The sequence below is a fragment of the Deinococcus deserti VCD115 genome (genome assembly GCF_000020685.1).
Classification (GTDB): Bacteria; Deinococcota; Deinococci; order Deinococcales; family Deinococcaceae; genus Deinococcus; species Deinococcus deserti.
In genome coordinates, this window is the sequence record NC_012526.1 from 279,248 (window position 1) to 334,088 (window position 54,841).

The 54,841-nt window shown below is 62.6% G+C and carries 57 protein-coding genes, 1 tRNA gene and 1 pseudogene (2 of these 59 cut by a window edge); 29 read left to right on the top strand and 30 right to left on the bottom strand.

The features are described 5' to 3' along the window. From DEIDE_RS01385 to DEIDE_RS01405, 5 genes are all read right to left on the bottom strand, one after another. Window positions 1-459, bottom strand: partial view of a glycoside hydrolase family 43 protein gene (locus DEIDE_RS01385; RefSeq protein WP_012692183.1) — the 5' end (the start) only. Its footprint begins 477 nt before the window's first position; only the first 459 of its 936 coding nucleotides appear in the window; it begins with the start codon at window positions 457-459; its stop codon lies off the left edge, out of view. A 58-nt stretch (window positions 460-517) separates the two neighbouring features. Continuing rightward, window positions 518-1,567 (bottom strand): glycoside hydrolase family 43 protein, encoded by a 1,050-nt coding sequence (locus tag DEIDE_RS01390; protein ID WP_012692184.1) that lies wholly within the window; start codon window positions 1,565-1,567, stop codon window positions 518-520. A gap of 2 nt (window positions 1,568-1,569) precedes the next feature. Then, on the bottom strand, window positions 1,570-2,433 hold the full coding sequence (locus DEIDE_RS01395; RefSeq protein WP_012692185.1) for a carbohydrate ABC transporter permease: 864 nt from the start codon (window positions 2,431-2,433) through the stop codon (window positions 1,570-1,572). After that, window positions 2,430-3,380: a carbohydrate ABC transporter permease gene (locus tag DEIDE_RS01400; RefSeq protein WP_012692186.1), complete on the bottom strand. Its 951-nt coding sequence runs from the start codon at window positions 3,378-3,380 to the stop codon at window positions 2,430-2,432. Before DEIDE_RS01400 ends, DEIDE_RS01395 begins: the two co-directional genes overlap by 4 nt. Before the next feature lie 124 nt (window positions 3,381-3,504). Further along, a complete protein-coding gene (locus DEIDE_RS01405; RefSeq protein ID WP_012692187.1) occupies window positions 3,505-4,824 on the bottom strand; it encodes an ABC transporter substrate-binding protein in 1,320 nt (439 codons plus the stop codon). A gap of 270 nt (window positions 4,825-5,094) precedes the next feature. Between DEIDE_RS01405 and DEIDE_RS01410 the strand changes: the two genes are divergently transcribed. The 3 genes from DEIDE_RS01410 (at window position 5,095) to rpoZ (ending at window position 8,045) form a co-directional block, all read left to right on the top strand. Next, window positions 5,095-7,284 (top strand): heavy metal translocating P-type ATPase, encoded by a 2,190-nt coding sequence (locus DEIDE_RS01410; RefSeq protein WP_012692188.1) that lies wholly within the window; start codon window positions 5,095-5,097, stop codon window positions 7,282-7,284. Then, a complete protein-coding gene (locus DEIDE_RS01415; protein WP_012692189.1) occupies window positions 7,281-7,658 on the top strand; it encodes an ArsR/SmtB family transcription factor in 378 nt (125 codons plus the stop codon). The genes DEIDE_RS01410 and DEIDE_RS01415 overlap by 4 nt, the downstream gene beginning before the upstream one ends. 87 nt (window positions 7,659-7,745) lie before the next feature. After that, window positions 7,746-8,045, top strand: coding sequence for a DNA-directed RNA polymerase subunit omega (rpoZ, locus tag DEIDE_RS01420; protein ID WP_012692190.1), 300 nt, complete (start codon window positions 7,746-7,748; stop codon window positions 8,043-8,045). A 346-nt stretch (window positions 8,046-8,391) separates the two neighbouring features. Here the strand turns inward: rpoZ and DEIDE_RS01425 are convergent, their stop codons facing one another. The 8 genes from DEIDE_RS01425 to DEIDE_RS01460 form a co-directional block, all read right to left on the bottom strand. Next, on the bottom strand, window positions 8,392-8,958 hold the full coding sequence (locus DEIDE_RS01425; RefSeq protein ID WP_012692191.1) for a peptidylprolyl isomerase: 567 nt from the start codon (window positions 8,956-8,958) through the stop codon (window positions 8,392-8,394). Window positions 8,959-9,082: 124 nt separating this feature from the next. Further along, the gene (locus DEIDE_RS01430) at window positions 9,083-10,318 is read right to left on the bottom strand and encodes an aminopeptidase (RefSeq protein WP_012692192.1); all 1,236 of its coding nucleotides are present in this window, start codon (window positions 10,316-10,318) and stop codon (window positions 9,083-9,085) included. 231 nt (window positions 10,319-10,549) lie between these two features. Beyond that, complete coding sequence (locus tag DEIDE_RS01435; RefSeq protein WP_012692193.1) at window positions 10,550-10,996, bottom strand: tRNA (cytidine(34)-2'-O)-methyltransferase; 447 nt, start codon at window positions 10,994-10,996, stop codon at window positions 10,550-10,552. 43 nt (window positions 10,997-11,039) lie between these two features. After that, window positions 11,040-11,543, bottom strand: a complete 504-nt coding sequence (ispF, locus tag DEIDE_RS01440) for a 2-C-methyl-D-erythritol 2,4-cyclodiphosphate synthase (RefSeq protein WP_012692194.1) — start codon at window positions 11,541-11,543, stop codon at window positions 11,040-11,042. Window positions 11,544-11,590: 47 nt separating this feature from the next. Then, window positions 11,591-12,790 carry an MFS transporter gene (locus tag DEIDE_RS01445; RefSeq protein ID WP_012692195.1) on the bottom strand — a complete coding sequence of 400 codons (1,200 nt, stop codon included), beginning with the start codon at window positions 12,788-12,790 and terminating at the stop codon, window positions 11,591-11,593. Window positions 12,791-12,829: 39 nt separating this feature from the next. Beyond that, window positions 12,830-13,447, bottom strand: a complete 618-nt coding sequence (locus DEIDE_RS01450; protein WP_012692196.1) for an IMPACT family protein — start codon at window positions 13,445-13,447, stop codon at window positions 12,830-12,832. A gap of 24 nt (window positions 13,448-13,471) precedes the next feature. Beyond that, the gene (locus DEIDE_RS01455; protein ID WP_012692197.1) at window positions 13,472-14,059 is read right to left on the bottom strand and encodes an NUDIX domain-containing protein; all 588 of its coding nucleotides are present in this window, start codon (window positions 14,057-14,059) and stop codon (window positions 13,472-13,474) included. Between the two features lie 47 nt (window positions 14,060-14,106). Further along, entirely contained in the window at window positions 14,107-15,483 is a 1,377-nt protein-coding gene (locus DEIDE_RS01460) for a DUF4403 family protein (protein ID WP_012692198.1), read from the bottom strand. Window positions 15,484-15,550: 67 nt separating this feature from the next. On the opposite strand from DEIDE_RS01460, the gene DEIDE_RS01465 reads away from it, so the two are divergent. The 5 genes and pseudogenes from DEIDE_RS01465 (at window position 15,551) to folE (ending at window position 18,845) form a co-directional block, all read left to right on the top strand. Beyond that, window positions 15,551-16,051: a P-loop nucleotide/nucleoside kinase family protein gene (locus DEIDE_RS01465; RefSeq protein ID WP_012692199.1), complete on the top strand. Its 501-nt coding sequence runs from the start codon at window positions 15,551-15,553 to the stop codon at window positions 16,049-16,051. A gap of 9 nt (window positions 16,052-16,060) precedes the next feature. After that, the gene (locus DEIDE_RS01470; protein WP_012692200.1) at window positions 16,061-16,486 is read left to right on the top strand and encodes a secondary thiamine-phosphate synthase enzyme YjbQ; all 426 of its coding nucleotides are present in this window, start codon (window positions 16,061-16,063) and stop codon (window positions 16,484-16,486) included. 8 nt (window positions 16,487-16,494) lie between these two features. After that, window positions 16,495-16,791: pseudogene (locus tag DEIDE_RS19840) on the top strand (DUF7710 domain-containing protein). 102 nt (window positions 16,792-16,893) lie between these two features. Next, window positions 16,894-18,111, top strand: coding sequence for an adenylosuccinate synthase (locus DEIDE_RS01475; RefSeq protein ID WP_012692201.1), 1,218 nt, complete (start codon window positions 16,894-16,896; stop codon window positions 18,109-18,111). 116 nt (window positions 18,112-18,227) lie between these two features. Then, entirely contained in the window at window positions 18,228-18,845 is a 618-nt protein-coding gene (folE, locus tag DEIDE_RS01480; protein WP_012692202.1) for a GTP cyclohydrolase I FolE, read from the top strand. 154 nt (window positions 18,846-18,999) lie between these two features. On the opposite strand, the gene DEIDE_RS01485 is transcribed toward folE, so the two are convergent. Further along, the gene (locus tag DEIDE_RS01485) at window positions 19,000-20,181 is read right to left on the bottom strand and encodes a M20 family metallopeptidase (RefSeq protein WP_012692203.1); all 1,182 of its coding nucleotides are present in this window, start codon (window positions 20,179-20,181) and stop codon (window positions 19,000-19,002) included. Window positions 20,182-20,269: 88 nt separating this feature from the next. Between DEIDE_RS01485 and DEIDE_RS01490 the strand changes: the two genes are divergently transcribed. After that, window positions 20,270-20,485, top strand: coding sequence for a hypothetical protein (locus DEIDE_RS01490; protein ID WP_012692204.1), 216 nt, complete (start codon window positions 20,270-20,272; stop codon window positions 20,483-20,485). 393 nt (window positions 20,486-20,878) lie between these two features. On the opposite strand, the gene DEIDE_RS01495 is transcribed toward DEIDE_RS01490, so the two are convergent. After that, entirely contained in the window at window positions 20,879-23,908 is a 3,030-nt protein-coding gene (locus tag DEIDE_RS01495; RefSeq protein ID WP_012692205.1) for a CheR family methyltransferase, read from the bottom strand. A gap of 367 nt (window positions 23,909-24,275) precedes the next feature. Between DEIDE_RS01495 and DEIDE_RS01500 the strand changes: the two genes are divergently transcribed. The 6 genes from DEIDE_RS01500 (at window position 24,276) to DEIDE_RS01530 (ending at window position 31,036) form a co-directional block, all read left to right on the top strand. After that, window positions 24,276-25,580, top strand: coding sequence for a sensor histidine kinase (locus DEIDE_RS01500; RefSeq protein WP_012692206.1), 1,305 nt, complete (start codon window positions 24,276-24,278; stop codon window positions 25,578-25,580). Window positions 25,581-25,728: 148 nt separating this feature from the next. After that, window positions 25,729-26,787 (top strand): chemotaxis protein CheB, encoded by a 1,059-nt coding sequence (locus DEIDE_RS01505; RefSeq protein WP_012692207.1) that lies wholly within the window; start codon window positions 25,729-25,731, stop codon window positions 26,785-26,787. Between the two features lie 1,095 nt (window positions 26,788-27,882). Beyond that, the gene (locus tag DEIDE_RS01515) at window positions 27,883-29,433 is read left to right on the top strand and encodes a hypothetical protein (protein ID WP_041226975.1); all 1,551 of its coding nucleotides are present in this window, start codon (window positions 27,883-27,885) and stop codon (window positions 29,431-29,433) included. Further along, window positions 29,433-29,906, top strand: coding sequence for a pilus assembly FimT family protein (locus tag DEIDE_RS01520; RefSeq protein WP_012692208.1), 474 nt, complete (start codon window positions 29,433-29,435; stop codon window positions 29,904-29,906). Before DEIDE_RS01515 ends, DEIDE_RS01520 begins: the two co-directional genes overlap by 1 nt. A 3-nt stretch (window positions 29,907-29,909) precedes the next feature. Beyond that, window positions 29,910-30,350, top strand: a complete 441-nt coding sequence (locus DEIDE_RS01525; protein WP_012692209.1) for a type II secretion system protein — start codon at window positions 29,910-29,912, stop codon at window positions 30,348-30,350. Next, window positions 30,347-31,036, top strand: a complete 690-nt coding sequence (locus tag DEIDE_RS01530) for a prepilin-type N-terminal cleavage/methylation domain-containing protein (RefSeq protein ID WP_012692210.1) — start codon at window positions 30,347-30,349, stop codon at window positions 31,034-31,036. The genes DEIDE_RS01525 and DEIDE_RS01530 overlap by 4 nt, the downstream gene beginning before the upstream one ends. A 438-nt stretch (window positions 31,037-31,474) precedes the next feature. On the opposite strand, the gene DEIDE_RS01540 is transcribed toward DEIDE_RS01530, so the two are convergent. From DEIDE_RS01540 to DEIDE_RS01580, 7 genes are all read right to left on the bottom strand, one after another. Then, window positions 31,475-31,990, bottom strand: a complete 516-nt coding sequence (locus tag DEIDE_RS01540) for a hypothetical protein (RefSeq protein WP_012692211.1) — start codon at window positions 31,988-31,990, stop codon at window positions 31,475-31,477. 653 nt (window positions 31,991-32,643) lie between these two features. Further along, complete coding sequence (locus DEIDE_RS01550; protein ID WP_012692213.1) at window positions 32,644-32,946, bottom strand: hypothetical protein; 303 nt, start codon at window positions 32,944-32,946, stop codon at window positions 32,644-32,646. Beyond that, complete coding sequence (locus tag DEIDE_RS01555; RefSeq protein ID WP_012692214.1) at window positions 32,943-33,635, bottom strand: hypothetical protein; 693 nt, start codon at window positions 33,633-33,635, stop codon at window positions 32,943-32,945. Before DEIDE_RS01555 ends, DEIDE_RS01550 begins: the two co-directional genes overlap by 4 nt. Continuing rightward, window positions 33,632-33,856 carry a hypothetical protein gene (locus DEIDE_RS01560; RefSeq protein ID WP_012692215.1) on the bottom strand — a complete coding sequence of 75 codons (225 nt, stop codon included), beginning with the start codon at window positions 33,854-33,856 and terminating at the stop codon, window positions 33,632-33,634. Before DEIDE_RS01560 ends, DEIDE_RS01555 begins: the two co-directional genes overlap by 4 nt. Window positions 33,857-34,165: 309 nt before the next feature. Next, window positions 34,166-35,325, bottom strand: a protein-coding gene (locus DEIDE_RS01565; RefSeq protein WP_162485369.1) for an IS3-like element ISDds1 family transposase whose coding sequence is annotated in 2 segments (ribosomal slippage) — window positions 34,166-35,070 and window positions 35,070-35,325 — 1,161 coding nt in all. Because the reading frame shifts where the segments join, the coding sequence is not laid out codon by codon here. 11 nt (window positions 35,326-35,336) lie between these two features. After that, window positions 35,337-36,422: a hypothetical protein gene (locus DEIDE_RS01575; RefSeq protein ID WP_012692218.1), complete on the bottom strand. Its 1,086-nt coding sequence runs from the start codon at window positions 36,420-36,422 to the stop codon at window positions 35,337-35,339. An 82-nt stretch (window positions 36,423-36,504) separates the two neighbouring features. Next, window positions 36,505-36,780 (bottom strand): hypothetical protein, encoded by a 276-nt coding sequence (locus tag DEIDE_RS01580; protein WP_162485370.1) that lies wholly within the window; start codon window positions 36,778-36,780, stop codon window positions 36,505-36,507. Window positions 36,781-37,006: 226 nt separating this feature from the next. On the opposite strand from DEIDE_RS01580, the gene DEIDE_RS01585 reads away from it, so the two are divergent. After that, a complete protein-coding gene (locus DEIDE_RS01585; protein ID WP_012692220.1) occupies window positions 37,007-38,146 on the top strand; it encodes a tyrosine-type recombinase/integrase in 1,140 nt (379 codons plus the stop codon). Between the two features lie 101 nt (window positions 38,147-38,247). Then, entirely contained in the window at window positions 38,248-39,261 is a 1,014-nt protein-coding gene (locus tag DEIDE_RS18315) for a DNA-methyltransferase (RefSeq protein ID WP_012692221.1), read from the top strand. Here the strand turns inward: DEIDE_RS18315 and DEIDE_RS01595 are convergent. Both DEIDE_RS01595 and DEIDE_RS01600 read right to left on the bottom strand, forming a co-directional pair. Beyond that, window positions 39,258-40,121: a BglI family type II restriction endonuclease gene (locus DEIDE_RS01595; RefSeq protein WP_012692222.1), complete on the bottom strand. Its 864-nt coding sequence runs from the start codon at window positions 40,119-40,121 to the stop codon at window positions 39,258-39,260. The genes DEIDE_RS18315 and DEIDE_RS01595 overlap by 4 nt on opposite strands. Before the next feature lie 71 nt (window positions 40,122-40,192). After that, window positions 40,193-40,435, bottom strand: coding sequence for a helix-turn-helix domain-containing protein (locus tag DEIDE_RS01600; protein WP_012692223.1), 243 nt, complete (start codon window positions 40,433-40,435; stop codon window positions 40,193-40,195). Window positions 40,436-40,541: 106 nt separating this feature from the next. Between DEIDE_RS01600 and DEIDE_RS01605 the strand changes: the two genes are divergently transcribed. The 3 genes from DEIDE_RS01605 to DEIDE_RS01615 all read left to right on the top strand — a co-directional run bounded on the left by DEIDE_RS01605 (window position 40,542) and on the right by DEIDE_RS01615 (window position 42,213). After that, window positions 40,542-41,129, top strand: coding sequence for a hypothetical protein (locus DEIDE_RS01605; protein ID WP_012692224.1), 588 nt, complete (start codon window positions 40,542-40,544; stop codon window positions 41,127-41,129). Window positions 41,130-41,267: 138 nt separating this feature from the next. Continuing rightward, window positions 41,268-41,756 carry a hypothetical protein gene (locus DEIDE_RS01610; RefSeq protein WP_162485371.1) on the top strand — a complete coding sequence of 163 codons (489 nt, stop codon included), beginning with the start codon at window positions 41,268-41,270 and terminating at the stop codon, window positions 41,754-41,756. 103 nt (window positions 41,757-41,859) lie between these two features. Next, window positions 41,860-42,213, top strand: coding sequence for a hypothetical protein (locus DEIDE_RS01615; RefSeq protein WP_012692226.1), 354 nt, complete (start codon window positions 41,860-41,862; stop codon window positions 42,211-42,213). A gap of 86 nt (window positions 42,214-42,299) precedes the next feature. On the opposite strand, the gene DEIDE_RS01620 is transcribed toward DEIDE_RS01615, so the two are convergent. The 3 genes from DEIDE_RS01620 to DEIDE_RS01630 all read right to left on the bottom strand — a co-directional run bounded on the left by DEIDE_RS01620 (window position 42,300) and on the right by DEIDE_RS01630 (window position 44,292). Then, window positions 42,300-42,375: transfer RNA gene (locus DEIDE_RS01620), tRNA-Lys, on the bottom strand. A 37-nt stretch (window positions 42,376-42,412) separates the two neighbouring features. Continuing rightward, complete coding sequence (locus DEIDE_RS01625) at window positions 42,413-43,591, bottom strand: bifunctional folylpolyglutamate synthase/dihydrofolate synthase (protein WP_012692227.1); 1,179 nt, start codon at window positions 43,589-43,591, stop codon at window positions 42,413-42,415. Further along, window positions 43,588-44,292 carry a creatininase family protein gene (locus DEIDE_RS01630; protein WP_041226979.1) on the bottom strand — a complete coding sequence of 235 codons (705 nt, stop codon included), beginning with the start codon at window positions 44,290-44,292 and terminating at the stop codon, window positions 43,588-43,590. Before DEIDE_RS01630 ends, DEIDE_RS01625 begins: the two co-directional genes overlap by 4 nt. A gap of 60 nt (window positions 44,293-44,352) precedes the next feature. Between DEIDE_RS01630 and purE the strand changes: the two genes are divergently transcribed. From purE to DEIDE_RS01650, 4 genes are all read left to right on the top strand, one after another. Further along, on the top strand, window positions 44,353-44,874 hold the full coding sequence (gene purE, locus DEIDE_RS01635) for a 5-(carboxyamino)imidazole ribonucleotide mutase (protein ID WP_041226980.1): 522 nt from the start codon (window positions 44,353-44,355) through the stop codon (window positions 44,872-44,874). Next, window positions 44,871-46,004 carry a 5-(carboxyamino)imidazole ribonucleotide synthase gene (gene purK / locus DEIDE_RS01640; RefSeq protein ID WP_012692230.1) on the top strand — a complete coding sequence of 378 codons (1,134 nt, stop codon included), beginning with the start codon at window positions 44,871-44,873 and terminating at the stop codon, window positions 46,002-46,004. The genes purE and purK overlap by 4 nt, the downstream gene beginning before the upstream one ends. An 85-nt stretch (window positions 46,005-46,089) precedes the next feature. Beyond that, window positions 46,090-47,268 (top strand): VanW family protein, encoded by a 1,179-nt coding sequence (locus tag DEIDE_RS01645; protein ID WP_012692231.1) that lies wholly within the window; start codon window positions 46,090-46,092, stop codon window positions 47,266-47,268. Between the two features lie 72 nt (window positions 47,269-47,340). Further along, complete coding sequence (locus DEIDE_RS01650; RefSeq protein WP_012692232.1) at window positions 47,341-47,919, top strand: GNAT family N-acetyltransferase; 579 nt, start codon at window positions 47,341-47,343, stop codon at window positions 47,917-47,919. 43 nt (window positions 47,920-47,962) lie between these two features. Here DEIDE_RS01650 and argB read toward each other — a convergent pair whose 3' ends face one another. Together argB and DEIDE_RS01660 are read right to left on the bottom strand one after the other, a co-directional pair. Further along, window positions 47,963-48,712, bottom strand: coding sequence for an acetylglutamate kinase (argB, locus tag DEIDE_RS01655; RefSeq protein WP_041227327.1), 750 nt, complete (start codon window positions 48,710-48,712; stop codon window positions 47,963-47,965). Window positions 48,713-48,802: 90 nt separating this feature from the next. Then, the gene (locus DEIDE_RS01660; RefSeq protein WP_012692234.1) at window positions 48,803-49,345 is read right to left on the bottom strand and encodes a GNAT family N-acetyltransferase; all 543 of its coding nucleotides are present in this window, start codon (window positions 49,343-49,345) and stop codon (window positions 48,803-48,805) included. Window positions 49,346-49,508: 163 nt separating this feature from the next. On the opposite strand from DEIDE_RS01660, the gene DEIDE_RS01665 reads away from it, so the two are divergent. After that, a complete protein-coding gene (locus tag DEIDE_RS01665; protein ID WP_242402935.1) occupies window positions 49,509-50,531 on the top strand; it encodes a tRNA dihydrouridine synthase in 1,023 nt (340 codons plus the stop codon). Between the two features lie 8 nt (window positions 50,532-50,539). Beyond that, window positions 50,540-51,115, top strand: coding sequence for a DinB family protein (locus tag DEIDE_RS01670; RefSeq protein WP_041226981.1), 576 nt, complete (start codon window positions 50,540-50,542; stop codon window positions 51,113-51,115). Window positions 51,116-51,285: 170 nt separating this feature from the next. Here the strand turns inward: DEIDE_RS01670 and rocF are convergent, their stop codons facing one another. After that, window positions 51,286-52,185, bottom strand: a complete 900-nt coding sequence (gene rocF, locus DEIDE_RS01675; protein WP_012692237.1) for an arginase — start codon at window positions 52,183-52,185, stop codon at window positions 51,286-51,288. A 577-nt stretch (window positions 52,186-52,762) separates the two neighbouring features. On the opposite strand from rocF, the gene DEIDE_RS01680 reads away from it, so the two are divergent. The 3 genes from DEIDE_RS01680 to DEIDE_RS01690 form a co-directional block, all read left to right on the top strand. After that, window positions 52,763-53,401, top strand: coding sequence for a metallophosphoesterase family protein (locus tag DEIDE_RS01680; RefSeq protein ID WP_012692238.1), 639 nt, complete (start codon window positions 52,763-52,765; stop codon window positions 53,399-53,401). A gap of 618 nt (window positions 53,402-54,019) precedes the next feature. After that, window positions 54,020-54,406, top strand: a complete 387-nt coding sequence (locus DEIDE_RS01685; protein ID WP_041226982.1) for a hypothetical protein — start codon at window positions 54,020-54,022, stop codon at window positions 54,404-54,406. Between the two features lie 114 nt (window positions 54,407-54,520). Then, on the top strand, window positions 54,521-54,841 hold the 5' portion of the coding sequence (locus tag DEIDE_RS01690; protein WP_012692240.1) for a pyrophosphohydrolase domain-containing protein. 108 nt of this gene lie beyond the right edge of the window; only the first 321 of its 429 coding nucleotides appear in the window; the start codon lies at window positions 54,521-54,523; the stop codon falls past the right edge of the window.

Here is a 54,841-nt window from a genome sequence, read left to right on the forward strand (position 1 = left end):
GCCGGTCAGGTCATCACGGGCATAGAACAGCCACCAGGACCCGTCTGGAGCCTGGAAGGGATGTGGGTCGATGGCAAACGGTTCGTCCGGGGTCAGGTTCAGCCCCTGATCCACGAAGGGCCCCAGGGGATGGGTGGCGGTCGCCACCCGCAGGTGATGCCCTGCGTCCCCGTGGCCGACCGAGTAGTACAGATACAGTGTGTCGCCAGCCCGCGCGACTTCGGGGGCCCAGTAATCCTGGCGCTCTGCGCTGAGGGGCTCGAGCACACCGCCATGCGATGTCCAGTTCTGGAGGTCAGGTGAGGACAGGACCTCGAAGGCCCGCACCCCTTCCTGGCCGTGCAGACCGGTGCCGTAGGCGTAATACGTACCGTCCAGCTCAAGCACGAAGGGGTCTGCAAAGTCGCCGGAATACAGGGGATGCTGAGGCAGAGAACCGCGCGTAGTGGGACCGCTCATTGAAGAACCCTTTTACAGACCACGGACAGCTGCCTGTCAGAAACGTCCAGCCCACTTGTCATGGCGTAGGTGCCCGCTGCGGTGCCAGGGAGGGAGCAGCAACTTTGACCTTGCCACCCGCGAAAGTAACGGGGGACAGATGCAGGCTGCGGTAACCGACCGCGTCCCCAATGCGTGCCTCGTCCCAGGCGTGGTACGCGAGCCAGGTGCGTCCGGCGCCGTCCTGAACCACAGTCTGGTGCCCTGGACCTGCGACCTTACCCTTGCTCACCAGGATGGGATTTTCCGGCGCCTTGCGGTAGGGGCCGGTGATGCGCCTGGCCGTGGCGTAACCGACCGAATAGAGGGTGCTGTCAAACGGCCCGGCCGAGTACAGCAGGTAGTACACGCCCCCGGCGCGGTGCAGGGAGGGTGCCTCAATGACGTTGCCTTCCCACAGCTCGAAATTCTGGATCAGCGCAGTGGCCTTTCCGGTCAGGCGCAGGCCGTCGCTGCTCAGGGGCTGGATGTAGATGTTGGTTGCCTGATTGCAGCAGTTGCCGTCATTTTTCCAGAGCAGGTAGCGTTTGCCGTCGGTGTCCAGGAAGGGACTGGCATCGATGCTGCCACCCTCGGCAAGCTGGCAGATCAGCGGCTTGCTCGACGGGTCCCGGAAGGGACCGGCCGGCGACGTCGAGCTGGCCGCCCCGATGCACTGGCGCCCACTTTCGGCGTGCTGCGCGGTGTAGTACAGCACGAACTTGTTGGCGACCTGCGCGACTTCCGGCGCCCAGGTGCGGCCGCCCTCAGCCCAGCTGGGCAGGACCGGCATGGCGTCCCCGGTCCGTTCCCACTGCAGCAGGTTGCGGCTGGTCGCATGCGGCACATTGGCGTTGGCCGTGTTGGTGGCGTAGGCGTGATAGGTCTTGCCCACGCGAAGAATGTGTGGATCAGGGAAGTTCTCGTCAATCACGGGATTGCGGAAGGTGGCGGTCTGTGGGGCCGGGGCCGCTGCCGTTCGGGCGGCCGGAGCCGGCCCGGCACCGCCGGCCAGGGTCGCCGACTCGGAAAGCAGTGTGCTGAGCGTCAGGGTCAGCGCCAGGCGGGGAACAGACGGAAACTGGGCCATAGTTACTCCTTGAGGCCGGTGGTGGACAGGCCGGCTTCCAGATACCGCTGGGCGATCAGATAGGCAATCAGTACCGGGACAGCCGCGAGTGTGGTGGCCGCCATGAGCTTGCCGTACTCGGTGACGTAACGCTGCGAGAAAGTGGTGATCCCGACCGGCAGCGTCATCTTGTCGACTTCGGTGACCGTAAACAGCGGCCACAGGAAGTTGTTCCACGACCCCATGAAGGAAAAAACCGCCAGCGTGATCAGGGCCGGCACACTCAGCGGCAGAATGATGCGCCACAGAATCTGGAAGCTGTTGGCGCCATCCAGACGGGCCGCTTCTTCCAGTTCACGGGGAATGGCGATAAAGAACTGACGCAACAGAAAGACACCAAAGACTCCGGCAATTCCAGGCCAGATCAACGCGTGATAACTGTTGATCCAGTTGAAGTTCAGCATCATGATGTAGTGCGGAATCAGGGTCACAATCCCGGGAATCATCAGGCTTGACAGGATGAACCAGAACCAGGCGTTGCGCCCTGGGAAGTTCATGCGGGCCAGCGGATAGGCCGTCAAGGCGCACAGCAGGACATGGCCGATGGTGAAGGTAAAGGCCACGAACAGTGAATTCCAGGTCCAGCGCAGGATATTCCCGTCCGGTGAGGTCAGGACTTCCTTGTAGTTGTCCAGTGTGGGATTGCGGGGCCACCACTGGACTGGCGAGGCAATCGCATCGGCCTCGAACTTCAGTGAGGTACTGAGCATCCAATATAACGGAGCCAGGAACAGCACCGACAGGACACTCAGCAGCAGAAAACGGGGCAGTTCACGCGGCAGCCGGCGGCGCCGGTGCGTAGCAGGGGGAGAGGTCTGGACAGTCATTTCTGCTCCACGGCCTGCACGTCGCGCGCCATGATGCGGAACTGTGCAGCAGTCAGTACCAGCATGAACAGCCCGAACACGAAGCCCATGGCCGCGGCGCTGGAGTACTGCGAGTTGGTGAAGGCCTCTTCGGTGATGTACTGGGTCACGCTCTGGGTGCTGCGGCTGGGCCCGCCGTTGGTGATCACCAGTGACTGCCCGAACAGCTGGAACGAGGCCAGAGCGGTCGTGACCGTCACGAACAGAGTGATTGGCCCCAGCATGGGCCAGGTGATGTACCGGAACTGCTGCCCGGAGGTGGCGCCGTCCAGCGAAGCAGCCTCGTACAGGCTCTGAGATACGTTGCTTAGCGCTGCCAGATAGAGGGTCATGTTGAAGCCCACGGTCCACCAGACGGTCCCCACCACGATAGGAATCCAGGCCAGACCTTCGGTGGACAGCCAGGGAATGGGCCCGGCTCCGGTCATCAGTTCGCGCGCAGCATTGACCAGGCCGATCTGGTTGTCGAACATCCAGCGCCACAGGATGCCCATCACCGAGACGGTCAGGATGCCCGGCATAAAAAAGACCGCCCTGAAAAAAGTCCGCCCAAAGATTGGGCGGTGCAGCAGGACAGCCAGCCCAAGAGAAGAGGCGACCAGCAGTGGCACCGTGACCACCGTAAAGAAAGCCGTATTGATCAGGGTGCGCCAGAAAAACTCGAACTGCGGAGTTCCTGGGGTAAACAGGTTGCGGAAATACTCTGAGCCCACAAAAGCCTGCGTCTCGGCCAGCAGGTCCCAGCGGTGCGTCGCAATATAAATGCCGTACCCGACCGGATAGACCGTGAACACGAAGAACAGCAGGGCGTGCGGCAGCAGATACAGGTACGGTTCCAGATTGACACGGGGGCGCGGCGCAGGTGCCTGCGTGGTCGTGGTCTTGCCTGGGGCTTGCGTGATGGTCATAGGTGAGGCACCTCGCGCGTTATGCCGAAAAAGCGGAAACAGAAGGAAAGAGAAGCGGCCCGGCGTTCAGACCACGCCGGGGCAGAGGTCGGAAGCTCGGGCCGCTTGCCCCTCCGGGCTGCGGTTACTTGAAGTTCTTGCGGGCCTGCTCGATTTGCTTGTTCGCTTCGCGGACTCCGTCGTTCAGAGCCTGCGCAACGGTCTTCTTGCCCAGGTAAGCTGCTTCCCAGGCCTGGTCGAAGGGTCCCATGACCTGACCGACCCAGGGGTAGCCACTGGTGGCATACACGCTGTCCAGGCGGTCAAAAATCCCGCTGATCGGCGCTTTGGCGAACTGTGCGTTCTTGGCTACGGCTGCCTGGGTGGGCAGGCTGCCGGTGCTGGTCCAGGTCAGGTTCTGCGCAGGCTGTGACAGCCAGGCCATAAACGCCAGGGCCGCGCGGCGCTTGTTGGCGTCATAGCCGGCGCGCTGCTTGGGCAGGGTGACGTGGCTGGAGCCGCCCCAGGCTGCGTCGCGGGCCGTACCGCCGATGCGAGGCATGAAGGTCACGCCGAAGTTCATCTTCTGCTGCTCGAAGCGGTCAAGGTACCACTGACCACTGGGGAAGAAGCACACCTTACCCTGGCTGAAGGCCGCAAGCTCGGCTTCCTCGGTGCTGTTGGGACGGGCAACGCGGTGCTTCTGGACCAGATCCACCAGGAACTGCACGGCGCTGACTGCCTGCGGCGAGTTGAAGGCGGCGTTCTGGTCCTTGTCGACCATAGCCCCGCCGTTTTGCAGGATCGCGGCGTAGGCGGCGCGCGCACCCACCCAGTTGTTGTAGAGGCTCACACCCCAGGTGTCGAGGTTCTTGGGGTCAAAGCCAGCTTCGGTAGAGTTCTTGCCGCTCTTGTCCACTGTGCACTTCTGTGCGGCAGCCAGGAACTCGGCGCGGTTGCGCGGAGGCTTGTTGGGGTCAAGCCCGACCTTCTTCATCAGGTCCTTGTTGTAAAACATCGCGTAAGCCACGCTGGAAATTGGCAGGCCATAGGACTGTCCCTTGTAGTCGGCCGTCTGGAACAGCGGACCGAAGAACCGGCTCTTGTCGATGCCGGCTGCCTTCATTTCGGCAGCGGTGAGTGGGGACACGGCACCGCGGGCGATAAAGGCGGTGATCTGGTCCTCGTTGATCACGACGACGTCAGGGGCACGGCCGGAGGCCACCAGCGAGGGCAGCTGCTGCCAGGTGGTGCCCCAGGGCTGGGCCTGGGCCCGCACCTGAATATTCGGGTTGGCATCGTTGAACTTCTTGACGAGCGACTCCATAACGGGCCGGTCAGGACCGGTGAAGCCGTGGAGATAGGTCAGCGTAACTTTGGGACCGGTGTAGGTCTGGGCGCCGGCCATGCCGAGGGTCAGAGAAGCCAGAAGTGCGGTAGATGCCAGTAGCGCTTTACGAGACATAGGGAACCTCCTGCGAAGAGCATTGATCACCCGGTCCATACAGCTGTCGGGGCAACTATAGATCGGAGGAAAGCGATGGACCTGCTGTGCTCATTGTTCGTTCAGGGACAGCCTACACCTGTATACGACAGCGGAATTCGGACCCTGGCTACAGTTTGATAATCAAATTCTCACATTATGGTCTTGATCCAGGCGTAGGAAACGCTGTGGTGTGGACAAGGATCGTTTTTGCTGTAAACATCTGAACAGATATTCATATAAACTTTGAACATGACGTCGCGTACAGCACCGGACAGTACGGAGTTGTCCTACATCGTAGAGGGCATGGACTGTGCGTCCTGCGTGCAGAAAGTGGAGCGCATGGTGGGGCGGTTGCCGGGCACTGCAGAAGTCAGAACCAGTTTTTCCCGCCAGAGTCTGCAACTGCAGCTCGACGAGTCGCAGACACCACGCGACCTGCTGGAAACCAACCTGCGCGCGCTGGGGTACCGGCCTTCGGTGCTGACGCCGGCTGAGGATGCGCAGCTGGCAACAGACAGCGATCAGGGCCAACATGCTCATGCCCTCGAACAGGGTGCGGGCCAGCAGGCCGCAGGGGCCGGACCAGCGTGGTACGCCACCGGGCAGGGACGCGTTGTGGTTACCGCAGGAACTCTATTGCTTCTGGCCTGGGCGGGAAGTTTTGTGGCGCCCGCATGGAGCGTACCCGGGTATATCGCAGCGACCCTGCTGGGTACCTGGCCGCTGCTGCGCCGGGCTGTCGCCAGCGCACGCCTGGGCGAGCCTTTCAGCATCTATACGCTGGTCAGCCTCGCAGCGCTGGGCGCTATCGGCATTGGTGAGGCAGCCGAGGGGGCTGTGGTTGTGTTTCTGTTCGCGGTAGGCGAACTGCTGGAGGGCCTGGCCGCCGGACGTGCGCGTGCCGGTATTCGCTCACTGGCGGCGCTGGCCCCCCGGACGGCTCAGCTGGTCACTGCAGAAGGCTTGCGTGAGGTCCCGGCAGAAAGGCTCCGCCCCGGTCAGACGGTTCAGGTCAATCCAGGAGCGCGGGTTCCGGCCGACGGCACCATCCTGAGTGGCCGTTCGAGCCTGGATGACAGCCCGGTGACGGGCGAAAGTGTGCCTGTCGATAAAGAAGCAGGCGACCACGTCTATGCCGGCAGCATCAATACCAACGGCACGCTGACCGTGCGGGTGGACCGCGAGGCTGCCGACAATACCATCGCCCGGATCATCCACATGGTGCAGGAGGCCGAAGGCAGCCGGTCCCCTACAGCGCGGTTCATTGACCGGTTCAGCCGCGTCTATACGCCGGGTGTGGTTCTGGTCTCGGCTCTGGTCGCTGTTGTCCCACCGCTGCTGGGACAGGCCTGGGAGCCGTGGCTGTACCGCGGCATCAGCCTGCTGCTCATCGGCTGCCCCTGCGCGCTGGTGCTCAGCGTGCCTGCGGCCATCACCAGCGGTATCAGTGCCGGCGCCCGCCGGGGCCTGCTGATCAAGGGCGGCGCGGCGCTCGAGGCCATTGGTCAGGTCAGAACCATCGCCTTCGACAAGACCGGCACGCTGACGGTGGGGCGGCCCAGGGTCACCGAAGTGCAGGGTCATGGACTCAGTGAACTGGAAGTGCTGCGTCTGGCGGCAGCGGTGGAGTCAGGCAGCAGCCATCCGCTGGCGCGGGCCATTGTGGAGGAAGCTGGTTCGCGGGGGCTGAGTCTGCCCGCCGCTGCCAACAGTCAGACCATGCCGGGCCTGGGTGTGGGCGCCACAGTGGAAGGCCGCCTGATCACGGTCGCGTCCCCACGCTTCGCGGCGCAACACGCTGAGCTTCCAGTGTCACTGGCGCAGGCTGTCGCGAGATACGAGACGCAGGGGCGCACAGCTGTCCTGATCCTGGACAATGCAGCACCCGTGGGGGTCATCGGTCTGCGTGACGAGCCACGCGCAGATGCCCGTCCGGCCATCGCCGCGCTGCGGCGGCTCGGGGTTCACCCGGTCATGCTGACTGGAGACAACGCCCGCGCTGCACAGGCTATTGCCGCAGACCTGGGGCTGGAGGTCCATGCTGCGCTGCTGCCAGCAGACAAGCTGCGGCTGATTGGTGAACTGCCGGGTCCGGTCGCCATGGTCGGCGACGGCATCAACGATGCTCCTGCCCTGGCGCGCGCTGATGTGGGCATTGCCATGAGTGGCGGCACCGACGTGGCCCTGGAAACAGCCGGCGCCGCGCTGCTGCATGACCGGGTGGGCGGTGTGGCTGATCTGGTCAGCCTGTCCAGGGCCACCCTGCACAACATCCGGCAGAATATTGCTTTTGCATTGGGGCTCAAGGCTATTTTTCTGGTGACCACCCTGCTGGGCTTTACCAGCCTGTGGATGGCTGTCCTGGCAGATACCGGGGCCACTGCGCTGGTGACTGCCAATGCGCTGCGACTGCTGCGCTGGAAAGGCGGGAGCAAGTGAGCGCGCCCCTGTCTGTGGCTCTGCAGGACGATGGCGCCTGTGAGATGACCTGCGTGCACCCCCAGGCGGTGCAGGCGGCGCGCGAAGCCCTGCCGGAGACCAGCTGTGTCGAGCGGGCCAGCGAGTTTCTGAAACTGGTCGGTGATCCCACCCGGCTGCGGATTCTGAGTGCCCTGAATGCCCAGGAGCTGTGCGTCTGCGATCTGGCGGCTGCCGTGGGCAGCAGCGAAAGTGCGGTCAGCCATCAGTTGAGGCTGCTGCGTGCCGGGCGTGTCGTGGCGTTCCGCAAGGTGGGCCGCGTGGCGTATTACCGGCTGCTTGACGCGCATGTCACCACCCTGATCGACAATGCTCTGGCCCACGCCCGCGAGTAAATGTGGCCAAGGCTGGTGGTGGGGGGCCGGATCGGGATACACTGGGGGGCTGAGAAGCTTGCGCTTATGCGCGGCGAGGAGGGTCGTATGGCCGAGAAGGATATTGACAAGTTGCTTTCCATGACTGACAGCAAGTACCGCCTGTCGGTGGTGACGGCAAAACGTGCACTGCAGCTGCGCTCCGGCGCCCCCAGCGTCCTGCCGGTCGAACAGCGCGTACGCACGCGCAATCTGGTGACCCAGGCGATGCGTGAACTGGCCACCGGGAAACTCACGGTGGGCACCAGCCTGCTCGACGAGCAGCGCTTCCATCAGGATTACGTGCGTCAGCGTCAGGCGCAGATTCAGGCTCAGCTCAACGCCGAGCGCGAGCGCGAGCGCGACTGAAACATTCAGGAACAGGAGGGGCAGCCGAGTAGGTTGCCCTTCCTGCCTTTGTATGGCACTGGCTTTCCAGCCTCCGCCTGAGTGGCGCCGGGATGGAATCGAGACCGGTGAGCGAGGTGAGGTGCAACTGTGCACCCGCCTACACGACGTGGCGTGAGCGTTCACCGAAGCCACCCTGACTTTCGGTATTTATCTGGCCGGCAGGCGTCATGCTGGCAGGAAAGTGCGGCCAGACTTCAGCGTGCGGACAGTCTGTTCCGATGACTGCGCAGAGTCCAGCGAAACCTGCTGCAGAGCAAACGCCCCGACCTTCTGGGCCGGGGCGCGTGGCTGGTGTACGTAAAGCTTACTTCTCGACCAGGTAGGCGGTTTCGATCACATCAGGCGTGCCGGCCATACCCGGCTGAATACGCGTGAGACGGTCGAGCACATCCAGACCCTCAACGACCTTGCCGAAGACGGTGTGGCGGCCGTCCAGGTGCGGGGTTGCCACGAACGTGATGAAGAACTGCGAGCCGTTGGTGTTGGGGCCGCGGTTGGCCATGCTCAGCACGCCTTTGCCGGTGTGGCGCTGGTTGTTGGGCTCGTCCTCGAAGTCGTAGCCCGGGCCGCCGGCGCCAGTGCCGGTGGGATCACCGGTCTGGGCCATGAACCCTTCGAGCACGCGGTGAAACTTGATGCCGTCGTAGTAGTGGTGACGCAGCAGGTACGCGAACGAGTTCACGGTCATGGGAGCGTCGTCGGGAAACAGCTCCACCACGATGCGGCCCTTGCTGGTTTCCAGCACGGCGCGGTACTGCTTGCCGGGCTCGATGCCTGCGCCCAGCTCTGGAGCCTGCGAGAAGCGGGTCTGGCGCTCGGCACTCAGCTCGGGCGTGGGCGTGAAACCGTCACTGCTGTAAAGGTCGCTCATGGTCGGCATTCTACCCTCTGGGCCCGGATGCGTTTTCCGGTCGAGGGTGGAGATGATGTCAGGATGGCCTTCATCAGCCGCTGGAGCAGCTGTTTTGCCGCTTGCGGTATGGCGGCTGCCCCGCTCAGATCACCCATTCACCGCCGCGCATCAGCGGCTCACGGTCTCCGGTGGCCGTAACACCGTCAACGTCCGTTCCTGGCGTGCCGATCATCCAGTCCACGTGAATCAGGCTGTCGTTGCCACCTGCCGCGAGCAGCGCTTCAGGGTTCTCGCCATGCTGCACGTTGGTGGGGTAACAGCGTCCCAGGGCGATGTGCGAAGCAGCGTTCTCGTCAAACAGCGTATTCAGGAACAGTGTGCCGGTCTGGGCGACAGGCGCGGAGGCCTTGACCAGGGCCAGTTCGCCCAGGTGTGCGGCTCCCTCGTCGGTGTCAATCAGCTTGCGCAGCGTTTCTTCGCCCTGCTGCGCCGTGACTTCCACCGCCCGGCCCCCCTCGAAACGCACCCGTATGCCCTCGACCAGCTGCCCGCGGACGCTCAGAGGCTTGCTGGCCACGGCCCAGCCGTCCACCCGGTCGCGGTGCGGAGCCGTAAACACTTCATCGGTGGGCAGGTTGGGCACGCCACGAATGCCGTTGCGCGCGGTTTCGGCACCTCCCTGCCAGATGTGACCCTCGGCGAGTCCCACCGTGAGGTCGGTGCCCAGTTCCGACTTCAGGTGAACGGCGGCGTACTGTTTTTCCGTCAGCAGGGTTGTCAGGCGTTCCAGCTCGGTCAGATGTGTGTTCCAGGCCGCCACGGGGTCCGGCTGATCGGCGCGGGTGACCGTAAAAATGTCGTTCCACAGGCGCGCCACAGCTTCGTCCTGGCTCAGCTGCGGATAGACCCTGGAGGCCCAGGCGGGCGTGCTCATGGCAGCGACGCACCAGTTCACGGCGAATCCGCCGACAGCTTCAGACACGGCCTTCATGGCCTGGGCCTGCAGCTTGCTGCGCAGCGCTACCCGGTCGGGGTTGACGCCCGAAAGCAGGCTGGGATCGTCCCCGGCAATGCTCAGCCGAGCGTAGCCGTCTTCTACAGCCTTCTCGGCCTCCAGGGCCACCCACTCTGGCAGGAAGGCCACGGCCTCGTCCGATCCGTCCTCAAACAGGGCCAGCGACAGCATCTGGTCTACATAATTGACCTTCACGTGCAGGGCTCCGGCGCGGTAGGCGGCCCGGGCGACATGCTGCACGAGGGGAGCAGCTTCCAGCGGCGCGTTGACCAGCAGTTTCCCGCCTGTGGGAAGGTTCACTCCGGTATGGACCAGCAGTTCGGCGTAGCGCGCAAGCTTCGTCTCGAAGTCAGAAGTTGTCATTGGATTTACTTTACGCGCTGCCCTCCAGGGCAGTTTGCCTGTTTATGTCCGGTGTCACCTTCCGGAGACGCTCTGGGAGCAGAGATCCCTGTATGGCACAGCTGTTGCCAGGGCTGCGGCGTGGGCACTGGTCTGTTGCTTTCCGGCGGCCCTGGTCGTTCAGCGGCACTTCCTGGCCCTCAGATCACTCCAGGCAACGAGGCGACGACTGGGCCATCTCTGCCCACTGGCCTACCAGCCCTTGATCTGCCGCCCGGCCTCGAATGCGGCCACGCCGGCCGCGACCGCCAGGTTCAGGCTGCGGCCCCCGCCCGGTTGCGGCAGTTTGAGTTTGGGCAGCGCGTCACGCAGCCACGCGGGCAGTCCACGCGATTCCGGGCCGAACAGCAGGTAATCGCCCTGCTGGAAACCCGCCTGGGTGTACAGCTCCGTGGCGTGGGTGGAAAAGGCGAACACCCGCGCCCCGGCAGGCAGGCTGGCCTGAAAGGCAGTCCAGCTCGCGTGCTCGTGCAGGGTGACGCCTTCGAGATAATCCATAACTGCCCGGCGGAACTCGCGGTCATGCAGGCGGAAACCGAAGGGGCGGATCAGGTGCAGTTCGGCGCCCAGCACCGAGCAGGTGCGGGCCACGTTGCCGACGTTGCCGGCCTTCTCGGGCTCGAACAGCACCAGATGCATCAGGGGCGCCTGGGCAGTTTCCTGTTGCTCAGTCGGTGGCTGCTCAGTCACGGGTGCGCCCCAGCAGAACTGTTACGCGCGTTTGCACGTGGTCGGGCGCCAGGCCCTCGGACGTCTTGAAGCTCACGCCCACCTCCGTGGCCGGCAGGTCCAGCAACCCGGCCACGGTCTGGGCAATCTCCGCACGCAGCGGCCCCAGCTTGGGCCGGTCAAGCGTCACGACCAGCGCCACGTTGACCGGCGCGTACCCCCGCGCCCGGACCAGCATCAGCGCCCGGTCGAGGATGATGCGCGAGTCCATCTCCTTGTACTCGGCGGCTGTGTCGGGGAAATAGTGCCCGATGTCGCCCAGGGCCAGTCCCGAGAGCAGTGCGTCGGCCACCGCGTGCAGCACGGCGTCTCCGTCACTGTGGGCCACGGCACCTTGTTCGGCGTGTGGAATGGGCACACCGCCCAGGATCAGCGGAAGGCCGCGCGCCAGGCGGTGGGCGTCCTCGCCATACCCGATCCGGTAGGGCAGGGCAGAAGAAAGAGACTTGGACGTCATCTCAGGAAGTCTAGAGGCTGACCGCCCTGGAATGGGGAGCCGGGGTCTTACGCGGGGGCAGGCCGGTTGCGCCTGCTGGTTACGGCCGGTTCGAGGCGCCAGTACATCAGCGCTGCCAGGAAGGCCAGTCCAGCCACGCTCACCCAGAGCGGTCCAGCGCCGAAGCGGGCCAGGATCATCCCGCCAAGCAGCGGCGCCAGCAGGGTCGCCAGGCCGGCCATGCTGCCCACCAGCCCGATGTAGCTGCCGCGCTGTTCAGGCGGGCCCAGTTCCGCAATGATGCTTTTGCTGATGCTGTAGGCCACGACCTCCCCCACAGACCAGACGAAGATGGCGGCCAGGTGCACCGCGAACGTCTGAGCAAAGGCATGAATCAGGAACCCGGCCCCCAGCAGCAGCGCGCCAGCTGCCTGCCAGCGCGGGTGGTTGCTCAGCGAGATCGCGTGCCCCAGCGGCAGGCCCAGCAGCACAACAATGAGGCCGTTTAAAGACAGTGCCTGCCCGTACTGAACGGCACTGAAGCCCTGCTGCGCGAACACCAGCGCCAGCAGCTTGTAGCTCTGGTAGGTCATCCCGAACAGCAGCGAAGCTAAACAGAAACTCCACAGCAGCGGATCGCGCGGCAGCAGGGTCGTCTTGCGGTCCTTATTTCGGGCGGGCCGCCTTGTCCTACGGTGGGCCAGCCCCAGCAGCAGGGCGTACACGGCCATGGTGGCTGCGTCCAGGTAGAACAACAGCCGGAACGACATGCCCGACAGCCAGCCGCCCAGGGCCGGGGCAACCGACGCCCCGACGTTGATCGCCCAGTACAGCAGGTTATAGGCGCGCGTGCGCTGGGCGCCGGTTGTGAGCTCAGCCACCGCACTGCTGGCAGCAGGCTTGTACAGCGCCGTGAACAGCGAGAACAGCAGCGTTCCCAGCAGGACACCCGGAAAGCTGGTGGCTGTCGAGAGGCCGAGCAGCATCACCGCGCCGCCGCTCAGGGCCAGAATCATGGTCGCGCCGGTGCCCAGCCGGTCGCTGAGCGTGCCGCCCAGACCCTCCGCCACAAAGCGGCCTACGCCCAGCACGCTGAGGACCAGGCTGACCTGAACGGTGCTCATGCCCAGGCTCGACACGAGATAGAAACCCAGCAACGGCACCACGAACTCGCCCAGGCGGTTGATCAGCGTCCCCACCCACAGCACCCAGAACTGTGACGGATAAGCCCGGTAGACGGCGTTCAGGTGGGATAGGGGCAGATGCACGGCGCTGAGTGTAGGGAACAGACAAGGATTATGTGCGGCTCAGGCTGGGGTGACTTCCTCTATCCCGGCCGCGCCGCGCGTGGCGTCGCGCAGCGCCTGCGTAAAAGCCTGCACGTCCTCAGGGAACAACTCCACCGGCAGCGTGACGCCCTGGGCGGTGTACTGCTCTTCGCCCCGTGCCGTGTCGAACAGGCCCAGCTGGTGGTACAGCGTGCTGAGGTGCTCGAAGCCCACACTGACCTGCAGCGCCTGCCGGGGCCGCACCTCGAATCTGACAGCGGTGCGCAGGCACTCGGCCGCGCCGCCCCCGTAAGCGCGCACCAGTCCACCGGTGCCCAGCTTCACGCCGCCGTAAAAGCGCACGACGACGACCATCACATGGTCCACGCCCTGGCCCTCGATGGCTTTCAGGATCGGTGCGCCTGCCGTGCCTCCGGGCTCGCCGTCGTCGTTGAAGCGGTAGGCCGCGCCGATCCGGTAGGCCCAGCAGTGATGGGTCGCGTCCGGGTAGCGTGCCCGCAGCGCGCCGAGCTGAGCCAGAGCCTGCTCGGGGGTGTCGGCACGCTCCGCGAAGGTCAGGAATTCGCTGTTCTCGATCACCGCGTCGTGGCGGTGTGAACCGGCCAGGGTCGTAAAGGGGCGGGGCAGCTCACTCACGCCTGTGTCCTTCCGGGCGTGCGCTCATAGCAGCCCACGCTCTTTGAGCAGCCGCCGGGCGTGCCACAGGGTCAGGCTGCTGGGGCCATCCTGGATCTCGCCGGCGTCGAGCATGCGGTAGGCCTCGGCCAGCGGCACGACGCGCCGCTCGATGGTCTCGGTTTCCTCGTGGGCCATCGTGCCCAGCGTCACCCCCAGCGCCAGCAGCGGGTAGAAGGTCACGCCACTGATGCTGGGCTGCGGGTAGAAGCCCGGCAGGGCGTGCCATTCACGCGCCGTGCCGCCTACCTCTTCCTTCAGTTCCCGGGCAGCGGCCGTCAGCAGGTCCTCTCCGCGCTCCACGCCGCCCGCCACGACTTCCATGATGCTGGCCCGCAGAGGATAACGGTACTGGCGGATCAGCACGGCCTCGCCCGAATCGGTCACGGGCAGCACAAACACCGCCCGTGGGCCGCGCGGCCGGTACTGGTAGACCGTCTCTGTGCCGCCCGAGACCTCGACACGGTCTTCGAGCACCACCCGGAACCCGTCCACCAGCACGCGTGAGGACAGGGTCTTCCAGGGCTGCTCACGGTCCTCGGTCAGGGTGGCCCAGTTGGGGTGGGTGTTCATGGCCTGCAGGCTAGCGCGGAGCGTGTGGAAGCTGATGGGGTGCGGGCTTATCTGCCGCCAAGCGCCGCGGCATTCAGGGCGGCCCTGACCGCACCGGTGGCTGCTGCCGTCACCACCAGGGCGTCTGGCCTGACCTGAAGGCCAGTAAGCTCCAGGGCTCCAACCTTGCCTGACAGGGTCACCCCGGGAGCGGGTGAGTAGGGGAGGCGGCCCTGCATGTGGGCCTGCGCCTGAGCCAGCTTCGGCGCCAGGTCAAAGCGCGCCATGCGGCTCACGAAAGCCTGCGCGCGCGCGTCGGCCAGCCAGCCGATCACCCGGCTGGTCAGGCCCTCGCGGCGGGTCCGCACCGTCACGCTGCGCAGGGTGACCACCCGGCCACCCGGCTCCAGGACAGGCGTGCCGGTCACGTCAACGGTCGCCGGCACCCGCAGACCCAGCGGTCCATCCACCCGGACGTTTACGGTGACGCCCAGCGCGCTGCCAGCAGGCCGGACGCTCACTCCCGTGATCCGCAGGGTCGGTGAGGTCGGTACCGGCAGGGCAAAGGTCTGCGTGGCAGCGTACTTCGTGGCGGCTGCCGACAGCTCCGGGTAGGGAAGGCGCACCGGCACGCTCAGGTCCACGCGGTCAGGCAGGGCCACGGCGACATTCAGGGGGGGCAGCGGGCGGGGAGGAATGGCAGGTGCGCGGCCCAGGCCGGCCTTCAGGTCAAACGCTGCGCCCAGGGTGAGCTTCAGGGCGTCCGGAGTGAAGCGGAACGGGGTCACGCTCAGGGTGCGCGGCTGCACCAGCGCGTAGGCGCTTTCCGGGGTGGGCAGCGTCCAGGGCTGCTGAGCGCGCGCCCAGAGCGTTCCGGCCCGGCCCTTCAGCCCCGCTCCTTCACGCACGGCACGCTCTACTTCGGCTGTAACTCTGTCCAGCTGGGCGCGAACCTGGGTATCGACCAGTGACTGCACGCTGACCCGCACGCCACCCCCCAGGTCCACGCTGAGCGGGTCGGTCCAGGCGTAGTCTCCGCTGACCTTCACGCCCGCCTCCCAGTCCGGCTGCACGAACGGCGTGACTGTCAGGCTGACGGTGGCCTCACCACCAAAGTCCCGTGCCAGGACCGACCCGGCGCCTCCGGGTTCGGCACGGAAGGCGGCGCGGATAGGCACGCGGATCAGCAGAGACTGGCCGTCTGCCGAAGGGCTCACGCTCACGTGCCCGGTGCGTGTCACGGTGCCGCGCAGCGCCACACTGACCAGCCCGCCCAGAAAGGACCGGGTCTCGTCCACCCGGGCAAACTCGGCCGGCACCCGGGCGTTGGCGGCCTGCTGCACACCGCTGAGCGGCACACTGACCGGGACGTTCAGCGTGGAGACAGCCTCGGCCGGAGCGGACATGATCCCAGTCAACAACGCAGGCATGAGAAGGCGGCGCATACCGTTCCAGGCTAGGGCAGGGGCATGAGCCGCGCGTCCCTAGAATGGTGGACGTGAGGGCGCACAGATGACCATGCGGCCTGGCCGGGTGCATGCCCTGCACGGTTTTATCGGGAGTGGCAAAAGCACCCTGGCGCGGCAGCTGGAGCGCGAGCTGCCTGCCCTGCGGTTTTCCCCGGACGAATGGACCCACGCCCTGCTGGGTGCCGATCCCCCGGAGGACCTGTACCGTCCGGCGCTGGCGGCGCTGCTCCGGCTGTTCCAGGCGCAGTGGGTGCAGGCAGCCTGCCTGGGCACCGATGTGGTGCTCGACTATGGGTTCTGGTCGCGCCGCGAACGGGATGAGCTGCGCGCGCTGTGTGCTCAGCATGGACTGGACCTGCGACTGTACCGGCTGCAGGCCTCCGATGAGGTGCTGTGGAGCCGGGTCGAGGCACGCAACGCCCGGGTCTCCGCCGGACAGGAAAGCGGCAGTGTCTGGATCAACCCCTGGGACTTCCAGCAGTTCCGTCAGCACTTTCAGCCGCTGGACCCGGACGAGCCTTGCGCCGTGCCGGGAAGCCGTTAGGGTAGGCGTATGTGGGCCCAACACGAGCTGACCCTGCGTCCTGTACGGCGCGGGTTTCACCTGATCACGCGGGAGGTCGTGCAGGCTGTGCCGGAGCTGGCCCAGGTCCGCGCTGGACTGCTGCATGTCTTTATGCGGCACACGAGTGCCAGCCTGACCATCAACGAGAACGCCTCGCCGGAGGTGCGCCGCGACTTCGAGCGGTACTTCAATCACGCCGTGCCGCAGGACTGGCAGGAATGGGAACACACGCTGGAAGGCCCGGACGATATGCCCGCGCACATCAAAGCCAGCCTGCTGGGGCCCAGCCTGACGGTGCCTGTTCAGGGCGGCCGCCTGGCGCTGGGCACCTGGCAGGGCCTGTACCTCTGCGAGCACCGTGACCAGGGCGGGTCACGCCGACTGCTGCTGACCCTGCACGGGGAAAAGGCCTGAGCGGGGTCGTGTGGGTCTATAAGGGCCACGACAGCCGGTTTCCTTCAGGTGTGTTCTCCCGCCGTGAACAGGCTTTAACCTGGATTCGTGCCCACGGGTTGAGCGGCACGTTGACGGCGTAGGTCCCGGATCAGGGCGTGTATGACCGGGCCACCGGACGCGGGCTGTGCCGTCCCAAGGGCGAGCACCACTGTAGACCGGCCTTCATAGGGAGCTTTTCCAGTGCCGGCCAGGACCATGAGCATGTTATGGACGGATTTCCCGGACACCGGGATACAGAAGAGGCAGACAGGGCCGGACAATGAAGGGTCGAGTCGTTTACACTGAGGTACGGTGCTGCGCGCCGTGCTTTTTTTTGCCCTCCAGGGCACCGGAAAGTAAGTCTGAGCGCGTGGCTGGAGGCTGAAATGCCCGGAATTGCAATTGTTGGGGCCCAGTGGGGCGATGAAGGCAAAGGGAAGATCACGGACTTCCTGGCTCCTGAAGCAGAGTTCGTGGTGCGCTACCAGGGTGGCGCGAATGCGGGTCATACCGTCACTGCCAAGGGTCAGACGTTCAAGCTGAACCTGCTGCCCAGTGGCGTGCTGCACGAAGGCACCGTGTCGGTGCTGGGTGACGGCATGGTCATCGACGCGGACAAGTTCATGGAGGAGCGCCGCAACCTGATCGCCGGCGGTCTGAATCCCGAACTGCGGATCTCGGACCGTGCTCACCTTGTGCTGCCGCACCACAAGTATGTGGACGGCCGCAAGGACTTCGTGGGCACCACCGGACGCGGCATCGGCCCGGCGTACGCCGACCGCGCCCGTCGCGTGGGCGTGCGCTTCGGTGACCTCTCCGACGACACGGTGCTGCGCGAGCGCCTCGAGCGTCTGCTGGAGGCCAAGCCCAACAGCACCCGAGACGCAGGCTGGACCAGCGTGGACGTCGCCATGGAGTCCCTGGCGCCCATCCGTGAGGCGCTGCTGCCCTTTGTGCAGGACACCGGGTCTCAGCTGCGCGCCGCCATCACTGAGGGCCGCAACGTGCTGTTCGAGGGTGCCCAGGCCACCCTGCTCGACCTGAACTACGGCACCTATCCCTTCGTGACCAGCAGCCATCCCACGGTGGGCGGCATCCTGGTCGGTGCGGGCGTAAACCACAAGGCCATTCACAAGGTCTACGGCGTGGCCAAGGCCTTCAACACCCGCGTCGGGCACGGGCCTTTCGTGACCGAGGTGCTGGGTGACGCGGAAATTCTGCGTCTGCGCGGCGACGGCTCCAAGCCCTGGGACGAGTTCGGCACCACCACCGGCCGTGCCCGCCGGGTCGGCTGGCTGGACCTGCACCTGCTGAAATACGCCGTGGAGGTCAATGGTCTCGACGGACTGGTCATCAACAAGATGGACATTCTGAGTGGCATGGACAGCATTCCTGTGTGTGTAAGCTATGACGCCGCCGGAGAGCCGGTGTACAAGCACATGAAAGGCTGGGCCACCACCGACGGCGCTGACAGCCGCGCCTCGCTGCCGCGTGAGGCCCAGGCGTACCTGGACCTGATCGAGGAGACTGTGGGCTGCCCGGTTGTGATTTTCAGTGCCGGACCTGCCCGTGAGCAGACCTACGGCTCGGTCAGCTGGACCTGAGCCAGGCGCATCGTTGCAGAGCCCAAAAGGGGGTGGAGACAGGGGCGCCTGTCTCCACCCCCACTCTTGCGCCGCCCCGTTTCCTCGATACTGATGTCCGAAAGGAAGGTCCCGCTTTGACCGAATTTGACACCGAACACCACCACATACAGCAGGAGAAGCAGGAGCTGCCCGGCCTGAGTGAGCTGACCACGCAGTGGCTGAGCGCCGTGGGCGAGGACCCGCAGCGCGAGGGCCTGCTCAAGACGCCACACCGGGTGGCCAAGGCCTGGAACTTCCTGACCGACGGCTACCGGCTGACGCTGGACGACGCTGTGGGCGACGCCGTGTTCGCCGCCGAGGGCAGCGAGATGGTCATCGTCAAGGACATCGAGTTCTACTCCATGTGCGAGCACCATATGCTGCCGTTTTTTGGCCGCGCCCACGTGGCCTACATCCCTGATGGCAAGATCCTGGGCCTCAGCAAGTTCGCGCGTATCGTGGACCTGTACTCGCGCCGGTTGCAGGTGCAGGAGCGCATCACCACCCAGGTGGCCGACGCCGTACAGGACCTGCTGCAACCCAAAGGCGTGGCCGTCCTGATGGAAGGCGTCCACCTGTGCATGGCCATGCGCGGCGTGCAGAAGCAGAATTCCTCGACCACCACCAGCGCCATGCGGGGCCTGTTCCGCAGCGACCCGCGCACCCGCGCCGAGTTCATGAGCGCAGTTCAGGGCACCCTGCGTGGCCGTTGATAGGCATTCGGGCCGAATCCTGTGGGTTTCAGGATTCGGCCCGGCTGAAGAAAAGGCTTTCGCTGCGTTTCGTGTTCAGGCCTGAAGGGCACTGCTCTGAACACTCCACAGAACGCGTTCTGGCGTTTCAGGCCTTCCCTGAATCCAGCAAAGCTCAGGCGCCGGGCAGGGTCAGGCGCAGGGCTGCGGCGTGTAGCATGCGTACGCCGGTTTCCAGGCTGCGCTCGTCGATGGTGAAGCGCGGGTGGTGGTGCGGCCAGTGGCTGTCGGCCTCTTCGCTGCCGGCGCCGACGTTGAAGTAGGCTCCAGGTGCTTTTTCCAGGTAGGCGCTGAAGTCCTCGCCGCCCATGGTGGGTTTGGCGTCCTGATAGTGCTCGGGGCCCACCGTTTCCAGGGCGATCTCGCGCAGCTGCTCGGCCACCCAGTCGGTATTGATCAGCGGGCGGTAGCCGAACTGGTAGCGCAGGTCGTAGGTCGCGCCGTGCGCCTCACAGATCCCCTTGACCACCCGCTCAATCAGCTGCGGGGCCTTCTGGCGCAGCGCCGGGTCAAAGGTGCGCACCGTGCCCATCATTTCGGCCGTGTCGGGAATGACGTTGTGGGTGGTGCCGCTGTGGAACGAGGTGATGCTGATGACCAGGGCGTCCTGGGCTGCCACCTGCCGGCTGACCACGTGCTGCAGGTTTGCCACCACCTGAGCGCCCACGGCGATGGGATCTACGGTTTCTTCCGGGTGAGCGCCGTGGCCTCCGCGGCCCTGGATGGTCAGCTCGATCATGTCGGGCGCCGCCATGAAGGCTCCGGGTTTGACCGCGACCACCCCGGCAGGCAGCTGGCTGTTCAGGTGCAGGCCGGTCACGACATCCACGCCGTTCATCAGCTCGGTCTGCATGACCAGTTCCTCAGCGCCGCCCGGTCCGACTTCCTCGGCGTGCTGGAAGATCATGCGGATTTCGCCCGGCACTTCTTCCGGGTGCGCTGAGAGCAGCCGCGCGACGCCCAGCAGGATGGCGGTGTGGCCGTCGTGACCACAGGCATGCATGACGCCGGGAGTCTGCGAGGCGAACTCAAACTGGTTTTCCTCGTGAATAGGCAAGGCGTCAATGTCGGCCCGCAGCAGCAGGGTGCGCCCCGGCTGTCCGCCGCGCAGCACGGCCAGCACGCTGGTTTCGGTAGGACGGGTCACGGTCAGCCCCGGCATGCTGTTCAGTTCAGCCTCGATAAACGCGGCCGTCTTGTGCTCCTGAAAGCCCACTTCAGGGTTCATGTGCAGGTGACGGCGCCACTTGAGCAGCTGTTCGGTGAGTTCCGAAACACGGTCCTGGGTTGTGGTCATGCCTCAGGGTAGCGCGCGGCGGCAGACTGTGAATGCCCCTGAACCTGCCCTCAGCAACCACGCCCGCTGATGTCTCGTAATAAGCAGCATGAAGACCCCTCGTTTTGGCAAAGGCAGCAGCAAGTTCAGCAAGTTCATGGTGCTGGCCCCCGTGGCCCTGGAAGTCCTGAGCCTGATCCGCCAGCAGCAGCGCAAGACCGGCAAGTACGTCAAGGCCCGCAAGCGCGATAAGGCACTGGACTTCCTGCTGGGGCAGGCCCAGCGCAAGCTGGGGGGCAAACCCAGCCGGCGCCGCTGGTTCTGAGCGCACCTGTCTGGCTGCCCGGGACTGACCTGCGTCCAGTTCAGCCCCAGGCTGTCTAGCAGCGCCCGGAGCCATGTTGAACAAGCCTTAGGGTTTAGCTCACAGCATACTGAAAACGGCTTAATTGCCCCAGACATTTAATCCATCTATGGCCATCACAGCCGGCCCATACTTGTGACCCAGAAACAGGGAAGGGAGACGTCCACCTTCTAAAAAACGGACGTACGAGCGGGGCGGAAGCAGGCCCCTGGACTGGTTCGAGGCCAGTCACCCGCACCTCAGGAAGGGAGGAAGTCCGCAAAGACTTCCTCCGCTTTTTTGTTGTGGCTTGAGGCAGGCGTGGTGACCTCTGGCGCGGCCTGATTTCACGGCCACCCTGGGTTTCAGCTTGCGTCAGTTCTGATCAGGGGCCTGTGCTCCGCTGTCCGCTTCGGATGATGTCGTTTCGTGAATGGCTCCGGGACCCTCTTCGGCAAGCTGCTGAATGATCGGCGTGACGTCCTCTGCCCACAGCAGCAGTTCGGCGCGCTCGTCGTGGGTCTGGAGGGGGCGCGCATTGACTTTGACGATCCGTCGGCCCTGACCGGGAAGGTCCATGTGCAGCATGAAATCGCTCAGTTCGCCGCTGCCCAGCGTCAGGTCGCGCAACAGGCCCGTCAGCTCTGGATTGTCGAACTGCCCGCTGCCCAGGTCAAAGAGCCTCACGCCCTTTGCGTCGGCAACCTGAAGCTGCAGCAGCTCCAGCAGGGCCTTGTTGTGCGACAGCACCCGCAGGTTATGGTCGAGCACCACGACCGGGTCACTCATGGTATTCAGCACAGCTTCGTTTTGGTCCTGAGCGTCGCGCAGCTGGTGGTGCAGCTGCTTGACGGTGTCGATATTGGTAAAGACCACCACGGCGCCGTCGATGGTGTTATCGAAGGTCCGGTAGGGCGAAATGCGCATCAGGAACCAGCGGCCGTCCTTGGTCTGGACCTCTGTTTCATAGGGAATCAGAGTCTGGATCACGCGCTGAATGTCCTCGGCCAGGATGTCGTAGCGCAGGTTCGAGGCGATATCGGTGATCGGTCGCCCCAGATCCACCGACATCAGACTGACCACTTCGGTAATGCGCGGCGTAAACCGCTTGACCCGCAGGTTGTTGTCCAGGAACACGGTGGCAATGCCCACCGAGTCCAGCAGGTTTTTCATATCGTCGTTGGCCTGCTGGAGATCCGTGATGATCACGTGATGTTCGGCGTTGATGGTGCTGAGCTCCTCGTTGAGCGACTGCAACTCCTCTTTGGAGGTCATCAGCTCCTCGATGCTGCTCTGGAGTTCCTCGTTGGTGGTCTGGAGTTCCTCATTGGTGCTTTTGCGTTCCTCAAGCGCCACTTCCGTCTCCTCGATGGTGGCCTGCAGGTATTCCTTGGTGCGCTGGAGTTCGCGCTCCAGCTGCGCCACCCGGCCGCTGGTGTCCGGCCCGGCACTGGCCAGGCTTTGCAGCGGCGCCTGCCCCCGGTCCAGAAAGACAATCAGAAACAGGTCCTGAGGCTGACCTGGGTAGCGCATGGGGGTCACTACCAGTTCCAGCTGGTGCGGCGTGCATTGAACGGTGAAATCAAGCACCGGCGAGCGGACCTCGCTGTCGGTGGCCACGGCTTCGCGCAGCGCGCCGATCAGTTCGTAGCGCAGCTCCGGGAAGGCCATATCCACCACATTGTTGTTGGGGACGCCGTTCGGCAGCTCCAGGTAGGCTCCGGTCCGGCCGCTGACATACACCACAGTGCCCTGGGCGTCCACGGCGACGGCTGGGGGCGTCCACTCGGCCAGCAGCACAGTCTGCACACTGCTGGACACGCTACTTTCCCGTGGGCGGGCAGGCTGGAAGCGCAGGTGATGCTCGCGGGACGTCCGCTGAGGCTCGATTGTCAACGGTGTCTGGCTCAGGTTGGCCAGCGCCAGTGTTCCTGCGGGCCGGAAGCCCTCACGCCGGTAGAGCTTCCAGCGGTTGTCCAGGGTGCCGAACATCTCCCGGCTGGTGCCCAGTGTCTCGGACGGTCCCAGGAACAACAGGCCGCCGGGTTTCAGGGCGAAGTGAAACAGCGGCAGCACTTCCTTTTGCAGCTCGGGGCTGAAATAGATCAGCATGTTGCGGCACGACACCAGGTCCAGGCGGGTAAACGGCGGGTCCCGGAAAACGTTGTGCCGCGCAAACACGATCATCTCGCGCAGTTCGCTCCTGACCTGATAGCCGCCGTCGCGCGCAATGAAAAACCGGTCCAGCCGCTCGGTGGACACGCCTGCCACAGCCTGTGTGGAGTACAGGCCCAGCCGGGCGGTGTCCACGGCCTCCTGATCAAGGTCGGTGGCAAAGATCTGTACCCCAACGTGCGAGAGGTCCTCGGTTTCCTCAAGCACCTCGCGCAGCAGCATGGCCAGCGAATAGGCTTCCTCTCCTGTGGAGCAGCCCGCCACCCAGATCCGGAAACTGCCCGACTCGGCGTGCTCCCGCATATAGGTCCGCAGATGGGCCGCTACCATCTCGAACGCCTGCGGATCGCGGAAAAAGCTGGTCACGTTGATCAGGAAGTCCCGGAACAGCGCCCGGACCTCTTCGGGATTGTCGCGCAGGACATGGGCGTACTGTTCGAGGTCCTGGATCTGCTGACTTTTCATGCGCCGGTCGATGCGGCGCACCAGCGTATTGAGCTTGTACTGGGAAAAGTCGTGCGACGTGCGGACCCGGACCTGATTGAGCACCTTCTGCAACGAGGCCGAAGCGCGCCCGTCACTGGCAAACGCCTCCGGGTAACGCAGGGTCTGGGTGCGGGTCACCTGGGCAAACAGCTCGGCCGCCAGTTCTTCGGCCGGCAGCACCTGATCGGCGGTGCCGGTGGCCACGGCGCTCTGCGGCATGCTGGCGTACTGCGCGGTCGCCGGATCCTGCACGTACACCAGCCCCAGGTTCTGCTTGATGGCCTGCACGCCACGGCTGCCGTCAATGCCCATGCCCGACAGCACCACAGCCACGGCCCGTTCGCCCTGATCGGCGGCGAGGCTGGCAAAGAACGTGTCGATAGGCAGGTGAGGCTGGGGGTCGGGGGTCAGTTGCAAGGCGCCGCGCAGCAGGGTCACCGTGTGGCCGGGCGGCGCGACATAGACGTGTTCGGCGGCGGCTTCCAGGCCGTCGGTGATTTCCACCACCGGCAGGGAGGTGCAGCGGGCCAGCAGTTCCGGCATCAGGCTGCCGCTCTGCGGATCCAGGTGCGGCACCACCACGAAGGCCATGCCGCTGCCCTGGGCAAGCGCCGTAAACAGGCGTTCGTAACTGTCCAGTGCGCCGGCCGAGCCGCCGATTCCGACAATGGCGGTCGGCGTTCTGAACCGGCTTTCAGCAGGTGCCTCAGGAAAGTCAGTGGCGGTGTGGGCGTCTTCGTTCATCAGGTGGGCTCCGGGGTACAGACCGCTCAGGATAGGACAGGCGACCTTCCATGACACTGACAGTCTGGCGGGAAGCCACAGCGCACTGCAGAGCAGTCTATGTCCAGGGAGCGCGGCTCTATGTGCATCAGGCAGGACTGTGAGGCCGGCATCAGGGGCAGACTGACCGGGCAGGCAGACAGGTGGGCCAGTCCCGGGCCCAGCCTCACCCGGCTAAAGGTCAGCACAATCGTGGTCTCCGTGTGTGTGACGGACGCAGGCTATAGTGGGTGTCATATCCGCACGCTGGCAGATCCGGTTGCTGGTCCCCTTTATCCAGGCACATGGTCATCTGGTACCCCGCTTCAACTGGAGCTGTGAAAGACACATGAGTGAGCAGGCCCCTTCACAACAGACAGCCCGCGAGCAGGCAGAGCAGGAATTGCGTGACTCCCCCCGCGAAGTGCCGGCGACCATCCAGGACCCGGCACTGCTGCTTCATGAATTGCAGGTGCACCAGATAGAACTTGAGCATCAGAACGAGGAACTGCGCCGCGCCCTGCAGGAGACAGAAGAAGCCCACCGCAAATACCAGGAGCTGTTTGATTTTGCGCCCATCGGCTATCTCACGGTTGACCGCATGGGTCTGGTGCAGGCGGTCAACGAGGCGGCCAGCAGCATGCTGGGAATGCAGCGCTCGCGCCTGACCGGACGGCAGTTCGGGGCCTACATCGCCGCTGAGTACCGGGGTCACTTCACCGCGTTGATGAAACGAATTTTCGAGTCGCTGGACAAACGGGTGACGGAAGTCCTGCTGCTGCGCTCGGACGGCACCACCTTCTGGGCGCAGCTGGAAGGCGCGGCCATCAGCAAAGAAGGGAAGCCGGGCGACTCGTGCCGGGTCGCGGTGATAGACATCCACGTGCAAAAGCAGGTGCAGCAGGAAATCATGCACCTCAACCAGACCCTGGAACAGCGGGTCGAGGAGCGCAGTGCCAAGGTCCGCGAGCTCAGCGAGGAGCTCGAGCGCTTTACCTATGACGTGGCGGTCGACCTGCAAGGGCCGCTGCGGCACATCGAGACTTTCGTGGACCGGCTCGGCAGGCACCAGGAGTACGACGAGGAAGCCCTGCGTTACATCGAGCACATCCGCAGCTCCGGCGAGCGCATGACGATCCTGACTACAGCGCTGCTGAGCTTTTCTCGGGCCAGCCGCATGCGTATGCGCTCGGCCCCGCTGCCCATGGACCAGGTCTTCAAGGACGTGCAGCGTAAGCTGCGGCCTCAGCTCAAGGACCGGAATGTCCGCCTGACGTCCGACCCCCTGCCGGTGGTGCAGGGCGACAGCGGCGCCATGCAGCTGGTGCTCAGGGAGCTGCTGGACAACGCCCTGAAATTCACCCGGGACCAGCCTGACCCGCGCATTCATGTGTATGCCCAGGACCTGCCGCGCGAACACGTGCTGGCCGTCAGCGACAACGGCGTGGGCTTCAACATGCGCTACCGCGACCGCTTGTTCAACGTCTTCCAGCGCCTGCACAACGAGCGTGACTTCGAGGGCGCCGGTGTGGGGCTGGTGACCGTGCGCCGGGTGGTCTCGCGCCAGGGTGGCCGGGTATGGGCCGAGGGCCATGTGGGGGAAGGCGCCACCTTTTACGTGGCACTGCCCAAGCAGCCCGACGAACTCGACTGAGCGCCACCGAACCGGGCCACACTGGGCCGGCCGGCACGGGGTGTGCCGGGAAGCTGGCCTGGGCAGCTTCTGGGGGCCATGCACACGGGCGCATTGTGTTCATGTTTCCAGAACATTCTGTTTGCGGCGCTGAGAGAGAATAGACGGTATGGCATCTCATCAGGTCGTGGTTATCGGTGCGTCGGCTGGTGGGGTGGAAAGCCTGATGCAACTGGCAGCCTCGTTTCCAGCTGACTTTCCTCTGCCCATTCTGGTGGTCCAGCATGTATCGCCGCGGGCCACAAGTACGCTGCCCCAGATTCTGCAGCGTTCGGGGCCTCTGGCGGCTTCTCACGCTGTAGACGGTCAGCGGGTCATGCCTGGTCATATCTACGTGGCGGTGCCCGACCATCACCTGCTGATCGAGGACGGACACCTGATCGTGGCGCGTGGGCCCAAGGAAAACCGCTTCCGGCCCTCGGCCAACGCCCTGTTCCGCTCGGCGGCCTACGCCTACGGTCCGGGTGTTATCGCGGTGGTGCTGTCCGGCATGCTCGACGACGGTGCCTCGGGGCTGTGGACCGTCAAGCGGCGCGGCGGTGTTGCGGTCGTGCAGGACCCTGCCGACGCCATGTTTGACGAGATGCCACGCAACGCTCTGGGACAGGTCAACGTGGATCACGTGGTGCCACTTTCCGGGCTGGCGCCTTTGCTGACCCGGCTCGCGCAGGACCCGGCGGCCCAGGTAGAGGAGAATCACATGAGCGATAACGAGGAGCAGCGCCTGGCGACTGAAGTTCAGGTCACGGCCGGGCAGCGGTTGCCGCTGAGCGAATGGCTGAAGCTGGGGGAGCCCTCGACCCTGACCTGTCCGGAATGCCACGGGGCACTGTTGAAGGTTCAGGAGGGCATGCTGACCCGCTACCGCTGCCATACCGGTCATGCATTTTCAGATAACGGCCTGCTGTCGTACGTGACCGAGAACATCGAGGAAAGCCTGTGGAATGCCCTGCGTGCCATTGACGAAAGCCAGATGCTTCTGCGCCACATGGCCGAGCACTATGCGGATCTGGGCGATCCCCAGACCGCAGAAGCCTTTCTTGACCGCGCCCAGGAAGCCCAGGACCGCGCCAGCCAGATCCGCGCCCTGGTGGTTCAGCGCAGTGCGCAGGGCCGGACCCCGGACCACGCTCAGAACCTCACCACTGAAGACGTCCACTCTGGCTGAATGGAGAACTGAGTCACAATCGTCGGCAGAAGTTTTTTATGGCCTTTTTAGGACTTCTGGTCAGATACGCTTATGGATCTTTACGAAGCTCTTACCGCCTCGTCAGTGATGCAGCAATCCAAACTGATATGCAATAAACATCCGGTAATTTAGGCGTTCTTACCTGCAATTACGAAGATGAGGAGACGTTTTTCCCGCAATAGAAGATAGATTTCTGTTCTCTGAGGCTTCAGGTCTATGTTCTGGGCAGGCGGCTGGACTCGTTTGCTGAACCGGGAAAGAACAGCCGCGCCGGGAATTACAGATCAGCGCCTGAATGACGAAACAGTTGGGCGGAATCGGGGCCTCATCAGGTGGACCGTGTAGGAATCAAACTTGAAAAGCGTTTTGAAAGGGCAGGGCAGAGCCATCATGCGGCAGCCAGACGACGGACCATCAAGCGGATCATGACTTCGTAGACGAGGTATTCGGAGGTTTCTGGCAAGGCTCCGAAATCCTGATTCATCCGCCCTGATGTGCCCAGCCAGGCGGAAGAGGACGCGACTACCCAGCGTCGCGCGCAGCGGTAGTAACACTTTTACAGTATCCAGCATGGCCCTCAGGTTGCCCTCAATTCTCCTGTGACGCCCTACCTTCGTGGCCGCATGGCTGATGTTGCCGGCCTGCGTCTGGATGGGTGGCCCAACTGGTGCGCTTGACCTGGCCTATGCCGTTGCCCGGGGCCGCGAAGCCCAGCTTGAGCGGAGCGGGTGGGGCCAGTTCTGGCGCTGACTCGTCGGGCTCATGCCGGGCTTGGTGGAATTCACGGGACTGCTCTGCTGGTGAGACGGGAACGACGGACCACGCATATCAGACGTGATCCGACAGTCGGCTCAGGCATACCGTTCTGGCATACCCCCAATTGGGTGGGGTACATACGTTTTAGCCGCGCCAGGTCGACTGCCACGGTACGGCATGGAATGCACCGCTAAAGGTTCTCACCGCTCATACCACGTTTAGTCTTACAGTACCCTTACCCGCCATTCAAAAGATATGAAAAACCTCACAAGTTTTTAGAGGGAAAAGCAGGGAGCGGCGGGAGCCAAGGGGGGTTGGATGAAGCGGGACGGATTCGTATTGGTGGTGGTGCTCTCGATAGCAGTGTTGATCGGGGTCATTTTAGTCGTTTCGTCCACGTTCTCCATCATCGCCCGGCAGACAGTAACCGCCGAGACGCAGAAGATTCCTGCCTTCTATGCCGCGAATGCAGGACTCGAGCGTGCGATGGCAAGAATATCCACGCTGATCACGCCGACTCAGACAGTTACAAAGGCTGGACTTGCATCCACTGGAAAGCTTTACCGGGACTCGACCACCGATGATGTGGCTGCTGATCTGGCTGTCCGCCTAAACGCAACACCGAACCTGGGCGCAAGTACAGGTTCTAGGGGCTCGGTTGCTGGTGGCGCCTTCGAGGTTACTGCAGCACCGAAGGGGAACTCCACAGTCGAACTGAAATCCGCCGGATGGAGCACCACGGGCGGAGAGCGAAAGATTGTACTGTCGTATGTCATCACGCCAAGCTCGATTAAGGCTGCGACAGCGGGCGCATTGGCAACCACTGGGCCCTCAGGTGTCAGTGGGGGGGGCAACGTCGTCGGGCAGACCGGCACCGTTGGTACGGGTTCCATCGTCACCTGTCCTGGTGCGGTTGGCAACACGTGCCCCTCACCCTCCAGTCCCCCCGTCTATCAGGTCATCTGGCCAACGGCTACCCTTCCTAATTTGAATGACAATGTGACATACGCATCTAATCCACCAACCGACGCCCTGTACAAAGTCACAAAAATTGATGCCGCAACGGGGGCAGTGGAGTTAACGGCGGTTAATGAGTATATTAACGTCACCACCACCAATAAGGCTGGCAAGACTACCGTCACGCAGCAGATGGTCCCACTGTCGAGTCCTGCACACCTGGCCGTGACGACTGAAGTCCCCGCTATTTTGAGTTATCTGTCGTCCCCTTCAGCGAAAGGTGGAGCCGCGTCGAGTTGTGATGTTTACACCTGCGGATATCTCTCCACCGATCCCTCCAAACTGTTTGAGGCCACCTTTGGTGTAACGAAGGTTGCTTTTGAGGGCGACCTCACGGACAGCACCCTCACGAACGCCATCATCACCTCCGATACCTGCCCCTCGGGTTCCACCGACAGCAAAGTGCAGTGGCTGCGGCCGACCAGCCTGAACGGGGGACAACTGAACCTCACCCCATGTGACACCCCACGTGTCCTCGTGGTCGACCTGCCAACTATCGGCTGCAGCGCGAACAATCAGAGCTGTATCACCATCAGCCTCAACAACGGCGGATTCAAAGGACTGCTCTATATCATCGGGAACGGTCAATCCGTGCAGATCGCCGGGAACGCTGGCTCCTTCGCGGGCGGGGTGATTGTCGAGACCGGAACGAACGCCGACGCCTCAAACCCGGTGTTCACTGTCTCTGGGACTGCTAAGACCGGCTATTGCGGCGCAGTGGACGCGAAAATTTGCTACAACGCCAGCCTATCGGCAACTGTGATCCCCGGCTTGAAGGCGTCGCTCGACACGACCGCACTCCCCGGCGTGGACGATCTCCAGAACTCCTGGCAGGAAGCCGAGGGCAACTGATGAAATCGGACGGTTTTTCACTGCTCGAACTGCTCGTGGTGTTGGCGATCGTCGGTATTCTTGCGTCCATCGGGAGCGCGAGCTACATCAGGTGGATCAACCTCACAAGGGCAGACGCGGCCGCGGCCGAAGTTGGCCGACTTATGGACAAAGCGTCTTCTCGCGTGAGAACGACGAACAAGGACGTGACCTTTACCATTGATGCAACGGCCAACACGATCAAGCTGTCCCAGGGTGGCGTGATGTTCGCTGGTGGGCAGCCTCTCGACGCGACGATCAGCAGCCTGACCTGCCGCCCTGCCTGCTTGGCCACGCCCACGGTGGTCACCGTCAAGGCCCCGTTTGGAGGTTTCGTCAACAACGCAGTGAGCCCCGTTGCCGCTGACATCAAGATAGTGATCACCCGCAACGGCCTTACCCGGTCCGTGTATGCCCTTGGGCCTGCCGCGCTCCTCAAAGTCGTGAGGAACTAAGCAATGAAGACCCGGGGCATGACCCTTATTGAAGTGCTCGTCGCGATTGCGATATTCGCCGTCGTGATCGCAATCTCGTCGTCCGTCACTGTCTCCTTGTCCACGAACAGGATTTCCGCGGACCGGTTGAGGGCGAACCAGGCGGCCCAGGCATTTTTCGAGACGGTGACGGAATACTGGCGGTCGTCCAGCACCTTCGGACGTACAGATGCGGCATTTCCGCTCCCAACTGATCTTACTGGGTACACGTGGAGCCTGAAGATCTCGGAGGTCGATATGGCCTCACCAACCTTCGCGGCCAAAAGTTCCGTCAGTTGGACGAAAACGTCCACGCCCGCGTATAGCGCCTCGGCGTCTGCCACCCTGATGAATCTGGCCTTGACCTATACCTCACAGGGGAGCGGCACCAGTTTTGTGAACGGCACGGAGATCTACAAGCGATGAAAGCCAACGGCTTTACCCTACTTGAGTTGTTGATCGTGATGGGCCTCGGGACCCTGATCCTGGTGGTCGCGTCGCAGTTGCTCATGAGTACGAACAAGGTGTCGACCTCTTCTGTGGCAATGTCCAGCGGCGTCAACCATGTCCAGCAGGGTGCCAACGTAGTGGCAGATGATGTGCGCCGCGCGCTCAATATCGTCGCGCCTGGACAAACGCCGTACCTGTCCACCTTGGCGGTAGGCGCGCCAACTGGTGGATCGCCCGCGGTGACCCCGACGGGTGCGGATGTGTTGGCGCTTTACACCGCGAAATCTGTTGGTACACGCTGCACTGGCCCCGCAGAGAATTACGAGTACGTGGTCTACTACTTTACGGCTCGGAGCAACGCCACGAGCGGTTCTGAATGGTCGACAGTAGCTCCCGACGCCAGGAATACTGGCCAGAAGGTGCTGATGCAGTTCAGCGCCTGCGTGACCGTGTTAGACCCCGCATCGGCGGTGACCAGTCAGGAGATGCTCCGCGTGGTGAGTGATTATCTGGGAGCAGGGTCATTCGCTTACCCGGGTATAAGCACCACGGGGAAATATCGTCGAGTTGTCTTGTCTTTGACCCCTAAGCAAAATGTTCTCGGACAGGCGGTTACCGCGAGTCCCATTACGACAGTCGCAACGGCTCGTAACATCCACTGAGCCTGCGCCACGTGTCCGCTAGCAAAAAGAAAGTCGAGGACGGGATTTGTTGGACGCTGGTCAGCCTCTCTTAGGAACGACGGGGCGCATGGACCGTGCTCACCACTTTGGGGACTTGGTCAAACGCCATCACGGCCACTGTGGGCTGCTGCGTAAGCTGTTCGCGGCCGTCTCCTCCCGTCAAGCTGAGCGAACACGTGGGCATGGCCCAACCAAACGTGCAAAGGTTTCTGGCAGGACGCGTGGGTCCAGTTCAACCAGTTGTGGCACGGTTGTAGCGCCCCTTCAGTTGCGTTCTTTCCAAGGCCACTGCGCCAATAAAAAACCCCGGCTAGGCCGAGGTTGCTGTTGGTGGATCGTGTAGGAATCGAACCTACAACCCGCTGATTAAGAGTCAGCCTGCGAAGCAAGATCAGCCTGAAACACGCTGCTTTGAGCCTACAAAGACGGCAGTCCAACCTCGCGCCGTGCCACGAAGCTGCCGGGAAGCTGCGGAGAAGCTGCGCCCTCAACTGGCCCGCCGTCCGTCAGCGAGGACGCAGAATGCTCCTGCAACAGGGAGTAGTACACCGATCCATAGCCCAACTGCCCGACGAGGCTCACTAGGACAGCACTGTCGTCCTCCTCACTCACCCTTGACGCGAAGTGAACTGTCGCAGAAAGAGTCGGTTGTTCCGGCGTCATATCTACCGACGCTCCCGGAGCTAGAAGGTGCTGAGTGAATGTGTGTTCTCGCAAGAACAGTTCATTGGAATCCGGGTCCGGGTCCCTCATTGGATCTGCGGGGAACCAGCAAACAGTCTTCATTCCAATGTTCACTAGGCGTAAGATTGAATACTTGCCTTGCTCAACACCATACTGCTCGCCCACCAATATGACGGTGCCGTGCTGGGCAAGTATATCAATGTCGGTAAGATGCTCAGCGAATCTGCTCTCTTGTTCTTGAGTCAACATATATTCCTCCCACGTCCCAACAACAGAAATCTGCCCCCAGTTCCAAGAACTAAGGGCAGATATTGGCACGCTTGGCCGTTCTGCATATGACCCCGCAATGATGTCGGGACGTGGACCAATGGTACGCGCAGGGAATATTGCTAGAAGTAGGCTGGGGTACGTTTGGAACTGCGAGTCTTAATCAAACTCTGCGCTTGCTTTGGATATGGGGGCAATTGCCGCAGCCAGAGCCGCCATCACCAAAGCCCACGACATCGCAGGATCACTGTCATCCACCATAACCTTGCTCACCAGACTCCTCAGCTGGCCAGGGCTCACCGTAGGAGGACACGGTGTCGTTTGCGGCCACACGCGTATGTCACCCCGCAGCCGGGCACCGTAGGCCTCCTGCCAGAACCAAGTCCAGAGCCCAGCCGGAAGGTACAGCTCCGCTGCACGCGCCTCTCCCCACGCCAGGAACTCAGCCGTCTCCTCATCTGAAACCAACGACGCCCAACGCTGCTCCACCGAGAGGGCAAGGGCATGATGCGCCCGTCCATCGGCGTCGTACTGACGCCACAGCCGAACCAGCCGTACGCACCACACGTCCCAGGACGCCAGCCACTCACTCTGAACAGAGTCACTTACGCGATTCACGCGCCTTCGCAGGGACGTCATGCCCGCTCACGCTCCTGCCGGGCCAGCTCGACTTGCTCCACCTCAGCAAGCCGCGCCTCAAGCTCACCCACCTCCAGCACCTTCATTGCCGCAGAGGCTGTCTGGCTGAGGGAATGCGCTGCCTTCAAACGAAGCACCTTGTCATCGTCGTACAGCAACTCCTCGGCAACCTCCAACGCATGCATCAGGGCATTCGCAATCCGCGTCAGATCAACAGGCAGATGTTGGGCGCGGTTGGCAATACGGCCCAGGTAACGGCGCTGAGTGTCCGTCCCTCGTTTCGTGGGGCTCAGTGTCATTGCTCCTCACCTGCCTTCGCCTGGTCAACGAACCGCTTGTTGACGAACAAGCCGCTAATCATCAGAGCCTCGCCTACGAACTGAGCCTCAGAACGCTCGGGCATAGGCAACGTGTAGGGCTTCTGGTGCCCCAGCAGCACCGACCCATGAATGGGAGGGGCCACCCGGAGGACGTCAACATCAACCCCTGCCTTATGAGCAATCTGCGTCCCTTCCTGCATGTTGGCGCCTAAGGTCCGCACCTTCTGCCACGCCTCAAGCTGCTTGTCCTGCCACTCGGCACGAAGTTGGCCCAGCTCAGACAGTTGTTGCCACACAACCTCATACAGCTTGAGCATCCCGTCTGTGTGCTCTTGCTGCACCTGAGCCAGACGTGCTGCGGCTTCGGAGATCTCAGCCAGAATCCGCTGTTGACGCAGCCTCTCTTGCAGAGTGGTGACGTAGGCCCGTGCCTTGGCGATCTCGTGCTCCTGCTCCTTGAGCGAAGCCAGCACGGTGTCCCTGAAGCTCATGGCCTTCTGCATCGCTTCCATGCTCTCGCCAGTGCGCTTGGCCTTCCATTCCGTCTCAGCGGCCTCGTATTGCGCGGTGTACTTGTTGCGAAGCTCCTCCAGCTGAGCCTTGTCCGTCAGAAGGTCAGCCAGCTCCCGCTCAACGTCTTGCAAGATCGGCGCGTAATCAGTAGTCATGCTTGGGGCTCCTTGCCGGATTGCGGCGTCACCTTGAGGTTCCAACCTCGTGTCAGGACCGTGGCGAACAGCCACTTGCCGCCTGAGGTTTGTTCAGCTGCCTGACGAATCAGCGCGGGCACGTCCTTCCAGCTGAAGTCACTGGGGAGGTCAATGTTGATGGTGTAGCCGAAGTACGGCTCAGGCACCACGCGGACCAATAGCGACTGCTGACCCCTCATGGGACTGCCCGCCTTCCCTCAGCGGGGTAGACCCACAGGTTCCAGCCGGGATTCCGCACAACGGCGTGGCTCCACGTACCAATGCCCTCAGCGGGAGAAGTCCTGTGGTCAACGGCAGCGTCAACAGCCGTCCTGATGAGGTCCGAGGCAGCGGCTCGGCTTGAGCCCTCGGGTACTTCAACAGTGATGTCGTAGGCGAATAGCGATTTGGGGATCACGGCAACATTCAGAGTCGTCATGCCTTTAGCTTCGCCTCAGGCGGAAACTCGGTGAAATGAGTGGGCCTGGCCCGATATTGCGTAGCTGAAGTTAAGCAGCTGTAGCTTGGCGTTCGAACTCCAGGGGCGTCAAGTACCCAAGAGACGAGTGACGACGCTGACGGTTGTAGAAGACCTCGATGAATTCAAATACGGCTTGTCGGGCCACGTCCCGGGTCTCAAAGATGGTGTCCTCCAGCAACTCCCTTTTCAGGGAGCTGAAGAAGCTTTCCACCACGGCGTTGTCCCAACAATCCCCCTTACGACTCATACTGCCCCTGGCCCGCATGCGGGCCAGTTCTGCCTGAAAGATGCCACTCGCGTATTGACTGCCCCTGTCGCTGTGATGAAGGAGGCCTGGTGGCGGAAGACGTCGGCCAGCAGCCATCTGAAGGGCCGCCAGTGGCAAGGTGGCTGGCATCTGCATGTCCATCGCGTAACCCACCACGGCTCGCGAATGCAGGTCTAAGGTGACTGCGAGATACAGCCAGCCCTCTTTCGTGGGCAGATACGTCAGGTCCAACGCCCAGACCTGGTTCGGCTGCGAGACCTCGAACCGCCGCTCAAGCAGGTTCGGGCAGACGGCCATGGTGTGACTGCTCCCCGTGGTCCGCACCCAGCGGCGCTTTCCCTTGGCCCGCAGACCACTGGCACGCATCAGACGCGCCACCCGCTTGCGGGACACGCGCACTCCTCCAGCGTGCAACTCCGCGTGAATGCGTGGCGCCCCATAGCGGCGTTTACTACGTTGATGCACTTCCTGGATGCGCTGCTCGAGCAGCGCATCCTCTTCCTTGCGGTCGCAGATCGGCCTTCTTCGCCAGCTGTGGTACCCGCTCACCGAGACCTCCAGCACCCGGCACAGCAGGTCCAGGCGGTACTCGGGGCGTTGATCTTGGATGAATTCATACCTCAGCGTGTGGTTTCTTTGGCGAAGAAGGCTGCCGCCTTTTTTAGGATCTCGCGCTCCTGTCGCAGGATTTCGTTCTCCTTGCGAAGCCGTTGTATCTCCTGTTGCTCTGGAGTGAGGAGCTGTTTGCCCTGACCAGGGAATGCCAACTCGCCCTTCTCCTGCTCAGCATTCATCCATTTGCGCAGCAGGGAGCTGTTGATGCCCAGGTCACGCGCGGTGCCCGACAGGTTGCCGCTCGTTCGAGCAAGCTGCACTGCGTCTCGCTTGAACTCGGCGGTGTGGATTCTGCGATCAGTCATGATGGTGCCTCCTATCGTGAGGGCTTATCTCCATCTACGCCATATCGGGTCATCCTCACCTGCTGTCCCATCTTGGGCAATTCGGGCATGCGCCAGCCTTGGTCCAGCAAGAACTTGAGGCCGTACTGATGATCTGACTCAGCTTCCGCCCAGCGGTCAATCTCAGTGGACCACTCCTCCCGGCTGCGCTTGTTATCAGCAACCCACGTTACGTATATGGCTTCTGACTTGAGATGCTCAGCCATCTCCGTCTGCTTGCCCATACGTTCAGCGATGTTGAGGAAGGCCTCAATGCTGTCATGCCGAGCAAACCTCTCAGGTGGCGTCAGCGTCGTCTGTACGAGCAGCGGATAACCATCTGGGGCCAGGTCATGAGCCGTCGTCTGCTTGGCCTCCTGCTGAGCCTCTTGGGGCTTCCGGCTGAGGACGACTAGGAAGTCCTGCATCGTGACGCGCTGAATCGCCTGGTCTAAGGCGCAAGCGGGAATCGGCCACCTGTGCTCAGGGTCGCGCAGAAAGGTCAGCCCCAGCGCGTCCTGCTCAGCTCCCGCATACGGCATATAGACCCACTTGCCCTCGGCTCCCTTGTTGCCTGAGGGGAAGAGCTCTAGTTTCGGATGCCCGGCCTCAGTTATGAGCACTTTCAGGGCGTCGGTCATGAGCTGATACGGCACGGGCTCGCTCAGGAACACCCATAGGTGAGCGCCGCCATTGGTGGATTCTTCCTCATAGCAGAAGATGCGTGCCCGGCTGAGGGTGTCGGTCACTGCTCGCACCACTTGCCGCATCTCAGCCCGACTGACGTAATGCTTGAGGTCAATATCAATCATGCCGACGCTCGTGCGGTTCTGATCTCCCGGCAGGAATCCCAGCCGTCCGGCGTGCCCGTTGAGGGTCATGTTGTGCCGCACATCGTTCAGAACTACGGGGCTATGGATGGTCTCTGATTCCTTCTTGCCCGTTGTCTCTTCGTAACTCCGCATCCGACCCTGACGACATGGGTTCAGCGGGAATACCTGAGCAAAGGCCTCAGTCGGATCAACCGTCATGTCCGCAAACGTGAGTTGCACGTCCCAATCCTTCTCAACAGCCGTCATTTGTGAGCCTCCCTATGCAGAAGAGCGATAATGAAGGCCGATCTGCTCGTTTGGCTGCTGCGCGTCCACGTAGCGGCCAATTTCATTGGTTGCTTCCTGGCTTGGGCGTAGTCCGTACCCTAACGATGCCGCCCTCGGTCACCTCTATGTAGGAGTCGTGGAACTCAGCCACGTCCTCAGGGCGAACGATGAACTCCACCCGCTTGGCCTTGAGCTTCCCACTACGCACTGCCGAAGCCACCTGATGCCCGGACAGGCCGAGCACCTGTCGCACTTGAGCGAGCGTGGCGAATTCCGCTTTGACCGTGTTCTCCGCCATGTCCCTGAGGTTGGTTTCCGTCTTGCTGTCGTTCGTCATGATGATCTCCTGTCGGCCGCAGAGTCTTCCTGCGACCTGCCTCCACTCTTCAGGGGTATGCAGAAATCGTTCGACGGGCGACATGCTGAAACCATGCGCTAGGACGATAGAAACTCATGGTTTCGTAGCTAACAGCAGGTCCCGTTATGACGCGCTGGCTTTGGTTTCGAGGCTTAATTCTTTGTAGCTCGGATTGCAATCTCCGGGCGAGAGGAGCAGAGACGAAATGGCCAAACGTGCGAACGGCGAGGGGTACATAGGACGACGCAAGGACGGGAGCGGTTGGGGTGGGTACGTCACCCTCGGCTACGGACCGGACGGCAAGCAGCAACGGCGCTACTTCTCGGCCAAGACTCAAGCCGAAGCCAGGGAGAAGCTGCAAGCCCTGGTCTCAGAGCGGAACGGGGGATGCCTCAGCTCGGAGACCCTCACGTTGGCGGCCTACCTGGACCGTTGGCTGACGCACAAGCAGCGCGACGTGAAGTTCAACACCCACCGCAGCTACGAGATGACCGCACGGGTCCACATCAAGCCCCGGCTGGGGAAGGTGCAGCTCGACAAGCTCACGCCGCTGCACATTGAGGAGCTGGTATCCGCGCTGCTGGCTGAGGGGCAGAGCGCCAAGGTTGCTCTGGGCTGCGTGAAGCTGCTACGAACTGCGTTGACCCAGGCTGTGCGCTGGCAGCTCGTCGGGCGGAACGTGGCTCAGTCCGTAACGCCACCGAAACACACTCCAAAGGAGATGCAGGTGTGGACCCCTGACGAGGCCTCACGGTTCCTCGCTGTGGCCCGCGAGCATCGGCTCTACGCGCTCTTCTACCTTGCGCTGGCGACGGGAATGCGCCGGGGTGAGTTGCTGGGATTGAAGTGGGAGAGCATCAACATGCTGGCCGGCACATTGGTCGTGCAGCACAACCTGATTGACCGGGTGAGCAGCGTGACGCTGGAGACGCCCAAGACGCGAGCAAGCCGCCGGACCATTGCCTTGTCGCCGGACACTGTCGAGGCGCTGAGGGCACATCGCCATAGCCAGTGGCTTGAGCAGTGCAAGGCAGGGGAGAAGTGGCAGGAACACGGCATGGTGTTCCCCAGCGACGTGGGCACGCTGATGTTTCCTGCGAACCTCATGGGTGCATTCCGCAGGCTCTGTGCGAAAGCACGCGTTCCTGCTATCAGGCTTCACGACCTGCGGCACACCTCAGCGAGCCTTCTTATCCGTGCAAACGTGCCTCCAAAGGTAGTGGCTGACCGGCTCGGGCACACAGACCCCGGCTTCACGCTGAGGGTGTACGCCCACGTCTATGAGGAGCAACGTCGTGCCGCAGCCCTCCCGCTGGGGGAGATGCTGAGGGAGGCCGGGGACTGATGCCATGCCTGTAAACTGTCGGGAAGAACGGAACACGCTAGCCCACCTACACCTCGATAACATTTGGCTTGCTTTGAAACTAGTAAGCTTTGGGAGAAAGTATGCCTCTTGAAATTAATCAGATTCATCAAGGTGATTCACGCAAGCTGCTTAAAGAGATCGATGCGAACTCAATCGATCTTAGCGTTTGGTCGCCACCCTATTATGTAGGGAAAGACTACGAACGATATTTGGAGTCATACCAAGACTGGGTAAATCTCTTAAGTGCGGTCATTGCTGAGCATGACAGAATCTTGAAGCCTGGTGGCTTTATGGTAATTAACATAGCAGACATTCTTGTGTTTAAGGATGAAGAGATTCCAAGATTCCAGGCGCTTAACATCACTAAGCAGCGCTCTGCAATTACTCGAGAAGACGTTCTAGCTGCTAAAGAAAATAACCCCACATTTAGTAGATACCAGCTTGCTGAGCTGCTCGGGACCAGTGAACAAACTATTGACCGTAGGCTCAATGGGAACAATATTCGCGGCGGCAAATATAACACTCAAACTCGTGTGAAATTAGTAGGCGATGTTGTTTCTGATGCTGCTCATGCTGCTCGTCTATATCTTTACGATAGGCGCATTTGGGCCAAAGACGCTGCTTGGGAAAACTCAAAATGGACAAGTTTGTCCTACCGGTCTGTAGATGAATTTGAATATATTTATATATTTTGGAAGCCTGGAGAGACTGTTGTTGATCGCAGGAGATTGACAGGTGACGAGTGGAAGGAATGGGGTTCAAGAGGAATCTGGCGATTTCCTTCAGTACGAGCGAACGACGATCACGAGGCTAAGTTCCCCTTAGAACTTCCCACGCGAGTAATTAAACTTCTGACGAATCCTGGTGACACTGTGCTTGACTGCTTTATGGGTAGCGGGACAACTGCGGTGGCGGCGACGAACCTGAACCGTAATTTCATTGGACTTGAGCTGCTGCCTGAATACGTCGCCCTTTCCAGAAGAAATGTAGCTGCTGCGGTACAAAGAGGTCATGGACTTCTTCGGCAGGACAAAGATTTGCGGCTCTCCTCAGAACGAACCGAGGAAGCCGCAGCAGTTGGCCTATTCGACTAGACGCGGTGGGATAGCACCCAGCCATCCTCTTGGCGCTCCATTTTCACGGCGCGCCAATTCGCAATTCGAGCTAGCGGATTCAGCTTGACCCGGATACGGCGAGTTGAGGAGTCTTTGGTTACCTCATCCTTGCCTGAGGTAATGAGTCCATCAGCTTTCGCGTAGGAGTGGACTCCGTTAGAGAACATCAGAAGACCATTAGGCACGCAAACTACTTCGAAGTGACGGATAGGATGGACGCCGTACTCGACTGTACTGTAGACGGCCTTGATGTAGAAGGTAAGGCAAACACGCCGTTTGTCACCTGCGAGGTACAAAGGGGGAAGCTTAGGCTGGAAGTTGAAATTCAGTCCTCGGCTGCCACGGTAGTGAATAGGCCAGTGATTGTTGCGGAGTCCAAAAGCATCCCAATGTTCACCATCACCTGAAACCTGATTAGGCGGAACTACGACTTCGTTATCCACCTCGTTCGGACCAGTGATCTTAATATCGCAATGAATGAAAGCATCATCCGTCATGAAGCGGATGTCACCCCCGGTGGGTAAGCCAGGAAAGCGGACATTCTCGAGCTTATGACACACTGCTTTAATGATGTGCGAACCGACCAGCTTCTCACCGAGCTCCAGCATCGGGATGGCCTCGTTGCGGAAGGCACGTCCACGCTGTTCTGGCGGATAGTTGCGCCAGAAAGGAAGAAGTTCAGGTCCAAACTCATGGAAATCCTGATGCATGTCTTCCGCAGCTTCCTTAATGATGTTCACCATCACCGACATGTATTTCTGCTCCATTTCAATGAGTTCGTCGAGATTACTCAAGAGAGATGCCCTTTCTTTCATGTACTTCTGATGCAAATCATTCATGTCAGAAAGTGTACGCCGTCACACCGGATACGTCAATCACGTAATACGTATGGTTGGCGTATTGTCTAGACCTATGTCAGTAGTTCGTCAACCCTGACTCCCAGCGCAGATGCCACCTTGACGAGGGTGCTCAGTTGGGGGTCAATCTGTGCGTTCTCAAGCTTGCCGGGGTGGGTGCGGTGAATGCCCGCGGCGGCAGCGAATTCATCCTGATTCATGCCCTTAGCCAAGCGCAGCTCGCGGATGCGCTGGCCGACGCGTATGCGGACCTCCTGCACCAGGGGGTCTGTGGGCTGAGGCTTGCGGGCAGGCATCCGCTGAGCATCGGATCAGACACCGTTGAGTGCGACTGACGCGAATCGGTCTGATCTTGTTATGTACCACGGAATAAGAGGAAGATGAAGTGCGGAGGTCAATTCAATGGGCTTATTCCTCGGTATGGTCGGTATGGTTCTCTCTTTCGGCGGGCTCGTCCTGCTTCTCGTCTCTGTGGTGATGCGACTGCTCAAGCGACCTCAGCCCCGCATCACGCGCTGGCCCTTGCTGCTTGGAGCAGTCGTCGTTGGGTTTGGCTTGACGATTGTGGGCGGTGCGCTGATGGCCCCTTCTCTCGCTGCGGAAGCGGGTACGCCCTCGGGCCAGGAGACGGCGGCTGAGGCTGCCCCACAGCGCGTGCCTGCTGAAGCCACGGAGAGCCAAGATTCGGCCACGCAGACGCCAGAGCCTCCGGCTGCCCCAGAGACGACGGCGGAGCGCATTAACATTGGCCTCTTCCTGGTGAAGTGCCGCAGCGAGGTCAAGTCACAGCTCAAGTCTCCCGCCACGGCGAAGTTTCCAGGCAGCATGGAGTCCGCAGCGCAAGCCGAGGAGACGGACGCGGGAGAGCGGACGTGGAATGGGTACGTTGATTCGCAGAATGGGTTTGGCGCAACGGTGCGGACCCAGTTCGAGTGCAGATACGACCCTGCCGACCCTGCGGGTGAGGTGGCCGTGACGATGCAGGAATAAGGCACAGACTCACGAGCAGGCCAGAGGGGATGTCCTCTGGCTTGTTTGTTTGCCTGCCCCCTCATTTCAGGAGGGTTGGTCTTGTGTATGCAACCAAGGTTCTCAGGAGCACGTATCGGGAACTATATGAGGCTCAGGATGGATCGCCAGCGGCTCAAGGCTTTCTTCGAATCGGACACAGGGAAGAGAATTGACCGCGCTGTCGATTTGAGCTTCAAGGCGTGGTTGGGGATTTTGCTCCTGTTCATCTGCCTACTAGCATTTCTAACGTTGCTAGTGAAGGGCATGGGCTATGGGGAACCGCTCTACAAGGATGTGTTGTATATCGTTCAGATTGTCGGCACAGTGGCTACTGTCGTGGCTCTGGTGCTTGGTATGGCTAACAGAGCACCCCTGAACTTCTACTCATGGGGCTTCGGGATTTCATCAATCCTGACGGACAAAGGCACGGAAGCCTTGAGGTTCTATACGACCGAGTCGGTTCTGGCAAGCAAAGGCCGATTCGCAACAGCTGCCTTGTGGATTCAGGCGGTTGGTGTATCGGTGATTATGGCGTTGACTGTGGTTGCTCTTGGGCATCTTGCGATCGTTGCTGTAGCAAGGCTCCGCCAGAGCCGCACTCCTTGAGCAGTGGGCTGCGATAAAGCGTCAAGTTGTCCCCTTCATGGTTGATCCTGCACTATCCTGAGCAGGATATGCTCACTGAGCGTTCGCTCAAAGGGGTGGTTGGGTGACTCTTACCTATAACGACATGAAGCGGAAGGCCAATGCTGCACTAAGTCTTGCCATATCGGTGAGTGACACTAAGCAACTGAGGATGGACCCGGATGTTGAAGTCCAAGGTGATCCTTTTACAGGAATGATCTTCAATGCTCGGACTAGAAATCAGGACGAGCGTACGCTAATGATTGAGGACCAGCTGGTGCCCAAGCAGGCGAGGGTGCAGCAGTTAATGCTTGACTTAGAGGCTCATGTATACCCACAAGCCCAACTTCCTGCGATCTCCGACGAACTGGATCGTCTGATTGAAGAGTTAGAGGCGATGAAGCAGATGTACGACGCAGACTACGGCGGTCTGGCGTAGCTGCGCGGTAGCTGCGGATTGGGCTTTGGCCTAGTCCGCTTGCTTTGTGTAAATGGAAGAAACCCCGGCTAGGCCGAGGTTGCTGTTGGTGGATCGTGTAGGAATCGAACCTACAACCCGCTGATTAAGAGTCAGCTGCTCTGCCAATTGAGCTAACGATCCAGAGCGGCATGAAGTATAGGAGCCGCCCTGCAATCTGTCAAGCCGTGGCTTCCCCGGTCATCTCGTCCAGAATGACCGTGCGGGCCAGACCTGCCAGATACAGGCTTCCGGTCACCAGCAGCGTGCCTCCGGGCGGCGTGCGCCGGATCGCCTGCGCGAGGGCCTCATAGGGGTCGGCATACGACAGTCCTCCATACCGTGCGACCAGTTCATCGGGCGGGGTGGCCAGTTCACCGGGCGCGGTGAACAGCCGCGTGCTGCTCAGGGGAAGCAGGGGCGCCAGGGTGGCGTGCGTGTCCTTGCGGGCCAGATTTCCGAACAGCATGGCGTCCACCCGGCTCAGGCTGGCGGCCAGCGCGCGGGTGGCATGCGGATTGTGGGCTCCGTCTACCAGCACCACCCGGTCCTGGACCTCGAAGCGTTCCAGTCGGCCCGGATGAATGGCCCCCAGGGCAGCGTCCAGGCCCGAGGCATATCCCAGCGTGCGCAGGGTGGCAGCGGCCAGGGACGCGTTGATGTGCTGGTGTTTGCCTTGCATGGCGGGTGGATAGGGAAGAGCGAACAGCTCCGGATGACTCTGGAAGGTCAGCAGCGGCGCTCCCGTTTCGGCGGCGACCTTCTGAATGGTCTGAAGGGCCTCGCCCGTAGCTGTGGTCAGCAGGGGTACCCCACTCCGGGCCGCCCCCGCCTTGTCAGCGGCGATCTCAGCCACCGTTTCACCCAGGACTGTCGTGTGGTCCAGGTCCACGTTGGTCAGGGCAACGGCCCGCACGTCGGGCAGGGTCTGTGTGGCGTCGCTGCGGCCCCCCACGCCAGCTTCCATCACGGCAAGCTCCACGCCGCTTTCGGCAAAAGCCTGACAGGCCAGGGCCAGCGTCAGGTCGAAAAAAGCCGCGTCAGGCGCATGAACGCGCGCCCACTCGATAAAGGCGGCAGTGCGCTCGGGCTTCAGGTTGTAACCGTTTATGCGGACGCGTTCCTCGTAGTGCTGCAGGTGGGGGCTGGTAAAGCGGCCCACCCGGACTCCGCAGGCCAGCAGGCCGGCTTCCAGCATGGCGCAGGTGCTGCCCTTGCCGTTGGTGCCCACCACGCGCACGCTTCCAAAGCGGCGGTCCGGGGCTCCCAGGGCATCAAGCAGGGTGCGCGCCGCCTGAGGTCCACGCGCCCGGCCGGAGCGAGTCCGGGTGTACAGCCAGTCGTAATCCGGGCTGGTCATGGGGCCCAGCCGTTCTCTAACAGCGCGCGGGTTTCAGCCACGGCCTGCGCCCAGATACGCGCCATGTCCTCATCGGGGCGCACGTGCAGGCCAGCGTAATTTCCGTCCCCCAGCAGCGCGCGGGCCGCCTGAGGCCCCAGCGGTTTCAGGCGGCCCAGGTCCACGGCGGGCTTGCGCTCCTCTGGAGCCGTCACTCCTTCTAGGCGGGTCCAGGGGAAATTTTCCATCCAGCTGGCGTGGCTGGCCAGTTCGTCGGTGGCCTGCACAGCGGCCCAGGTGCGCGGCGCGTTCCACCAGTTGTGCCACTGCACGCGGGTGTCCGGGTGGGCCGAAAGCCACTCGCCCAGCCAGCCCTGTCCGGGAGCGTTGCCCCCGTGGCCGTTGACCACCAGAATCCGCCGGAAACCGTGGGTGTACAGGCTGCCCAGCAGGTCCTCCAGCACACTCAGATAGGTGCTAGTGCGCAGGCTCAGGGTGCCGGGGTAGGCCATGAACGTCGGGGTGATGCCGTAGGGCAGCGCTGGGAACACCGGGACTCCCAGCGGCCCCGCAGCTTCCAGGGAGATCCGTTCGGCCAGCAGCGAATCTGTGGCCAGACTCAGCGTGGCGTGCTGCTCGGTGCAGCCCAGCGGCAGCACGCAGCGGTCGTCGCGCTGCAGCCAGGCCTCGACCATTTCCCAGTTCATGTCCTGAACACGCATACGGGCAGGGTAGCGCTCCCGATGCGGGGTGGCAGGCGGCGGGCTACGATACGGCTCGTGATGAACGACACGGGACGGCCACGGGTGGGCGTGGTGATGGGCAGCCGCAGCGATTTCGAAACCATGCAGGGGGCGCTGGAAGTGCTGCAGCAGCTGGAAGTCGCCTATGAGGTCCGGGTGCTTTCGGCCCACCGGACCCCGCACCTGCTGCCCAGTTATGCCGCCCGCGCCGAGCGCCTGAACCTGAGCTGCATCATTGCCGGGGCTGGCGGCGCGGCGCACCTGCCGGGCATGCTGGCGGCTTTTACACGCGTGCCGGTGCTGGGCGTGCCGGTGCAGTCGCGCGCCCTGAGTGGCCAGGACAGCCTGCTGAGCATCGTGCAGATGCCGGCCGGCATCCCGGTCGCCACCTTCGCCATCGGCGCGGCGGGTGCAAAGAACGCTGCCCTGTTCGCCGCTGCCATGCTGGCCACCACCGACGAGGCCGTGCGTGACCGGCTGGACGCCTACCGGGACGCCCAGACCCGCTCGGTGCTGGACGACCCCTACTTCGACGGGCACGCCCAGGGAGGCGCCGAATGACCCTGGACCGTGAACGCCCACTGACGCTGGGCATTCTGGGCGGCGGTCAGCTGGCGCAGATGCTGGCGCTGGCTGCTCTGCCGCTGGGGGTGCGCGTTCAGGTGCTGGAACCCGACGCGCAGGCCCCTGCACGGCTGTGCGCCGAACACCTGCACGCCCCCTACACCGACCCGGCAGGGCTGGACGTCCTGGCCGGATGCGACGCAGTCACCCTGGAATTCGAGAACGTGCCGGTGCAGGCCCTTTCGGCCCTGGAAGGCCGGGTTCCGGTGCGTCCGGCCGGGTCGTTGCTGGCCCGCAGCAAGCACCGCGCGGTGGAGAAAGAAGCCCTGCGCGCGGCCGGAGCGGGCACGGCGCCGTTCGTGCGCCTGGAGGAGCCCGGCGACCTCGACGGAGCGCTGGAACAGGTCGGTGGCCAGGGCCTGCTGAAAACCAGTGAGCTGGGCTATGACGGCAAGGGGCAGGTCCGGGTGCGCAGCGCCACGGAACTTCAGGCCGCCTGGGCCTCCCTGGGCAGCGTGCCGTGTGTTCTCGAAGGTGTGGTGCCGTTCGAGCGCGAGGTCAGCCTGGGAGTTGCACGCAGCGCCTCCGGGCAGGTGGCTTTCGGGCCACTGGTCGAGAACGTGCACCGCAGCGGCATCCTGCGAACCAGCGTGTATCCGGCGGCTGTGCCCGAAGGAACCGAGGCCCGGGCCCGGAAACTGGCGCGCGCGGTGGCCGAAAGCTGGGCCCTGGAAGGCCTGATCACCCTGGAATTCTTCCTGCTGCCCGGAGGCGAGTTGCTGGTCAACGAGGTCGCGCCGCGGGTCCACAACAGCGGACACCTGACCCAGGACGGCGGTGGCCTCAGCCAGTTCGAGGCCCAGGTGCGGGCTGTACTTGGCTTGCCTCTGGCCGACTGGCGGCCCCTGCATCCCTGCGCCATGGTCAACGTGGTGGGCGTGGAAGACGAAGGTGGGCAGGCGCTATCGCCCGACTGGGCAGGCATCGACGCCCTCGAAGGCACCCGGGTGCACCTGTACCACAAGGCCTGGCGGGCGGGACGCAAGCTGGGGCACGTCAATCTGGTCGCGCCCGATCAGGCCACCTTGGGCCAGCGCCTGAAGCAGCTCGAAAGCCTGATTCCCTAAAGGCCCTGGATGCTGGGTAAAGGGCTGTAAACATCCCTCCTGGGCACCCTCACGGCCCGTCAGCCGGGGGCTCCTAGCCTGAGGTATGAAGTTTTATCTGCTGCCCCTCCTGGCGCTGGCCCTCTCGGCGCCAGAAGGGGCAGCCCAGTCCGGTAAATCCGAGCCGTTCAAGCTGGTTCTGAAAACCAGCGAGCAGAAAATTCTGAAGGGGAAAGTTACCCGTCATCCGATTGTCAAATCCTGGACCGTACCGGCGGCCGGTATTGCAGCCAGCAAAAAGTACCGCAAGCTCAGTACCACCCTGATTCCGCTTATCAACCGCATAGAAAAGCAGGTCAACGCCCGCAAGCCTGAGCCGGCCGTGTTCCGCAATGTGGCGGGCCGCTGGATCGCTGCCGATCAGACCGGCTGGCTGTTTGACCGGGACCGCACCAAGGCCAACCTGCTCAAAGCCATTCGCGGCGGCAAGGGACAGGCACAGGTCGCATTCAAGGAAGTCCGTCCCAGACGCAGTGTGGCCCTGCTGGCCGGGCGCGGTGTGCTGACGCATGTGGCGGCCGGCACCAGCAGGTACGCCGGCAGCCCCGGCTTCCGTGAAAAAAACATCCTGGTGGGAGCCAGCAAGCTCGACAACTTCTTTATCCCTCCGGGTCACGAGTTCAACTTCAACGAGGAAGTTGGACAGGTTGACGCCAGCACGGGCTTCGTCAAAGGGTTTGTCATCAGTGGCGGAACCCTGGAAAAAGAGGACGGCGGCGGCATCTGCCAGGTCAGCACCACCATTTTCCGGGCGCTGTACAAGGCCGGACTGCCCATCACCGAGCGCCACGAACACAGCCACCGCGTCAGGTATTACGATCCGGTCGGGTTCGAGGCCACTGTGTATGCCCCTGACAAGAATCTGCGCATGAAAAACGACACCGGGGCGTACCTGATGATCCAGGCGGGCTGGGACACGGCTGCCAAGACGCTGCGCTTTGATGTCTTTGGGGCCAACACCGGGCGCACAGTCAAGATCAGTCAACCCTCGGTCAGCAAGTTCAGGGCGCCTGGAAACCCGAGCTACACGGCCGACCCCAATGTGGCTCCCGGCGCGCGCCGCCTGCTGGACACCCCTGCGCAGGGCATGACCAGCGTGATCAGGCGGACCATCAAGGTCAAGGGCAAGGTCATCAGCACCCATACCCTGAAAAGCACGTATGAGCCCTGGGGCGCCGTGTACGGCGTCAACCCCAACGACAAGCGCCTGAGTTCCAGATCCTGAGACTCCTGCGAGTCCTCAAATCCTGCGCGGAAGCTCGCTGGCCGGTACGGTTCCCCCCAGGTAAAGTGCGGCATGGCTTTGTCCGCGTCTTTTCCTGACCTGCCGCCGGTTCCCAGTGAACTGCGTACGCCCAGGCTGCTGTTGCGCGCTCCGCGTCCGGAAGATGCGCCGGCAGTTCACGCGGCCATTCAGGCCTCGCTGCCGGAACTGCGGGAATGGATGGTCTGGGCCCAGAACCCGCTGGATCTGGCCGGGACCGTGGACAACCTGACCCAGGCAGCCGAGGCCTACGCCTCACGCGAAACTCTGCGGCTGCTGGTCTGGAGCGCCGATGGCACGGAGCTGATAGGCAGCAGCGGCTTTCACGCCCTGGACTGGCGCGTGCCAAAAGGGGAGATCGGGTACTGGATTTCCACGCCGTATACCGGACGCGGTTATGCCCTGGAGGTCACACGCGCGCTGACTGATCTGGCCCTGGATACCCTGCACCTGCGCCGTGTGGAAATCCGCTGCGACTCGCGCAACGAACGAAGTGCCCGTATTCCTCGTGCGCTGGGCTACCACTTCGACGGCTGCCTGCGGCATGACTCGGTGGCGGCAAATGACCCCAGCCAGTTGCGGGACACCCTGGTGTTCAGCGTGGTGCGCTGAGCGGGCTTAATGACGGGTTGGCGCCAACAGATTCTGCTCCGGCTTACGGCAGAATACGGGTGCCTGCTTCCCCCCGCACAGCGGCTGCCAGAACGCCGGAGTGCATGCCGCTGGCGATCGTTGCAAAGGGGGCGCCGCGTTCAAGCGCGTCAAGCGCGGCACGGACCTTGGGGATCATGCCGCCGGCAATCCAGCCCTCTGAAATTCCGGCCTCGACCTCGGCGCGCCTCAGCACAAGGGCGCGGCTTTCCGGGTCAGGAAACGAGCGGTACACACCGTCGACATCAGTCAGGAAGATGATGCCTTCGTTCAGGGCGCCCGCCACCGCCCCAGCAGCAGTATCCGCGTTGATGTTTAAGGCTTCGCCGTCCAGGCCAACGGCAATGCAGCCCACCACAGGCGTCAGCCCGGCGCCCAGCAGGGTCCGCAGAAGGTCGGCGTTTACAGCTGTGACCCGGCCCACCCGGCCCAGCGCAGGGTCGAGCACTTCGGCACGCAGCAGCTCGCAGTCGCGGCCCATCAGGCCAACTGCCTGCCCTACGTCCTGACTCAGCTGCTTGTTCAGCTGACACAGCGCCATTTCCACCACGTCCATGGCCTCCGGGGAAGTGACCCGGAGGCCCCCCCGGAATTCACTGGGGATCTGCCGCGCCGAGAGCTCACGCTCGATCACCGGCCCACCCCCGTGGACCACCACAACCGGGAGTTCCCGGCGCACAGCAGCGATCTCGGACGCTACGGCACGGCGCAGCTCCAGACTTTTCATGGCATTTCCGCCGTACTTGACGATCACGCCGGCAGTGTAAGGCATGGATGGCCTGGGCTGACCGGCAGCATCTCAGGCATCAGCAGCTCAGCTCTGCCCCGGCTGGCTCAGGCCTGTTTAGTGGGGGGCGTAGCTCAGATCCGGGGTTCCCGCAGGATCCCTGGGGCTGGTGTCCTCGGGCGTCCTGGAGGCCGACGAACTGGGCTGCAGCGTCTTGGCATACCAGGACATGACCGGCCGGGCGTCCAGCGTAAAGGTAAACCCCTGCCGTTCCCAGAAGCGTGCGCCGCGTGGATTGTCGCCCAGCACACTCGCCAGCAGGCGCGTGGTCCCACGCGGCAGACGGGCTTCCAGATTCCGGATGGCCTGCTCACCCAGGCGCTGTGACTGGCGGCTCTCGCGGATCAGCAGCAGGTTGATGGTGAGGTCTCCTGGCTCCGGGAAATCCAGTTTGTAGTCCAGGCTGCCGACCAGTTCTCCGTGGTCATCGTGCAGCAGTTCCAGCCGGCGCCGGGGGTCGAGCAGGGCAATCTCTACATCCCGCTCCACTTCTTTCTCGGTGGGCACACGGGTGCCCAGCAACGTGAAATATCCGGGGGACTCGGTGTACAGCCTGTGAAGCAGCGGCGCATGATGGAGCGCCAGCGGCGTGGAGTTCAAGGTAAAGCCTCCCGTCCGGCGAGGCGGGTCAGTCGTAAGGGGTATGAGCTGCCGGACTGCTCTGAGCATACCCGGCGCGGGGCTTAAGCGGCAGTATCTGCGCTGTTGAACGTATTGAGGTTGATTTCACGCTGTGGAGGGGGGTATGCGCTACCCTTGCCAGATGAGCCAGCTGTCCTCTGCCCGCCCGGGCTTTTACCGTTCCCGTCTGGGTCTGCCCGGCGCTGTCCTGGCACCAATGGCGGGATACAGCGACGCGCCGCTGCGCCAGCTCGCTGCGGAGCAGGGAGCGCTGTGGACCGTCAGTGAGATGATCAGTGCGCGGGGGCTGGTATTGGGCGGTGACTCGGAAAATCTGTCGCTGGGACGGCCCTTCGAGGGTGAAACCAACCGGGTCGTGCAGCTGTTCGGAGCCGAAAGCGAGCTGCTGGCGCGCGCCGTACAGAAGGTCGAGGCATGGTTTGCCCCTGCGGCCATTGACCTGAACATGGGTTGCCCGGTGCCCAAGATCCGCGGCAAGGGTGGCGCGTGCCTGTTGCAGACCCCAGAAGTGGCCTTCGAACTGATCCAGGCCATGAAGGCCGCCACCACCCTGGATGTCAGCGCCAAGATCCGCCTGGGCTGGGACCATGACCGCAGTGTCGAAGTTGCGCAGGGACTGGCGGCAGCCGGCGTGAACCTCATCACGGTGCATGGCCGCACCAGTGCCCAGCGCTATACCGGCGAGGCTGACTGGGAGGCCATTGCCCGGGTGGCTGCGGCAGTTGACGTGCCTGTGGTGGGCAGCGGAGACATACGCAGCGCTGCCCAGGCGCGGGCCCGTCAGGCTCTGGGCGTGGCGGCGGTCATGATCGGCCGGGGCGCAGTAGGCAACCCCTGGTTGTTCCGGGCACTGGCTACGGGGGGTGACCAGTATCCGTCGGCTCAGGAGCGTGCCCGGACGGCGCTGCGCCACGCCGAGCTGCAGACCCGGTTTTATGACGACAATACGGGCCGCCTGACCCTGCGCCCCCTGCGTAAGGTCCTGCCCCAGTACCTGCCCGATCATCCCGAGCTGCGCGATGATCTGGTGCAGGTGGTGACTCTGGCCGATGTCGAGCGGGCTCTGGCGCCTTTACTGACCTCCCCTGAGGGGGCCGTCAAACCTGATCCCGGTGCAGTGGCGCTGAGCGGAGAGTATGCTTGATAACGCCCATGAACGCCCACGAGTATTACGCCTATCTGTCCGCTGCCCGAGAGCAGTTGTGGAACTTTCTGCGGGCGTTGCCGGCTGAGGACCTGGGCCGCGACCTGATGCCAGAAGGCGACCGCTTTCACAACATCAAGGATCTGCTGCTGCATATCGCAGATGTAGAGGACCACTGGGTTCACACCATTGCCCGAGGGGACGGTGTGGACCGTGATGGACAGTATGCACACGACTGGGTTCTTCCGCACGCCGAGCAGTACGACCTGGGCTGGATCATCGCCTACGGCCGTGAGGTCGGGGCCCGGACCCATACCTTCCTGAGCAGTGAGCCGGATTTACACCGCAGCGTAAAGCTCGTGCAGGATGACCCTCACAGCGACACCGTCACGCTGGACCAGCTGATGTGGCACGTCATGACTCACGAGGTCCGGCACACGGCCCAGATCGCACTGATGATCCGTCAGCTGGGGCACACTCCGCCGTGGCTGGACTACATGCGCTTTACACGCCCGCAGGTGACAGCGGCTCAGAGTGGAGGCCTGGAACCGGAGGCTGACCCGTCCGAGCACGACGAACCCTGAGCAGAGGGGCCGACCAGGTACGCCGGGCAGACCTGCCCGGCGTACTTCATTTGACATGCTGGGCCGCAGGAAGCAGTACCGGGAACGGAGCCGCAGTGGCCACAGGCCCTTGGGCTCCGTGTTGTTTGGCAGATCCTGCGTCGTGCGCGGTCGGCACCTGGGAATACCTGTTACAGAATGCGCTGGCCCAGCAGGCTGGCAGCCATACCTACCATCACTTCTGCCGTCTGGTTATGGGTGTCGAGCACCGGGTTGACCTCTACGATATCCATGCTGGTGACACGACCGGATTCGCACAGCAACTCCATCAGCAGATGGCCTTCGCGGTAGGTCAGGCCACCCGGCACCGGTGTGCCGACCCCTGGGGCCACGGAGGGGTCCAGGGCGTCGGCGTCGAAGGAGACATGGATACGCTCGACAGCGGAGAGCCGCTCCATGGTCTCGGCATGGATACGGGTCATCCCCAGCTGATCCACATCCTTCATGGTGTAGGCCTTGATGCCTGCCTCGCGCAACAGTTCACGCTCCAGGCTGTCCACGCTGCGGATCCCGATCATCACGATGTCTTCGGCCCTCAGCTGCCACAGCCCGCCCAGGTTGGACAGCACCGGGTCTCCCAGGCCAGTCAGGTGAGCGACCGGCATGCCGTGAATATTGCCGCTGGGACTGCTCTGCGGGGTGTTGTAGTCGCTGTGGGCGTCCACCCAGATCACCCCGGTGCGCACGCCTTCCGGCTGACCACGCAGGGCGTTGCCGGTCACGGTGCCCATGCTGATGCTGTGGTCACCACCCAGAGTAATGGGAAAGACATCTGCGCCCAGGGCGGCCACACGTTGGGTGGTGACCTGCGAGGTGTGCTGAATCTGCTCCAGAAACACCAGCCCACCAGTCAGGTGCTTATCTACCGTCTCAGGAATCGGCACCGGTATGTCGCCAAGGTCGGTTACCGTATGCCCCAGCCGGCGCAGGTGGGCAGCAAGGTGGGCGTTCCGGAGTGCGGAGGCGCCCATGTCCACCCCACGGCGTCCAGCGCCCAGATCCATTGGAATGCCCAGAATCGAAATATTCACCCCGGCAGCATACGTGGTGGATAACGCTATGCCTTACGCCTGCAACATTATTTTTGGCGGATGATGGCTGGCAGGCTCAGACCAGTATTCAGGTGAATATTCATGCTCTGTAATCAGGCGGACATCGCTCCGGCCACATGGTCAGGTCAGTGTCGTCCTGAACTCAGAAGCATTCGGACGGTATTGAAGTCACCCGTTTCAGACCCCCAGTGTCACTCAGGGTGACTTTGGCTGTTCTGCACGCACCCACTCGAGCCTGGCGAGCTTATCTCTGAACTGGGCCGCAACGAAAACCAGCTCCATAAGCCGCACGGCCCCAGTACGGTTGTTGGAAAACAGAAGTGACTGCCGTGTTCTTTTAACCTGCGGTCCTGCCAGAACAGCCGGAACCAGCGGGGTCAACGCGGCGAAACATGTCCAGGCGCCACCGGGCATGCTGAAGCAAATCCCGGGATCAGGTCGGCGCTGTCCAGAGACTGGCCAGCTTCCTGGTCAGAGAGCCTTTGTCTGCTTGGGTGGAAGGGGCAGGCGTGCATGGTGAGGTAATCTGGGTGGATAGCTTCACTCCAACTGCCAGATGACCGATCTGCCTCCCTCTGTCTCCCGCCCGCTGCGCCGCCTGCTCCTGGTCGCAGACCATATGCATCCCTTTATTTACCGGGAGGGGTTTCCACAGGGTTTGCCGGAAGTGGACGCGGTGCTGGCTGCCGGGGACCTGCCTGGAGACTACCTGGAATTTCTGGCCAGCAAATTGCCGGTGCCTGTGGTGTACGTGCATGGAAACCACGGCAACGAGTTTGTAAATGAAGGCGAGGAGCGGGTTCCGCCGCGCGGTGTGATCCCCGCACATGGCCGGGTCGTGACAGTCGCCGGCTTGCGGATTGCTGGTTGGGGAGGCGTCCCCCATTACCGCGAGAAGGGTACCGGCCAGTACTCCCCACGGCAGGCCCGGTGGGGGCTGCGCCGTGTGGGCTGGCAGGCCCGGCGAGGTGTGGATGTGCTTCTGACTCACGCTCCGCCAGAGGGTCCGCATGCTGGCAATGATTTTGCCCACAGAGGCTGTCCGGAGCTTTCGCGCTTTCTGCTCGCCTGGCGTCCCCCTTTGATGGTGCACGGCCATATCCATGAGTACGAAGGTCGCAAGGCCGAATACATTGATCCTGGCACCGGAACCCGGGTGGTCAATGCCTATGGCTACCGCGTGATTGAACTTTGACGTGACTTGTGATCGTTTACCTGTTTGCCGGAGGCACGCAGGAGCGGCTTATGCCAGAAGCTCGCCTTTTCTATGCTTATATCCGGTCTTCAGGTCACTGCTTCGGACAGCCCAAATGTTTCTGTACCTCTTGGGCAGAATTTTGCTTCAGGGATTGGGAGCTGCGGGTACAGAGCCTCATGAGGTGGAAGACCTCCAGCAGGCACATCAGCCATCTAGCTTAAGGAATGCCGTACGTCTGACACATGCAAACCCATGGTCCTCAGGAGATACTTAATTCCAGCTTTCGGAGTTGCCCGCTTCGGCACATGTGGCTTGGCGGCGAGGCCTGGAGGGAGACGCCCACCTCCATAAACAACGGGCGTGCGAGCGGGTCACCGTCGGCTGCAGGAGGGTTCGAGTCCCACCACCCGCTACTTAACAATTTCATGAACATGGGACCGGATTCGTCAAGAATCCGGTTCTGCTGTTGCAAAAGTCGGCAGGCTGGGCAGGATAGGGCCACTTCGCTCAGTAACGCGGGGAGTCGACTACAGCCACAGTCGCAGAGCTGTTTCACCAGGCTGTTGAAAAGAACAACCGGATGGAGAGCAGGTCGCCCTGCTGTAGCCTGGGCCGGTGCGCCGTCTCCTGGTTCTCCTGCTGTGCTGCACTGGTGTCACCAGTGCACTATCGGACCCTCAGGTGGTGTCTGTGCGGTCTGGCAGTACCCAGACCGTGATGATCCACCTGGCATTCAGGGACTGGCTGCTGAGCCGCGAAACACCAAACGAGATCAGGTTGCAGACGCCCTGGGGAACGCTCCAGACGATTCCACAAGGGCGTCCCCATGACCAGCGCTCCACCTATTTCGGACTACTGTACCCTGCCGCTCTGCGGCTGTATGTTCCTGGGCAGGTGGCAGCAGCCCGCTATCCGGCACGCCTGGAGGCCACGCTCTATGTGTGTCAGAAACAACAACAGCTGTGCTCACGGCGACAGCTGGTTCTGCCTGTCGTTCTGTAGGTCACGTCACAGGCTCCGTCAGCGGCGTCTGCTCTGACCATTACCGATGAGCACCTGAGCAGGACGTCCACCTGGCGACCTGGAGCCGGAGTCCGGGACCGCTAGCATTCAGGTATGTCTTCCACGTCCCTCTCTAATGCCCGGCGGCTGCGGGCCTTTCACGAGGCGCTGGGATTGCGCCTGCCTGACCGCCCTCAGGTGCCTGCTCCAGAGGTTCTGGCGCTGCGCCGCACCTTGATTGACGAGGAATACGCTGAGGTCACGCAGGAATTCGCCGCTCTGACTGCCCAGCTCACGCACGGTGAAGCGCCTGCAGGCGCGGACCTGAGCCCACTGGTTCACGAGCTGGTGGACCTGCTGTACGTCACCTATGGCGCACTGGATATCCTGGGTGTAGACGCGGACGCTGCCTTCGCTGAAGTTCATCAGGCCAAT

Bases quoted from the DNA above. Each gene is read 5' to 3' on its own strand.
- DEIDE_RS01430 (WP_012692192.1), bottom strand. From the start codon at position 10,318: ATGACAACTTCTGACTTCGAGACGAAGCTTGCGCGCTACGCCGAACTG.
- DEIDE_RS01485 (WP_012692203.1), bottom strand. From the start codon at position 20,181: ATGACCACAACCCAGGACCGTGTTTCGGAACTCACCGAACAGCTGCTC.
- rpoZ (WP_012692190.1), top strand. From the start codon at position 7,746: ATGGCCGAGAAGGATATTGACAAGTTGCTTTCCATGACTGACAGCAAG.
- DEIDE_RS01530 (WP_012692210.1), top strand. From the start codon at position 30,347: ATGAAAGCCAACGGCTTTACCCTACTTGAGTTGTTGATCGTGATGGGC.
- DEIDE_RS01460 (WP_012692198.1), bottom strand. From the start codon at position 15,483: ATGCGCCGCCTTCTCATGCCTGCGTTGTTGACTGGGATCATGTCCGCT.
- purE (WP_041226980.1), top strand. From the start codon at position 44,353: ATGAACGACACGGGACGGCCACGGGTGGGCGTGGTGATGGGCAGCCGC.
- DEIDE_RS01555 (WP_012692214.1), bottom strand. From the start codon at position 33,635: ATGACTACTGATTACGCGCCGATCTTGCAAGACGTTGAGCGGGAGCTG.
- DEIDE_RS01405 (WP_012692187.1), bottom strand. From the start codon at position 4,824: ATGTCTCGTAAAGCGCTACTGGCATCTACCGCACTTCTGGCTTCTCTG.
- DEIDE_RS01505 (WP_012692207.1), top strand. From the start codon at position 25,729: ATGGCATCTCATCAGGTCGTGGTTATCGGTGCGTCGGCTGGTGGGGTG.
- DEIDE_RS01625 (WP_012692227.1), bottom strand. From the start codon at position 43,591: ATGACCAGCCCGGATTACGACTGGCTGTACACCCGGACTCGCTCCGGC.
- DEIDE_RS01575 (WP_012692218.1), bottom strand. From the start codon at position 36,422: ATGACGGCTGTTGAGAAGGATTGGGACGTGCAACTCACGTTTGCGGAC.
- DEIDE_RS01470 (WP_012692200.1), top strand. From the start codon at position 16,061: ATGTGGGCCCAACACGAGCTGACCCTGCGTCCTGTACGGCGCGGGTTT.
- DEIDE_RS01500 (WP_012692206.1), top strand. From the start codon at position 24,276: ATGAGTGAGCAGGCCCCTTCACAACAGACAGCCCGCGAGCAGGCAGAG.
- ispF (WP_012692194.1), bottom strand. From the start codon at position 11,543: ATGACGTCCAAGTCTCTTTCTTCTGCCCTGCCCTACCGGATCGGGTAT.
- DEIDE_RS01665 (WP_242402935.1), top strand. From the start codon at position 49,509: ATGAGCCAGCTGTCCTCTGCCCGCCCGGGCTTTTACCGTTCCCGTCTG.
- DEIDE_RS01680 (WP_012692238.1), top strand. From the start codon at position 52,763: ATGACCGATCTGCCTCCCTCTGTCTCCCGCCCGCTGCGCCGCCTGCTC.
- DEIDE_RS01395 (WP_012692185.1), bottom strand. From the start codon at position 2,433: ATGACTGTCCAGACCTCTCCCCCTGCTACGCACCGGCGCCGCCGGCTG.
- DEIDE_RS01410 (WP_012692188.1), top strand. From the start codon at position 5,095: ATGACGTCGCGTACAGCACCGGACAGTACGGAGTTGTCCTACATCGTA.
- DEIDE_RS18315 (WP_012692221.1), top strand. From the start codon at position 38,248: ATGCCTCTTGAAATTAATCAGATTCATCAAGGTGATTCACGCAAGCTG.
- DEIDE_RS01540 (WP_012692211.1), bottom strand. From the start codon at position 31,990: ATGTTGACTCAAGAACAAGAGAGCAGATTCGCTGAGCATCTTACCGAC.
- DEIDE_RS01610 (WP_162485371.1), top strand. From the start codon at position 41,268: ATGGATCGCCAGCGGCTCAAGGCTTTCTTCGAATCGGACACAGGGAAG.
- DEIDE_RS01585 (WP_012692220.1), top strand. From the start codon at position 37,007: ATGGCCAAACGTGCGAACGGCGAGGGGTACATAGGACGACGCAAGGAC.
- DEIDE_RS01520 (WP_012692208.1), top strand. From the start codon at position 29,433: ATGAAATCGGACGGTTTTTCACTGCTCGAACTGCTCGTGGTGTTGGCG.
- DEIDE_RS01560 (WP_012692215.1), bottom strand. From the start codon at position 33,856: ATGAGGGGTCAGCAGTCGCTATTGGTCCGCGTGGTGCCTGAGCCGTAC.
- DEIDE_RS01400 (WP_012692186.1), bottom strand. From the start codon at position 3,380: ATGACCATCACGCAAGCCCCAGGCAAGACCACGACCACGCAGGCACCT.
- DEIDE_RS01435 (WP_012692193.1), bottom strand. From the start codon at position 10,996: ATGCATCTGGTGCTGTTCGAGCCCGAGAAGGCCGGCAACGTCGGCAAC.
- DEIDE_RS01645 (WP_012692231.1), top strand. From the start codon at position 46,090: ATGAAGTTTTATCTGCTGCCCCTCCTGGCGCTGGCCCTCTCGGCGCCA.
- DEIDE_RS01475 (WP_012692201.1), top strand. From the start codon at position 16,894: ATGCCCGGAATTGCAATTGTTGGGGCCCAGTGGGGCGATGAAGGCAAA.
- DEIDE_RS01390 (WP_012692184.1), bottom strand. From the start codon at position 1,567: ATGGCCCAGTTTCCGTCTGTTCCCCGCCTGGCGCTGACCCTGACGCTC.
- purK (WP_012692230.1), top strand. From the start codon at position 44,871: ATGACCCTGGACCGTGAACGCCCACTGACGCTGGGCATTCTGGGCGGC.
- DEIDE_RS01515 (WP_041226975.1), top strand. From the start codon at position 27,883: ATGAAGCGGGACGGATTCGTATTGGTGGTGGTGCTCTCGATAGCAGTG.
- DEIDE_RS01670 (WP_041226981.1), top strand. From the start codon at position 50,540: ATGAACGCCCACGAGTATTACGCCTATCTGTCCGCTGCCCGAGAGCAG.
- DEIDE_RS01600 (WP_012692223.1), bottom strand. From the start codon at position 40,435: ATGCCTGCCCGCAAGCCTCAGCCCACAGACCCCCTGGTGCAGGAGGTC.
- DEIDE_RS01495 (WP_012692205.1), bottom strand. From the start codon at position 23,908: ATGAACGAAGACGCCCACACCGCCACTGACTTTCCTGAGGCACCTGCT.
- DEIDE_RS01550 (WP_012692213.1), bottom strand. From the start codon at position 32,946: ATGACACTGAGCCCCACGAAACGAGGGACGGACACTCAGCGCCGTTAC.
- DEIDE_RS01465 (WP_012692199.1), top strand. From the start codon at position 15,551: ATGACCATGCGGCCTGGCCGGGTGCATGCCCTGCACGGTTTTATCGGG.
- DEIDE_RS01595 (WP_012692222.1), bottom strand. From the start codon at position 40,121: ATGAATGATTTGCATCAGAAGTACATGAAAGAAAGGGCATCTCTCTTG.
- DEIDE_RS01630 (WP_041226979.1), bottom strand. From the start codon at position 44,292: ATGCGTGTTCAGGACATGAACTGGGAAATGGTCGAGGCCTGGCTGCAG.
- DEIDE_RS01605 (WP_012692224.1), top strand. From the start codon at position 40,542: ATGGGCTTATTCCTCGGTATGGTCGGTATGGTTCTCTCTTTCGGCGGG.
- DEIDE_RS01650 (WP_012692232.1), top strand. From the start codon at position 47,341: ATGGCTTTGTCCGCGTCTTTTCCTGACCTGCCGCCGGTTCCCAGTGAA.
- DEIDE_RS01425 (WP_012692191.1), bottom strand. From the start codon at position 8,958: ATGAGCGACCTTTACAGCAGTGACGGTTTCACGCCCACGCCCGAGCTG.
- DEIDE_RS01455 (WP_012692197.1), bottom strand. From the start codon at position 14,059: ATGAACACCCACCCCAACTGGGCCACCCTGACCGAGGACCGTGAGCAG.
- DEIDE_RS01490 (WP_012692204.1), top strand. From the start codon at position 20,270: ATGAAGACCCCTCGTTTTGGCAAAGGCAGCAGCAAGTTCAGCAAGTTC.
- DEIDE_RS01525 (WP_012692209.1), top strand. From the start codon at position 29,910: ATGAAGACCCGGGGCATGACCCTTATTGAAGTGCTCGTCGCGATTGCG.
- DEIDE_RS01580 (WP_162485370.1), bottom strand. From the start codon at position 36,780: ATGACGAACGACAGCAAGACGGAAACCAACCTCAGGGACATGGCGGAG.